Annotated in this window: 47 protein-coding genes and 2 pseudogenes (2 of these 49 cut by a window edge); 20 read left to right on the top strand and 29 right to left on the bottom strand. The window is 66.7% G+C overall.

Going from position 1 to position 57,671, the window contains the following annotated elements; genetic code table 11:
- Positions 1-223: the 3' portion of an HAD family hydrolase gene (locus tag ACFXI3_RS00505; protein ID WP_344287402.1), read on the top strand. 428 nt of this gene lie to the left of the window's left edge; the window shows 223 of its 651 coding nt (coding positions 429-651); the start codon falls outside the window, past its left edge; it ends in the stop codon at positions 221-223.
- On the opposite strand, the gene ACFXI3_RS00500 is transcribed toward ACFXI3_RS00505, so the two are convergent.
- Positions 224-1,444, bottom strand: coding sequence for a helix-turn-helix transcriptional regulator (locus ACFXI3_RS00500; protein WP_378397149.1), 1,221 nt, complete (start codon positions 1,442-1,444; stop codon positions 224-226).
- Positions 1,445-1,906: 462 nt separating this feature from the next.
- Between ACFXI3_RS00500 and ACFXI3_RS00495 the strand changes: the two genes are divergently transcribed.
- Positions 1,907-3,055 carry a glycosyltransferase gene (locus ACFXI3_RS00495; protein ID WP_378397148.1) on the top strand — a complete coding sequence of 383 codons (1,149 nt, stop codon included), beginning with the start codon at positions 1,907-1,909 and terminating at the stop codon, positions 3,053-3,055.
- A gap of 13 nt (positions 3,056-3,068) precedes the next feature.
- Here ACFXI3_RS00495 and ACFXI3_RS00490 read toward each other — a convergent pair whose 3' ends face one another.
- Genes ACFXI3_RS00490 through ACFXI3_RS00475 form a run of 4 tightly spaced genes read right to left on the bottom strand, consistent with a single transcriptional unit; the run spans position 3,069 to position 6,579 of the window.
- On the bottom strand, positions 3,069-3,743 hold the full coding sequence (locus ACFXI3_RS00490) for a formyltransferase family protein (RefSeq protein WP_378397146.1): 675 nt from the start codon (positions 3,741-3,743) through the stop codon (positions 3,069-3,071).
- Positions 3,740-4,921: a DegT/DnrJ/EryC1/StrS family aminotransferase gene (locus tag ACFXI3_RS00485; RefSeq protein WP_378397145.1), complete on the bottom strand. Its 1,182-nt coding sequence runs from the start codon at positions 4,919-4,921 to the stop codon at positions 3,740-3,742. Before ACFXI3_RS00485 ends, ACFXI3_RS00490 begins: the two co-directional genes overlap by 4 nt.
- The gene (locus ACFXI3_RS00480; protein ID WP_378397143.1) at positions 4,918-5,916 is read right to left on the bottom strand and encodes a dTDP-glucose 4,6-dehydratase; all 999 of its coding nucleotides are present in this window, start codon (positions 5,914-5,916) and stop codon (positions 4,918-4,920) included. The genes ACFXI3_RS00485 and ACFXI3_RS00480 overlap by 4 nt, the downstream gene beginning before the upstream one ends.
- A 51-nt stretch (positions 5,917-5,967) precedes the next feature.
- A complete protein-coding gene (locus tag ACFXI3_RS00475) occupies positions 5,968-6,579 on the bottom strand; it encodes a dTDP-4-dehydrorhamnose 3,5-epimerase family protein (protein WP_378397142.1) in 612 nt (203 codons plus the stop codon).
- A 568-nt stretch (positions 6,580-7,147) separates the two neighbouring features.
- Here ACFXI3_RS00475 and ACFXI3_RS00470 point away from each other — a divergent pair.
- A complete protein-coding gene (locus ACFXI3_RS00470) occupies positions 7,148-7,786 on the top strand; it encodes a hypothetical protein (RefSeq protein WP_378397141.1) in 639 nt (212 codons plus the stop codon).
- 45 nt (positions 7,787-7,831) lie between these two features.
- Positions 7,832-9,088, top strand: a complete 1,257-nt coding sequence (locus ACFXI3_RS00465) for a M20 family metallopeptidase (RefSeq protein WP_378397140.1) — start codon at positions 7,832-7,834, stop codon at positions 9,086-9,088.
- Between the two features lie 245 nt (positions 9,089-9,333).
- On the opposite strand, the gene ACFXI3_RS00460 is transcribed toward ACFXI3_RS00465, so the two are convergent.
- Positions 9,334-10,461, bottom strand: coding sequence for an exonuclease domain-containing protein (locus tag ACFXI3_RS00460; protein WP_378397334.1), 1,128 nt, complete (start codon positions 10,459-10,461; stop codon positions 9,334-9,336).
- Positions 10,462-10,590: 129 nt separating this feature from the next.
- On the opposite strand from ACFXI3_RS00460, the gene ACFXI3_RS00455 reads away from it, so the two are divergent.
- The 3 genes from ACFXI3_RS00455 (at position 10,591) to ACFXI3_RS00445 (ending at position 14,812) form a co-directional block, all read left to right on the top strand.
- Complete coding sequence (locus ACFXI3_RS00455) at positions 10,591-13,425, top strand: NACHT domain-containing protein (RefSeq protein WP_378397139.1); 2,835 nt, start codon at positions 10,591-10,593, stop codon at positions 13,423-13,425.
- Between the two features lie 99 nt (positions 13,426-13,524).
- A complete protein-coding gene (locus ACFXI3_RS00450) occupies positions 13,525-14,160 on the top strand; it encodes a hypothetical protein (RefSeq protein WP_378397138.1) in 636 nt (211 codons plus the stop codon).
- 7 nt (positions 14,161-14,167) lie between these two features.
- Complete coding sequence (locus tag ACFXI3_RS00445; protein WP_378397136.1) at positions 14,168-14,812, top strand: hypothetical protein; 645 nt, start codon at positions 14,168-14,170, stop codon at positions 14,810-14,812.
- Here the strand turns inward: ACFXI3_RS00445 and ACFXI3_RS00440 are convergent.
- Entirely contained in the window at positions 14,809-15,351 is a 543-nt protein-coding gene (locus ACFXI3_RS00440; RefSeq protein WP_378397134.1) for a hypothetical protein, read from the bottom strand. The genes ACFXI3_RS00445 and ACFXI3_RS00440 overlap by 4 nt on opposite strands.
- Before the next feature lie 41 nt (positions 15,352-15,392).
- Between ACFXI3_RS00440 and ACFXI3_RS00435 the strand changes: the two genes are divergently transcribed.
- The 3 genes from ACFXI3_RS00435 (at position 15,393) to ACFXI3_RS00425 (ending at position 18,781) form a co-directional block, all read left to right on the top strand.
- The gene (locus ACFXI3_RS00435; RefSeq protein ID WP_378397133.1) at positions 15,393-15,623 is read left to right on the top strand and encodes a CHC2 zinc finger domain-containing protein; all 231 of its coding nucleotides are present in this window, start codon (positions 15,393-15,395) and stop codon (positions 15,621-15,623) included.
- Between the two features lie 40 nt (positions 15,624-15,663).
- Positions 15,664-16,158: a hypothetical protein gene (locus ACFXI3_RS00430; RefSeq protein WP_378397132.1), complete on the top strand. Its 495-nt coding sequence runs from the start codon at positions 15,664-15,666 to the stop codon at positions 16,156-16,158.
- 457 nt (positions 16,159-16,615) lie between these two features.
- On the top strand, positions 16,616-18,781 hold the full coding sequence (locus tag ACFXI3_RS00425; RefSeq protein WP_378397131.1) for a tetratricopeptide repeat protein: 2,166 nt from the start codon (positions 16,616-16,618) through the stop codon (positions 18,779-18,781).
- A gap of 32 nt (positions 18,782-18,813) precedes the next feature.
- Here ACFXI3_RS00425 and ACFXI3_RS00420 read toward each other — a convergent pair whose 3' ends face one another.
- Complete coding sequence (locus ACFXI3_RS00420; RefSeq protein ID WP_378397130.1) at positions 18,814-19,941, bottom strand: ThiF family adenylyltransferase; 1,128 nt, start codon at positions 19,939-19,941, stop codon at positions 18,814-18,816.
- 536 nt (positions 19,942-20,477) lie between these two features.
- Here ACFXI3_RS00420 and ACFXI3_RS00415 point away from each other — a divergent pair.
- Entirely contained in the window at positions 20,478-23,759 is a 3,282-nt protein-coding gene (locus ACFXI3_RS00415) for an ATP-binding protein (protein ID WP_378397128.1), read from the top strand.
- 286 nt (positions 23,760-24,045) lie between these two features.
- On the opposite strand, the gene ACFXI3_RS00410 is transcribed toward ACFXI3_RS00415, so the two are convergent.
- The 6 genes from ACFXI3_RS00410 to ACFXI3_RS00385 all read right to left on the bottom strand — a co-directional run bounded on the left by ACFXI3_RS00410 (position 24,046) and on the right by ACFXI3_RS00385 (position 34,033).
- A complete protein-coding gene (locus ACFXI3_RS00410) occupies positions 24,046-24,579 on the bottom strand; it encodes a restriction endonuclease (RefSeq protein WP_378397127.1) in 534 nt (177 codons plus the stop codon).
- 1 nt (position 24,580) lies between these two features.
- Complete coding sequence (locus ACFXI3_RS00405) at positions 24,581-25,498, bottom strand: hypothetical protein (RefSeq protein ID WP_378397126.1); 918 nt, start codon at positions 25,496-25,498, stop codon at positions 24,581-24,583.
- Between the two features lie 474 nt (positions 25,499-25,972).
- Complete coding sequence (locus ACFXI3_RS00400) at positions 25,973-26,524, bottom strand: hypothetical protein (RefSeq protein ID WP_378397125.1); 552 nt, start codon at positions 26,522-26,524, stop codon at positions 25,973-25,975.
- Positions 26,525-26,636: 112 nt separating this feature from the next.
- Positions 26,637-29,342, bottom strand: coding sequence for an RNaseH domain-containing protein (locus ACFXI3_RS00395; RefSeq protein WP_378397124.1), 2,706 nt, complete (start codon positions 29,340-29,342; stop codon positions 26,637-26,639).
- 19 nt (positions 29,343-29,361) lie between these two features.
- Complete coding sequence (locus ACFXI3_RS00390; RefSeq protein WP_378397123.1) at positions 29,362-32,700, bottom strand: hypothetical protein; 3,339 nt, start codon at positions 32,698-32,700, stop codon at positions 29,362-29,364.
- On the bottom strand, positions 32,690-34,033 hold the full coding sequence (locus ACFXI3_RS00385; protein WP_378397122.1) for a hypothetical protein: 1,344 nt from the start codon (positions 34,031-34,033) through the stop codon (positions 32,690-32,692). The genes ACFXI3_RS00390 and ACFXI3_RS00385 overlap by 11 nt, the downstream gene beginning before the upstream one ends.
- Before the next feature lie 425 nt (positions 34,034-34,458).
- Here ACFXI3_RS00385 and ACFXI3_RS00380 point away from each other — a divergent pair, with 425 nt between their 5' ends.
- Complete coding sequence (locus tag ACFXI3_RS00380; RefSeq protein ID WP_378397121.1) at positions 34,459-36,444, top strand: ATP-dependent endonuclease; 1,986 nt, start codon at positions 34,459-34,461, stop codon at positions 36,442-36,444.
- On the top strand, positions 36,431-38,302 hold the full coding sequence (locus tag ACFXI3_RS00375) for an ATP-dependent helicase (protein WP_378397120.1): 1,872 nt from the start codon (positions 36,431-36,433) through the stop codon (positions 38,300-38,302). Before ACFXI3_RS00380 ends, ACFXI3_RS00375 begins: the two co-directional genes overlap by 14 nt.
- 16 nt (positions 38,303-38,318) lie before the next feature.
- Here the strand turns inward: ACFXI3_RS00375 and ACFXI3_RS00370 are convergent, their stop codons facing one another.
- The 8 genes from ACFXI3_RS00370 to ACFXI3_RS00335 form a co-directional block, all read right to left on the bottom strand.
- Positions 38,319-39,056 carry a hypothetical protein gene (locus ACFXI3_RS00370; protein ID WP_378397119.1) on the bottom strand — a complete coding sequence of 246 codons (738 nt, stop codon included), beginning with the start codon at positions 39,054-39,056 and terminating at the stop codon, positions 38,319-38,321.
- 785 nt (positions 39,057-39,841) lie between these two features.
- On the bottom strand, positions 39,842-40,018 hold the full coding sequence (locus tag ACFXI3_RS00365; protein WP_378397118.1) for a hypothetical protein: 177 nt from the start codon (positions 40,016-40,018) through the stop codon (positions 39,842-39,844).
- A 402-nt stretch (positions 40,019-40,420) separates the two neighbouring features.
- Positions 40,421-41,305 (bottom strand): SAM-dependent methyltransferase, encoded by an 885-nt coding sequence (locus ACFXI3_RS00360; protein WP_378397117.1) that lies wholly within the window; start codon positions 41,303-41,305, stop codon positions 40,421-40,423.
- Between the two features lie 92 nt (positions 41,306-41,397).
- Complete coding sequence (locus ACFXI3_RS00355) at positions 41,398-42,273, bottom strand: helix-turn-helix domain-containing protein (protein ID WP_378397115.1); 876 nt, start codon at positions 42,271-42,273, stop codon at positions 41,398-41,400.
- A 58-nt stretch (positions 42,274-42,331) separates the two neighbouring features.
- Positions 42,332-42,559, bottom strand: coding sequence for a DUF397 domain-containing protein (locus ACFXI3_RS00350; RefSeq protein ID WP_378397114.1), 228 nt, complete (start codon positions 42,557-42,559; stop codon positions 42,332-42,334).
- Positions 42,560-42,786: 227 nt separating this feature from the next.
- Positions 42,787-43,215: a hypothetical protein gene (locus tag ACFXI3_RS00345; RefSeq protein ID WP_378397112.1), complete on the bottom strand. Its 429-nt coding sequence runs from the start codon at positions 43,213-43,215 to the stop codon at positions 42,787-42,789.
- A 578-nt stretch (positions 43,216-43,793) separates the two neighbouring features.
- Positions 43,794-44,399, bottom strand: a complete 606-nt coding sequence (locus tag ACFXI3_RS00340) for an integrase core domain-containing protein (protein WP_378397111.1) — start codon at positions 44,397-44,399, stop codon at positions 43,794-43,796.
- A gap of 309 nt (positions 44,400-44,708) precedes the next feature.
- The gene (locus ACFXI3_RS00335; RefSeq protein WP_344286667.1) at positions 44,709-44,837 is read right to left on the bottom strand and encodes a hypothetical protein; all 129 of its coding nucleotides are present in this window, start codon (positions 44,835-44,837) and stop codon (positions 44,709-44,711) included.
- A gap of 129 nt (positions 44,838-44,966) precedes the next feature.
- On the opposite strand from ACFXI3_RS00335, the gene ACFXI3_RS00330 reads away from it, so the two are divergent.
- Entirely contained in the window at positions 44,967-45,104 is a 138-nt protein-coding gene (locus tag ACFXI3_RS00330; RefSeq protein ID WP_378397109.1) for a hypothetical protein, read from the top strand.
- Positions 45,105-45,201: 97 nt separating this feature from the next.
- On the opposite strand, the gene ACFXI3_RS00325 is transcribed toward ACFXI3_RS00330, so the two are convergent.
- Positions 45,202-45,438 carry a hypothetical protein gene (locus ACFXI3_RS00325; protein ID WP_378397108.1) on the bottom strand — a complete coding sequence of 79 codons (237 nt, stop codon included), beginning with the start codon at positions 45,436-45,438 and terminating at the stop codon, positions 45,202-45,204.
- Between the two features lie 176 nt (positions 45,439-45,614).
- Here ACFXI3_RS00325 and ACFXI3_RS00320 point away from each other — a divergent pair, with 176 nt between their 5' ends.
- A complete protein-coding gene (locus tag ACFXI3_RS00320; RefSeq protein ID WP_378397107.1) occupies positions 45,615-46,055 on the top strand; it encodes a hypothetical protein in 441 nt (146 codons plus the stop codon).
- On the opposite strand, the gene ACFXI3_RS00315 is transcribed toward ACFXI3_RS00320, so the two are convergent.
- The 3 genes from ACFXI3_RS00315 to ACFXI3_RS00305 form a co-directional block, all read right to left on the bottom strand.
- Positions 46,045-46,428, bottom strand: a complete 384-nt coding sequence (locus tag ACFXI3_RS00315; RefSeq protein ID WP_378397105.1) for a hypothetical protein — start codon at positions 46,426-46,428, stop codon at positions 46,045-46,047. The genes ACFXI3_RS00320 and ACFXI3_RS00315 overlap by 11 nt on opposite strands.
- Positions 46,429-46,680: 252 nt before the next feature.
- Positions 46,681-46,887, bottom strand: a complete 207-nt coding sequence (locus ACFXI3_RS00310) for a hypothetical protein (protein ID WP_378397104.1) — start codon at positions 46,885-46,887, stop codon at positions 46,681-46,683.
- A gap of 22 nt (positions 46,888-46,909) precedes the next feature.
- On the bottom strand, positions 46,910-50,038 hold the full coding sequence (locus tag ACFXI3_RS00305) for an RHS repeat-associated core domain-containing protein (RefSeq protein ID WP_378397103.1): 3,129 nt from the start codon (positions 50,036-50,038) through the stop codon (positions 46,910-46,912).
- Positions 50,039-51,130: 1,092 nt separating this feature from the next.
- On the opposite strand from ACFXI3_RS00305, the pseudogene ACFXI3_RS00300 reads away from it, so the two are divergent.
- From ACFXI3_RS00300 to ACFXI3_RS00285, 4 genes and pseudogenes are all read left to right on the top strand, one after another.
- Positions 51,131-51,326: pseudogene (locus ACFXI3_RS00300) on the top strand (DUF3072 domain-containing protein).
- A gap of 346 nt (positions 51,327-51,672) precedes the next feature.
- Entirely contained in the window at positions 51,673-51,858 is a 186-nt protein-coding gene (locus ACFXI3_RS00295; RefSeq protein WP_378397101.1) for a CsbD family protein, read from the top strand.
- A 106-nt stretch (positions 51,859-51,964) separates the two neighbouring features.
- Positions 51,965-52,132: a hypothetical protein gene (locus ACFXI3_RS00290; protein WP_378397099.1), complete on the top strand. Its 168-nt coding sequence runs from the start codon at positions 51,965-51,967 to the stop codon at positions 52,130-52,132.
- Positions 52,133-52,728: 596 nt separating this feature from the next.
- A complete protein-coding gene (locus ACFXI3_RS00285; protein ID WP_378397097.1) occupies positions 52,729-53,532 on the top strand; it encodes a GAF and ANTAR domain-containing protein in 804 nt (267 codons plus the stop codon).
- 1,545 nt (positions 53,533-55,077) lie between these two features.
- Here ACFXI3_RS00285 and ACFXI3_RS00280 read toward each other — a convergent pair.
- Positions 55,078-55,851 carry a HEAT repeat domain-containing protein gene (locus tag ACFXI3_RS00280; protein WP_378397096.1) on the bottom strand — a complete coding sequence of 258 codons (774 nt, stop codon included), beginning with the start codon at positions 55,849-55,851 and terminating at the stop codon, positions 55,078-55,080.
- A 333-nt stretch (positions 55,852-56,184) separates the two neighbouring features.
- Here ACFXI3_RS00280 and ACFXI3_RS00275 point away from each other — a divergent pair.
- Positions 56,185-56,475 (top strand): annotated as a pseudogene (locus ACFXI3_RS00275) (DUF1295 domain-containing protein); the annotation flags it as partial.
- On the opposite strand, the gene ACFXI3_RS00270 reads toward ACFXI3_RS00275, so the two are convergent.
- Both ACFXI3_RS00270 and ACFXI3_RS00265 read right to left on the bottom strand, forming a co-directional pair.
- Positions 56,434-57,237: an ABC transporter permease gene (locus ACFXI3_RS00270; protein ID WP_378397095.1), complete on the bottom strand. Its 804-nt coding sequence runs from the start codon at positions 57,235-57,237 to the stop codon at positions 56,434-56,436. The pseudogene ACFXI3_RS00275 and the gene ACFXI3_RS00270 overlap by 42 nt on opposite strands.
- Positions 57,234-57,671, bottom strand: partial view of an ATP-binding cassette domain-containing protein gene (locus tag ACFXI3_RS00265; RefSeq protein WP_378397094.1) — the 3' portion only. It continues 525 nt past the right edge of the window; the window shows 438 of its 963 coding nt (coding positions 526-963); its start codon lies beyond the right edge, outside the window; the stop codon is at positions 57,234-57,236. The genes ACFXI3_RS00270 and ACFXI3_RS00265 overlap by 4 nt, the downstream gene beginning before the upstream one ends.

The raw sequence follows: 57,671 nt of genomic DNA, 5'->3' as shown, positions 1-57,671 counted from the left end.
CATCGACTTCGCACCCGGCGATCCCAGCGAGATCGTGTATGTCGGAGACCATCGGGATAATGACATCGCACCCGCTCGCGCAGCAGGACTCCTTCCTGCGCTCATCCGTCGGGGACCGTGGGGTTACCTGTGGGCCAGTGACCCGGTAGTGGTTCGTGACGCCGAATGGGTGATCGACAATCTCATGGAACTGCCAGACTTGCTCACCACACCGAAGACATAGCTAACGAGTTCCGCCGCTTTCCACGAGAGCTTGCAGCGGCAGTACTTTGTCACGGAGTTCGAGAAGGCCTTTGCTGGGTGAGCCAGTGTTCGTCTCCCAGAGCGTTCGGACGATCGAGTTGACGTGCGGATGCTCTCGCACGTGTTCAGGCGCGATCTGGGAGGCCGTAAGCAGAGCGGAAATCGCGTTGTCGTTACGCCCCGCCAGGTGTCGGACGCGGCCGAGTTCGATGTAGAAATGCGAACGCCGCTCTGCCGGAAGGCTGGTCGGCGGTCGCCACCGTCCGGCCGTACGCATGGCGGCACCGACGTCGCCGAGTTCCGCGTCGAGGGAAAGCTGGTGGATCCGCGCTGACGCAGGGCCAAACACTGTTCCCTGGTGGACGCCCTCATTGACCTTGCAGGCGAACTGCTGTGCTTCGGCGATGTGGTCTCTCGCGCGCACCGCATCGCCGCCGCGAGCCGCCAAAACTGCCGCCCGCATGTGCAGCGCGCCATAAGTTGCAGCGGCTGTTGCACTGTCGGCTGTGCGGATCTGCGCGCCAGCTGCTTCTAGCGCGCGTCTCCCCGTGGCGTAGTCGAGGGTCGCGAAGAACGTCTCGCCGCGCACGTACGCGCAGCTGGCGACGAGCAGTTCGTCTTCGGCGTCGACCGCTGCGTCGGACATAAGATCGATGATCCGCGCCGAGAGGTCGTAGTAGCCGTACTTGTCGGCAATGGCGTCCGCCGCACGGTATGCGTTGACAAGCAATCGTGCACAGGTCCCTCGATGTTCGCGTGGAGAGTTCGCGATCGCTCGGTGCAGCTCCGCCAGCACGGCGGGAGCATCGGCGGCTAGAGCAAAATAGTCCGACTGGAGCCTCTGGCCGACGAGCCTCGCGACGCGCTGCCGCAGATGTTCAAACGACCCCACCGGCCCGTCTTCGGGAAAGTCGCGGGCGGCAAGGACGCGCCGCAGAGCTGGAATACACGCGTGAACAGCGCCTGCAGAAGTGCGGCGTTCCGGCGACGGAGAGGTAAAGAACTGGTCGAGCGCATCGAGCGGGACATCCAAGATTCGAGCCAACCCGTAGCGGTGCGTCGCGCGAGGCAACGATTCGCCAAGTTCCCAGCGCTGGACAGTGGTCCACGAGACTCTGAGGGCACGAGCAAGAGACTTCTGGGAGAAACCGCGTCGCTCCCGCAAATCGCGCAACTGCGAACGTGGTGGTTGGGTAGCCATCTGAGCCGTCCTCCCCCGTTCGGGTTTACGCCGTCGACCGCAGGTCACGGCTGGATAGTGGACCCGTGGATAACAGCAGCGGAACCATCATACGGGCAGGATGGCAAAGTTCGCTCCGGATGTGCGACCCCGTCGCGTGCGCGAATCGGGTTCGCGGAGCTGGATCGTTTGCTCTGCGTGTCGCCAGGCGAACACCACCAGTTCATTGCATGCCCTGCGAAGAACCGTAGTTGCGACCGCGGTAGCAATACCGAACTGTGCGCGCTGAGCCGCGTCCGAACGTATGGGCCTTGTGGTGGTTCCCCTCGTCCCAAAGCCGCGCAGCGTGACTGCCCGCCTTCGTCGGTGTCGTGGCGGGGTGGCAAGCTTGCCAAGCGCCGACGAGCGCAGCCCTGCCGGGCTCGGACACGAGAGGCACTACGCGTGAATTCAGGCCATTCCGGAAGTGAATGCACCGTTCGCATGCTGGTGACCGGCGGCGGTACCGGTGGCCACACGTATCCGGCGCTCACCGCGGTCCGCACAGCCCAGGCACGCCTGGAATCAGGGCACGGTGCCGTCCAAGTGGTGTGGGTCGGAACTTCTGACGGGCTGGAAGCGCGCGTCGCCGGGAACGAGCATATTCCGTTTGTCCCGGTTGTTGCGGGCAAGGTTCGGCGCGCGCGGAACCCGTTGAAGATGGTTTCGTGGGCCAATATCAAGGACATGGCGAAGGTTCCGGTCGGGATTGTGCAGTCGGTCCGTGCGGTCGCCGCGTTCAAGCCTGACGTGGTGCTGGCAACCGGCGGCTACGTGTCGGTTCCGGTGAGCCTGGCCGCGTGGGTATGCCGGCGTCCGCTGGTCTTGCACGAGCAGACGGTGCGGCTGGGGCTCGCCAATCGCCTCCTGGCACGGATCGCGACGGTCATGGCGGTCTCGTCGGCCTCGACGTTGCCGTTGTTGCCGGGCCGGGCGCGCGGGCGGGCTGTGGTGACTGGGAACCCTGTCCGGCCGGAAGTGTTCGGCGGGTGCGCGCAGAAGGCCGCGCCTGCGCTGGGCTCGCCGAAGTTCGATGCGTCGCTGCCGACGGTATACGTGACCGGCGGTGCGCAAGGCGCCGCGCAGATCAACGGGCTCGTCGCCGAGATTCTGCCGTGGCTGCTGGAACGGGCGAACGTGATTCACCAGTGCGGGCCAGGTGCCGTGGATCGGATGCGCGACGCCGTCGGTGCCGTGCCGGACGAACTTGCGGCGCGCTATCTGCCGGTCGGGTTCGTGGGTCGGGAGCTGCCGGATGTGTTCGCGTTGGCCGATGTGGTGGTTTCGCGCAGCGGTGCCGGCACGATCGCGGAGCTGACCGCGCTGGGGCTTCCCTCGGTGCTCGTTCCCCTCGCGTCGTCGGCTGGCGGCGAGCAAGCCCACAACGCTCGGGTGCTGGCGGGTGCGGGTGCGGCGAGCGCGTTACTGGACGAGGCCAGTCCCGCGGCCCTGCGCGACGCGCTCGAACCGTTGCTGGCCAACCCAACTAAGCGTGCTGCGATGGCCGAGAAGGCTCTGGAACAGGGTCGGCCGGATGCGGCGGACCGGCTCGTCGGCATCCTCTTCGACGTCGCTGCGGCCGGTCGTCGCTGACCCCGCTGCGGGGTCAAGGATCGGCCCGGCTGGTTCGGGGGCGCTGCTGTGGGTCGAATGATGCGCGGGTCCAGTCGGATCGTTCACCGAGCAGGTGGTTGTCGCGGCTGTAGTGCGTGGTCGCGAGTGCTGGGTCCTGCGGCCGCGGGGTGATCCGGTCGAGGCGGGGCAGGGTGTCGGTGAGCAGTCTGCGGCCGTGGCCGATGGCGCGCTGCCACACGTCGCGGACTTCGTCGACGTCCGGCCAGATCGAGAACAGAGTTTCGCCGAGGATCGCGCCGGAGTCGATCCCGTTGTCGACTACGTGGACGGTGATCCCGGCGAGGTGGTCGCCGTTGCGCAGTGCCCAGTTGACGGGCCGTACGCCACGGTGCTGGGGAAGCCGTCCGGGATGGCAGTTGACGATCATCGGTGTCGCAGCGACGAGGTCAGTGCCGATGATTTTGTCGTACAGGACGCTGACGACGAGATCGCAGCGGCCGGGTTCCAGCTCCCGCCAGTCCCCGGACGCGATGACGCGGGCCTGCGGCCAGCGGGCGAAGACGGTGTCGGTGAGGCTTATGTCCCAGTCCGGTTCGGGACGGACGGGGACGACGGTGTCGAGAACTGTGTCGGGGAGCTGGACCAGTGTTTCGCAGGCGTGGACGGCGAGGGTGCCTTTGCCGAGGACGGCGACGCGGCGGGTCACCGTGCTCCCGCTTCCTGCCCGGCCGCTGCCGTGCTGCCGGTAGGCTCAGTGCGGAGCGCGGCGGCGAGCGCATCAGCCACCCGGGTGATGTCGTCGTCGGTGAGGTCGGGGTGGAACGGCAGGCTCAGGATCTCGTCGGCGAGGGTTTCGGTTGCGGGCAAAGGGCTTGACCACGCGGAGAAGGCGGGCTGGCGGTGGTTGGGCGGGTAGTGCACCCCGGCTTGTATCCCGTCAGCGTGGAGACGGGCGTGGACGGTGTCGCGATGCGGAGCGGGCACGCGGACGACGCAGTTGAACGGCACCGAGCGGGCCACGTCGAGGTCGACCAGACTCACGTCGGGGATCCCGGCCAGCGCGGCGGCGTAGCTGCGCCACAGCCGCTGGCGGCGGGAGGCGATCTCGGGGAATCCGGCCAACTGGGCCCGGCCGATCGCGGCATGGAGCGTGGACAGGTGGCAGCGGAAGCCGGCCTCGTGCACCTGGTAGCCCACGGTGCGGACGCGTTCCTCGCGGACCGCGCCCATGCCGAGGAGCCGGACTCGGCGCAGCCGCTGCGCTTCGTCGGGAGTCCGGGGAACGATGGCGCCGCCGTCGCCGCAGGTGAGCGATTTGATTGCGTCGAAGCTGAAACAGGTGAGCGCGCCAGTGGTGCCGACGCGACGGCCGTCGGGATGCGCAGAGCCGAAGGCGTGCGCCGCGTCCTCGACTACGACGATCCCCCTGGCAGCAAGGTCGGCGGCGATCGGCGCGAGGTCGACGGCGCGTCCGCCGTAGAGCACGGGCATAACCGCGCGGGTCGTCGGAGTGAGCGCGGCACGGACATGGTCGGCGGTGACGCAGAGCGTGGCGGGGTCGACGTCGGCGAAACGCGGGGCGGCGCCGGTGGCGAGGATGGCCTGCACGCTGGCGCAGAAGGTCAGCGAGGGCACGACCACCTCGTCGCCGGGGCCGACACCCGCAGCCAGCAGCGCCAGGTGCAGGGCCGCGGTGCCGGTCGCAACAGCGACGACGTCCTCGACGCCGAGGAACGCGGCGAGTTCGCGTTCGAACTGCTCCGTTTCCGCGCCGTGCCCGTACTGGCCGGTTTCGAGCACGCGGGCGATCGCTGCCAGTTCGGTCCCGTGCAGGTATGGGCGCGCGTTGGCCGCAAGGCCGCTTGGACTATTCACGACGGTCATGCCGGTGCTCCCTCGAATTCGGCGGCGTGCTGCGAGATTTCGGATCGCAGCGCGAGGCGTTCGGGGTGGGTGCGGTACCAGTCGATCGTGTCCGCCAGGCCTTCGGGAAAGTCGCGGATCGGGGCGAAGCCCAGGTTCGCGATCTTGTCCCAGGTCATGCTGTAGCGGATGTCGTTGGCAGGCCGGTCAGGAATGTGGGTAATCGCGTCCGCGCTGCTGCCGGTGGCCTTGAGCAGGAGCCGCGTCAAGGCGAGGGTCGTCAGGTCGGTGCCGCCCGCGATGTTGTAGGTCTCGCCGGGCGTGCCCTTGCGCAGAACGATGTCGATGGCGCGGCAGTTGTCCGCGACGTGCAGCCAGTTGCGCACGTGGCGGCCGTCGCCGTGCAGGGTCACCGGCTGCCCGGCCAGCAGCAGGGCGAGGAACCGCGGGATCAGTTTTTCCGGATGCTGGCGCGGTCCGTAGTTGTTCGAACTACGCGTGATACACACCGGAACCCCCTGCGAGATGTAGTAGGAGAAAGCGAGGAGATCGCTGCAGGCTTTGCTTGACGCGTAGGGCACTGTCGGGCGCAGCGGCGCGTCCTCGGCAGCCGATCCGGTCGGCAACGGCCCGTAGACCTCGTCGGTGGAGACGTGGACCAACTTGGCCACATCGGTGCGCATGGCGACGTCGAGCAATGCTTGGGTGCCCATGACGTTGGTGCGCACGGATTGCGCGACGTCGCGCAGCGAGCGGTCGACGTGGGATTCCGCAGCCAGGTGGACTACCCAGTCGTGGCCGGGCAGGACTGCGGACACGAGGTCGTGGTTGCGCAGATCGCCGTGGACGAACCGGAGCTTGCCCGATTGTTCCGCGTCGGCGAGGTTGCGGCGGTCTCCGGCGTAGGTAAGCGCGTCGAGCACGGTGACCTGCTCGACGTCCGCGCTGGCGATGAGCCGGTCCGTCAGGTGCGAGCCGATGAACCCGGCGCCACCGGTGACGAAAACCTTGTGCATGGTGTTCCCCTTATCGGACTAGGCGATGGACAGATCGGGCAGACATGCTGATCAGCTGGCGTGGGCAGGGCCGCTGCCGTTCAACGGCAGGCACTCGCCGTAGTCGGGCAGCAGTCCGGCTGCGCGCGCATGGGACGCGGTGGGCGCGGCGGCGTCCTTCGCCGACAGCATCGGCATGACGTCGGAGGGCCAGGGGATCGCGAGCGCGGGGTCGAGCGGGTGGACCGGATGCTCGTCTCCCTCGCGGTGCGGTCGTGACAGCAGATATAGGACTGTCGAGCGTTCGGCTAGAGACAGGAAAGCGTGTCCGAGCCCAGGTGCGATGTACAGCGCGGTCCGGTTGTCCTCGTTGAGGTGCTCGATATGAAAGCGGCCGAATGTCGGCGACCCCAGGCGCAGGTCCACGACGACGTCCAGCACCTCGCCGCGCAGACAGGACACGAGCTTCGCCGGACCGTCCACTGTGGTCACGCGAATCCCGCGGAGGACCGACCGGCGCGATATCGAGCAGATCGCCTGCTGTACGGACCAGGACATGCCAGTGCCTGCACCAAACAGTCCACTATGGAACAACTCGTGCAGCGAGCCGCGGTCGTCGTCGAACGACCCGGGCACGACCTTCCACGCGCCAGCGATAGGCAAAGGATCGGTCCGTGACTCCATTCCGTTTCCTCCCAGAATCGAGCAAGCGGTGCCTGATGGCCCAGAATCAGTTGTGATGCCCTGAGGCATGAAGCCGTCCTGCCATGCCGCGGCCGGACACGCGTGCGCTTCAAGTCCAGACAGCATCGCCCAGCACCGCGGACGCGGCAATGTCATTGAATTCGCGGTTTAGGCCACCTGTTTGTGCATTCGTTGTTCACCTAGGCTGAGGAAACAGCAGGCAGCGCACCCGCGGAACGTTGGCACGGTGAACAAAAACCGGGCAGGAACTTCTCCGACGCACACCGGTGGTCGCAACTGACGTCCAACCACTCCGTTCGCGTCGAAGTCGCCTCTTTTTGCCCAACCGGAAGGGCGAAAGCCGTAACCTGCTTCCTGGGCGGGAAGGCAGGACATGATGCCGGGGAACAGACGCGGAAAGAAGCGAGCAGGGCGCGATACGACAGCCGCCAACCCGCCCGCGTCCCCACTGCGCCGGGCGCGGCTGTCATTGCCGGCCACGTTGGCACAAGTCTGCGAGAAGCTGGACAGCCGGGCCAAAGGGGGCTCATCAGGTGTCACCGCTGGCATGTTGTCCGGATGGGAACGCGGAGTGCGCGTCACCAGCATCAAGTACCGCAAGATGCTGTCCGATTTCTACGGCTCTCCTCCGGAGGTGCTGTTCGCGCACCAGGACACCCAGCTCACAACGTCGTCGGAGCAACCACGCCTGCTGATCGGACACCACGACCTGCGCGATGCGATGGCCGACGTGGTTCGCAACGCCCGCCGGTACCTGGCCGTAGTCGGCTCGCGGTCCCGGGACGCGACCTATCTGGAAACCATCCACAGCGCGCTGACCGCGGAGCCCGAACTGGTGCACTACCGGGTGCTGTTCGGGCCGCCGCGCCATCAGGTTCTCAAGGACCACCTTCTGGACCTGCTGCAGGTCCGCGACCCGCACGACCGCAGCCTGGGGCTGAAAACCTTGCACATCGGCATCGTCGAAGACGATCCCGGCAGCCCGGAACGGTTCTTCTGCGCCTCAGAGTCCCGCGCTGTAGTGCCAATCCCCTCGCTGACCTCGTCCGAGGCGTTCGACTCCGGGATGCAGTTCGAAGCAGGCGTGGCCGAACGCCTGATCGACCACGCCCGGCAGCTTTACGCCGGAGCGCGGAAAGTGGAGACCGCTGCTGCTCTGCGCAGCCTCCCGGCCGTGCCAAGCTAGAGGTCGGCAGCGACGCCCGAGCGTGGCCGAGGGGAGGTGCCGACCGTGGACTCGATCGACGTCGGCGATGAGCGCGATGTGCAGGCCGCAGCGAGAGAAGACTTCGAGTCGGTGGTGGCCCTCACTCGTGAGCTGGTCGCCATTCCCAGCCGGGGCGGCATCGACCCGTACGACCCGGCGCTGGACCAGCTCAGCGCATGGCTGCGCGAGCGAGGACTGCCGGTCTCCGTCCTCACAGACAAGACCGGTGCTGTCGTCGGACTGGTATGCGAGATCGCAGGCACTCACCCCGGCCCTCGATGGGTGCTCGACGCCTGCCTGGACACCGCAGGCTTTGGCGACGAGGACGCCTGGACTCATCCACCGACCTCCGCGGTCGTCCAGGACGGGTGGCTTCATGGCCGAGGCAGCGCCGACTCCAAATCCGGTGCGGTGATCTTCAGTCACATCGTGGCACGGGTAGCGGCGGTGACGGAACGCCTGCACGGCATCCTGGTCCTGCTCATCGATGTCGATGAGCACACCGGAGGCTTCGGCGGTGCCAAAAGGTATTTCGAGGGCGCGGACGCTCCGGATGACGTCGCCGGGGTCATGATCGGTTACCCCGGCATCGACAAGCTGGTCGTCGGCGGCCGCGGGGTGTACCGGGCCCGACTCCATGTGCACGGACAGGCGTCGCACTCCGGCGGGAGCAAGAGCAGTCCCAGCGCCATCGAGAAGGCCGCGCATCTGGTGCAGCGTCTCTCGTCCGCGCAGCTGCCCGAAGGCGCTGTCGAGGGGTTCCCGCTACCCGGCAAGCTCACTGTGACAGCCATCGAAGGCGGGCAGGGCTTCTCAGCCACGCCCGACCTGTGCATCCTCAACGTCGATGTCCGCACTACCCCGCGGTTCACCGGCGACATCGCGGACGAACTGCTGCATCGACTTGTCGCGCAGGTGGATGACGAGTGGCCGCAGACACGTCCCACGCTGATCCAGGTCGACACGCACTGGCCCGCCTACGCGCTGGGCCACGACTCGCGGATTCGCTCGGCGATCCTGAACGCCGCCGCGGTGTACGGCGTCGAGATCGCGGACAAGGTGGCCGGGCCGAGCAACATCGGTAACTACCTGGCAGGTCTGGGCATCCCGGCCACTGCGGGCTTCGGCGTGGCCTACGTCGGGTTGCACGGGGCAAACGAAAGGATCCAGCTGGACACGATTCCCACGGTTCAGGCGATCTACCACGCGGCCGTTTTGGCGTTGCTCGACGCCGGACCGCCCGCGCCAAGCATGGCGGCCAAGCCGGGCCCCAGGTGCTGATCAAGGTTCTACTGCTGCACCAGTGGGCGAGGCATGCGCACGTGATCGCCGGGATTCGCGCCACGTTCGAGGTCAGGTCCGGCTCGCCGGGCTGAACGATTATCCACACCACCCGCTATCCCACGGAACGCAGACCAACAGGGCTGCGCTGGATCAGCACAACGCTGCGCAGGGGCACCGTGGTTGCGGTGCCCCTGCGCAGAACATGCGTTGCCAGCGGCGCATACGGCCAAGGTGAACCGCGCTCAGGCACGCGCAGCGGCGTACTCCGCCTCGATCCTGGCTTTGAGTTCAGCGGCGCGTTCCGGCGTGCAGCTCTGGCCGGGTGCGTCGATGTCGCACTGCAGCTTGATCAGGCGGGAGCGGATGGCACCGGCAGTGCGGCCGTGCTGTTCGGCGAGCTGGTCGTGCAGGGATTCCGGTGCCGTCCTGGAGTCGGCAGCGAGCCATTGTTCGCGCAGTTCGGCTTCCAAGTCAGGCGTCCAGGAGGCGTGCGACCGAGCTGGTCCGCCAGGTCGGGGCGGCAGTACTCGTCGGGCGGGCACAGCGGTGGTTTCGGGCAGCAGCGGCCAGGCGGTGGCGGCGGCTCGGGCGTCTGAGATTTGATGTTGTAGTCGTTCGATCCGCGCGGTGTCGCCGTGAGGCAGGCGGCCGAGACGGTATTCGAGGTCGTTGGCGCGCGCTCTTTGCTGCTCGCGGAACCATTTGGCTTGCTGGTTGTGCAGGGTGTGCGGAGCAAGCCGGCCGATTCGTTCCGGCTCTGCTGTGGCTAGCCGCCATGCGAGCCGGGCGGCGGCAACGGCGTCGTCGGCGCTGGTGTGGGCCTGGTCAAGCCGGACTTTGTAGTGGTGGCAGAGGTTCGCGAGGGTGCGTTTGTCCGTCCGTTTCGGATGCAGGTGGCGGTCGATGCAGATGGGGTCCACGACGGGGCCGGACAGGTCGAGTCCGCGGCAGTGGTGGCGGCGAAGCTCGGCGTCGAGCATGGTCAGGTCGAAGGGTGCGTTGAAGGCGATGAGCGGAACGGCGGCGGTCCAGAGCCGAGCCAGATGGCTGCTGACTTCTTCGACGACCTCCGCAGTGGGCCGGCCGTGGGTGCGCGCATAGTCCGTCGTGATGCCGTGCAGAGCGGTGGCGTCGGCGGGGATGTCGACGCCGGGGTCAGCGAGCCAGTTCCTGGTTTCGATCTGCGGTTTTCCACCTGTTCGGCTGGGCGTGATCGTGACGATGGACGCGGTGACGAGGCGGTCGCGACGCGGGTCGACGTCGGTGGATTCCAGGTCGAGCGCGAGTAATTGGCCATCTGCCCATAACTCTTCGGGGTTAGTCATGCGCGCATCGTAAGAACAGGGTCCGACAATTCTTGGCGATCGCACCGCCAACGCCGCTGGCCTTCCTCTGCTGCTCCGTCCGATGTCCTACTCGTTCCTCCTCCAGATGCCACTATCCTGCCGACAACGGTTAGTGATCTCCGGCGTCGGGATCAGCGTTGAGGGGGGATCAGCGTGGCAGCGGACCTTGAACAGCTCGGCCCGATCGGCTTCCAGGATCTCGCAGGCGCGCTCTGCGTCGCGTCCTTCGGTCCTGGCATCCAGGTGATGGGATCGGGCCGAGATGGCGGCCGAGACCTGTATCACCGGGGACCGCTCGTCTGGAAGGGAAATGACGGCCACCCCAACGAGGAGTGGGACGGATACACCGTCTTCCAGGTCAAGCACAAAAAAGGCTTGGAGGTTCAACCTGCGGACAACGCACGCTGGCTGCAAGGGCAGATCCGCAGCGAACTGAAGAAATGGGCAGACCCGGCTTCGGGCCGCGATTCAATTCCGGACTATCTGGTGTTCATCACCAACGTCCCGCTCACCCCGACGCCCGGTTCAGGAGGACACGACCAGACTCTCAAGGATATCGACAACTACATCAACAGCCTGAACGATGACACCCGTGATGTGGGCAGCGGTGACGACCGCCAGGCCAGGTACCGGCGCCTCTCACGCATTCGCAAGTTCCGGATTTGGGACGCGAACCAGATCCAGACCCTGCTCGACGTCAACGCGGGTGTCAGGCTTGCCTTCCCGGGCTTCTTCACGGCTGCTGACGCGTTCGCGCACATGTCCGAACTCACCGGGTACGTGTCGAAAAACCAGCTGGAGCCGGCGCTTCGGGCCCACGCTCGCACCACTCTCATGGGCGAAAGCTCCGTCTATTTCGACGAAGCCGGCAGCGGCGACGTCACCGGCATGTCGTTGCATGACGTCGTGATCGATCTGCCGATCACGTTGCCGGACGATCCTGCCTCCAGCAGCGTGATCCGGTACGTCCTCGATCGCGGCGAACGCATGCTCAAGCCCACGCTCACCATGTTCAAAGGCCCTCGCCACCTGGTCATCGCTGGTGCCCCGGGCAATGGGAAGACCACGATCTCCAAGTTCCTCGCACAGGCATATCGCGCCGCGTCGCTGGTCGACGGTGACAACCTCAGCTCCGAGCACCGACAGGTCATTGCCGGGACCGAAACCGCGTTGGGACGGTTTCAGCGGGCGCTGCCTCGACATCCTCGGTGGGCTATGCGGATCGACCTGGCCCAGTACGCGGAGGATCATGGTTTTAGCGACGACTCCACGCTGATCGGCTACATCGCCGAGAAGGTCTCCGGCCGGTCCGGTCTGGGCAACATCCGCGGGTCCGCGTTGTGGTGGTGGCTGCAACGCTGGCCTTCGTTCTTGATTTTGGACGGCCTGGACGAAGTCACCGAACCCAAGGTGCGCAAGTGGGTCATCGAGCGCGTCGTCGAGTTCGTGACCGATGCCGAGGGCGACGACTGCGACGTGTTCGTCGTCATGACCACACGGCCGATGGGCTACGTGGAGAACATCGCACCGACGCAATTCGAACGCGTAGACCTGGACTACCTGTCCGCTGAAGAAGCAATCCGCTACGGCGAGCTGGCAACTCGTGCCCGGTTGCGAGCGGACCTTGACCGTACCGACCGGATTGTCCGCCAGCTGAAGATCGCCGCTCACGACGACTCGCTCCAGTTGCTGCTGCGCACTCCGCTCCAAGTCCTGATCATGACCATCATTGTCGGGAACGCCGGCCACCTCGCCCCTGATCGTTACAGCTTGTTCTGGGGCTACTACGACACCGTGTTCAGGCGGGAACGCGAAAAAACCACGAGCGTACGATCGATCCTGCAGAACTACGGTCTTCACATCCAGCGGTTGCACGAACAAGTCGGCTTCGAACTGCAGACACGCAGCGAAGCCGCCGATCGCTCCTTTGCCGCCCTCACCCGCCAGGAACTACACGGCATCACCTGGCAAATCCTGCATGACGCCGGCTTCCGACCGTCCGATGTGGACGCCGAGCTGCTGGACAAGATCCTCACCACCGCCACCCACCGGTTGGTGCTGATCGTTCCGCGAGGCGACGAAGGCTACGGCTTCGATGTGCGGTCGCTCCAGGAACTCATGGCAGCCCGCTACCTCACGACCGGCACCGACGACGCCGTACTTGCACGCCTACGCGTCTCGGCAGCCAGCCCGCACTGGCGCAACACGGTCATCTTCGCGGCGGGACACTGGTTTTCCGAACCGCAGGACCACAGGCATCAGGCCATCGTTGCACTCGTGGAGACTATCGATGACGATGCCAGCCAACGTCTCGGCAGCATCGTGCCTGTCGGCCCGCGTCTTGCTCTGGATCTCATCGACGACGGGATGGCACGTGCCTGGCCGCGGTCGCGAGACCGGCTTGTCCGCCACGCTCTCCAGGTCCTGCACGAACCATGTCCGCAGGACCTGACCGCGATCGCGCGAGCCCTGATCCGCATCGCTGACACTGGCGACGAACAGCAAAGAGAGGTCGAGGACGGTTTGCGCGACGCGTTGGCTGCCTCGATCACCGCTCGCGACACCACCCTGGCCCTACAGGACCTGGTACCCAATGTCGTCAAGGAGATCGGAGCACGCGCACGTCTCAACGGGCTCGCCATCGTGCGTTCCCGCTCTGACGCCGATCCCCTGGCTCCACCACTTGACGGCTGGGACGACTTCGAGGCCGAGATCGAGACCGCTCCGGTAGCCGATTCCGTGCTCGCGATCATCCGGACTGCCGCTAATACGGTGCTGTCCTTCAAGGACGGCGCTGTTCAAGTAATCGACGTATCGTCCGTCATCGCGGTTTTGGCTGACGCTGACGGGTCAGCAATCTTTGAAACTGCATTGCAGCACGTCGTACCACACGAACCGGCTCTGGCCACTGAGTTGCGCGACAATGTGCTGCCTGCTGTCCATCGCGCAGCTATCGGAGACCGACTCCGGCACCCCCGCTTGGACTGAGCCGACGGTTGTTCGCGAAGACCACCTTCCGGCACGGAGGCGTCGGACTCGACCCATCGCCCGTTCGTGTCCGCGCTGTGGCTGGCTACGGTCGTTGACGTGATCGAAACCGAAGCTGATGCTCGCCACAAGCTCAGTGCGCTGGAACTCATCGCGGAGTGCGTCGCGCGACTGCGGATGACCGATCCCACGGACACGCGGGCTTCGCTTCTGGCAGCGTGGCACGGGTTTGGCACTGCCGAGGCCGCAGGTCGCATGCTGCGCGAGGACAACGACGAGGACGCCGTGCTCGGGCGCAACGCAACGCCGGTCTTCGAGGCCGTCGCCGTGTTGTTGCGGCGGGCACCGTCGATGCCCTACATCGACTTCGTGATGGAGAGCGTCAGCGGCCTGGCCCCTGAGGGCTACAGGCAGACGGACGACAGGGACCAGTTCGACGATTCAAACTTCGTGACCGACCTGTCAGCGGCGGGACAGGTCCGCCGTGGCATTCTTGCGCTCGCGCTCGAACTGAACACGCTGCTGCCTGAAGCCGCCGAGAACGCCGCAGCGCCGGACGATCGCCTCGCGTGCGAGCACGGCACAAGGTTGGCCTTTGAACTGTCGAACTGTTGGGAGGGCAAGCTCGGCTCCTATCTGAACGGCGGACGGGATCTGATCGGCGACCGTCAGACGCGGTCAGCAGCCGCGAAACCCAAGCAGGGCAAGAAGAAGCGCAAGCCGAAGCGGAAATGATCTGAGCATGTTGCAGACAGATCGGGTCGTGCTGGTCGACCTGGAGAACGTGGTGGGGTTTCGGCCCAAGCGACAAACCTTGCGCACCCGGATGACGGCGCTGCTCGATGCCGCCCGACCTTGGCACCACGCCGTCGCTGCTTACGCCTGCATCGATGACGCCGACGATGCCACCGCCTCGACGCTGGCTGCGCTCGGCGTCGCGCCCCTGCGCGTCACGCCCGGACCCGACGCCGCAGAACTCGCCTTGCTCGCGCACGCGCGGCGCATGCAGGCCGACGGCTGCGCCCGCTTCACGGTCTGCTCCGGAGATCACGCCTTCGCCGTCCTCGGCGAGGCCGACGCCTCAACTCTCGAAGTCCTTGTCTGGCAAGGACAGCCGGTCGCCGCTGGCCTCACTGCAGCCGCTGACCACGTTCGCCGGCTCCCGCGACTGGGCGACGGCGGCATCCTGGTTCGGCCCGACAACACCGGCAGCCCCGGACGCGGCATGCAGGAGCGTGCCACAGCACGCTCGAGGCGACGGCCTCTGGTGCCGTTGGGCGGTCTCGTCACCGGCTTTGCCACCGGTATCGGTATCGCCCTCGGTGCACGGCTCGGCAGCGCGCTCTGGCCCGGCACTGCCGTCAGGGAGCGCTGCGACCCGCGTTAGCGCCAGGTGACAAGTGACCAAGGGCCGTCGATCCACAGCTGTATCTCAGCGATGGGTGCGCGCGGGGCGAGCCACAGCCTCCAGTGTCCGTATCCGAGGCACCGATCACCGGAGCGCACGCCGGTGAAGGTGCCGACGTTCTTCGACCGGACGACGATGCGCAGGCGACGCCGTTCTCTTGCGTGGTCGAGGTCGCCCTCGTGTTCGTCGCGGAACTGGTGGGTGTTGCCGGAGTGTGCAGTACTGATATCGCGGACGGTGCCGTAGACCGCGAGGGGATGCCGAGTCTGCGGTGGCCGTTCGAGGTGGGCGGCGATCGCGGCGGACTCGGTCGTGTGGCGGCAGAAATTGGTTCCACCGCTGCTTCTTCCCGGCGTAGCGAGCGCGGAATCGGCGGGCTGCGTCGGAATCGTCGTCGAACTCGCGCAAGAGCCCTGCTCGATCGTCGCGACGACATTCTTCCGCACCGCGATGAGGCGGGATTCCACGCTGCACGAACGCGCAGCCCCGCTCGCGCTGCCGCCCGCGACCGAGTCCACGTGACCACGTGTCGTCAGCCGGCGCCAATACAGTGGCCGCGATGACCACCGCCACGGCAACTCCGGACCCGTCCCGCGGCAGCGACATCCTGACCGTGGTCGCCCGCCACGTCGTGCTGAGCGAACACGCTCCCGGCCGCTGGTACGGCCACTGCCCCTTCTGCACGTCCACGACCTTCCAGGTCCGTCCGGTCCACGGCACGTACCACTGCTTCAGGTGCGGCGAAGGCGGCACGGCGGCCACGTTCGCCGCCCGAATCCAACGCGATTGACATGCCTTCAGCGGGAAGAACTCGGCAGCGGATGAACCCGATGGACACCGCCGGCACCGAGCACTGGTGGTACGCCGCGCATAGAGAGGACGTGCTGGCCTACAGCGTGCTGGCACGGACAGAGCCCGGCCAGGTGTACGAATTTCCGTACAGGCTGTGCTACCTTGACTTTCGAAGGTGTACGAATTTCGTACACCTTGACATCGAGGAAGGAACGATCATGCCTCTGCCCACCTGGAACGGACAGCCAGCCGAGCACCAAGACATACCGAAGATTCAGCCGGACGCGTTCGAAACCTTGCGTGCGGCCATGGCCGGCCCATCCGTTCATAGGCTCACCAGCGACCAACTGCTGCATCTGGTGGAGGCGGCGAGCCATCTGGAGCTGATGATCGAGTGGACGCGACTCACCGCGATCCCGGCGGCTCGTGCCGGAGGCGCCTCGTGGGCTCAGCTTGGCGCGGCGATGGGGGTCAGCCGCTCCACCGCACAGTATCGCTACGAGAGGGCCGCCAAAGAATGGGCGGACGACTAGGCAGCGCAGCCGCGATGACCCAACACTCGTCCGCATGGTTTTGTCGGCGAGATGCGATCGCGTTTCTTCGTAGCAACCGACCGCACCCGCCTTGGTGGGGGAGGCTTGTGTTCGCGAGGCCCGACCGCGCTCGATCCCCGGCTCGCAAGACGGACGATCCGCCACTCGGCGCTCCTTGCGGACCTCGGCTGCTGCGAAGGAGCACGTCCCGTTTGCCAGCTTTGCAGTATCACCACGTTGCCGGCCGGTGGACCAAGTAACGGCAGATGATCCGCCGGGAGAACGTGTTCCGGATTCACCGTGCGGACCGATCATGGAGACGGCAACCGAACGTCCGCTATTGCCGACGAGCGGATGCCTGCCGTGAGCGAGTTCTGTCAGTTCGCCGTGCGCCATCAGGGTGATGCGAGTGTGCTGGGCCGTGCTGCTTGACGTGATGGCAGGAGACTCAGGTGGCGTGACCGACAGGCAGAGCGTGGGGAACGCGATTCGCGGCGACGTGATCGGCTCCGTAGTTCAAGCGGGCAGTATCCAGCAAGTCGTTGTGTCACCGGTGAGGCAGGAGGCGTTGCCGGTACCGCGGCAGTTGCCCGCGGGCCTGCGGGATTTCACCGGTCGGGACGATCTGCTCGCTGCGCTGGACGCGCTCCTGCCGGATCCGGAGCGTTCTGCGGGCGCAGCGGCGGTTGTCGTGGTGGACGGCGTCGGCGGTGGCGGGAAAACCGCTGTGGTCGTGCAGTGGGCTCATCGGGTTCAGGACTGGTTCCTGGACGGGACGTTGTTCGTCAATCTGCGTGGATACGGGCCGAGTGCACCGCTGGCGCCGGGAATCGTTCTCGCGTCCTTTCTGTCCGCGCTCGGTGTGCCCGAGGCACAGATCCCGGCGGACCTCGACGCGCAGGCCGGGCTGTACCGGTCGATGCTCGCCGGGCGGCGGGTGCTGGTTGTGCTGGACAACGCCGGCGACGCCGAGCAGGTGCGGCCGTTGCTGCCGGGCACGTCCGGGTGCATGGCGGTGGTGACCAGCCGCGCTGGTCTCACCGACCTGGTCGTCGCGGTGGCGGCGCACCGGGTGAGCCTCGACCTGTTCACCGCAGCCGAGTCCCGGGGTTTGCTGCGCGACATCGTCGGACCTGTCCGGGCTGACGCTGAGCCCGCCGCGCTTGCCGAGCTGGTCCGGCTGTGCGGCGGGCTGCCGCTGGCGGTGCGGGTCGCCGGAGCCCGCGCCGCCGCCCGTCCCCGGTACGCCCTCGCCGACATCGCCGCCGACATCAGCGAGGAACAGGCCTCCGTTCCCGGGACCGTGTCCGGCGCTGAGGGAGTGGTCGGCGGTGCCGTGCGCCCGGTATTCGACTGGTCCTACGCCCGGCTGCCGCCCGAGCAGGCCCGGGTGTTGCGGAGGTTGGGCGGGCATCCGGGCTCGGAATTCGGGGTGGACGCGGCCGCCGCGCTGACCGGACTCGAGCCGGTGGGCGTCTACCGGTGCCTGGAGGCACTGGCCGAGCTGCATCTGGTCGAACCCGCGGGCCGCAAGCGGTACCGGATGCACGACCTGCTTCACGCCTACGCCGCCTATCGGGCCGAAATCGACGACACGTCCGAGGACCGCCGCGACGCGGCAGAGCGGGTACTGGCCTGGTATGCCCGCACTGCCTGGCACGCTGACCGGCTGTCGATGCCTTCCCTGCCAGAGGTCGCCCTGGACGAGATCGGCGCGGTGGAGCCGGAGATCGTGTTCGCCGACCGGGCCGCCGCGGCGGCATGGCTGCACGCCGAGTGCGCCGCCCTGGTCGCCGCCGTCCGCGGCGCGGCCGCTGCGGGGTTGGATGTGCCGGCGATGACGCTGGCGGTGGCGTGCCGGTTCATGCCTGTACGAGGTGCTGCGTGGGCCGCGGCGTATCTGGAGGTCATCGAGGCGGGTGTGGCGTGCGCGGTCGCGTCGGGCAATCAGGGTGTCGAGGCTCGGCTGCTGAGCTTGCGGGCGGGCGCGTTGCGGCGGCTCGGCCGTCTGGAGGAAGCGGAAGCGGCGATCGAGCGCACGCTGGTCCTGGCCGAGCAGATCAACGACCTCGCCTGCCTGGTGTCCGGTCTGTCGGGCCTGGGCCGGATCCGCCGTGAACAGGGGCGATGGCAGGAAGCACAAGAGTGCTACCAGCGGTCGGCGGCAGTGGCCCGGCAGTCGGGGCGGGTGCGGTCGGAAGCTGTGGCACTGTGCAATCTCAGCTGGCTCAGCGTCCAGCTGGGCGAGTTCGAGCGCGCGCTCGGCTACGCCGAGCAGGGCCTGGCACTGCGCCGGCAAGCGGAGGATCCGGTCGGAGAGGCCGGTGCGCTGATCGACATGGCGCGGGCCTGCCAGGGCCTGGGCAGGCATGGCACCGCCGTGGACTTGTGCGGGCAGGCGATCGCCGCCTGCCAGGCGCTGGGGCACACGGGAGTGGACCTGGCGAACGCGTTCCTGACCCTGGCCTCGTCGCGGGAGGCCCTCGGCGAGCTTCCCGCTGCGGTGCACGCTTTGGGTGAGGCGGTCGCTGTGCTGACGGCGCTGGAGGATCCTCGTACCGCGCAGACCCGGGCACGGCTGGCCGCGCTGGAAGCCGACATCGCCGCCTGTTCTCGCCCCTGACCGGCGGGCGGCCAGGGGCGGGAGCAGGCGGATCAGGCGGTCGCGGCGTGCGGACCGCAGGCCGGGCAGCCTGGCCGGGGCTCCTCGAGCGTCGACACTGCGTATCCGTCGAGGGAGACGAGGCTGAACGCGTATTCGCGGTTGGGCGTCAGAGCGGGGACACCGGTGACCATGCTCATCGCGGTGTGCGCGGCCAGGTTTCCCGACACCCCGGCCGACACCGCGTTGCTCGCCTGAACGTCCGTCCGTGCCGTCACCGGCGCTGCCACGAATTGCAGGGGTTCCGCCTCGACGCGGTGTTCTCCTTCCGCGGTTTCGATGCACTCGTAGCAGGGGCCGGCACCGGGTCGGTAGAGGCCGTAGTTGATCTGGGGGCCGTGGTAGCCGGCGTGGACCCAGGCGGTGCCCGTCGCGTGGCAGGCGCGGTTGGTCCAGGTCCGGATCTCCGCCGGCCGGTCTGCGGCCAGGACGACGACGTCGAACCGGGCTGCCAGGGCGAGCAGGTCCGCTGTGCCGGTGATGGCGAGAGCCTGGCCGGTGATCTGGATGTCGGAGTTGCGTGCCCGCAGCTCCCGCACCGCCGCCTCGACTTTCGGGCGGCCGAGGTCGTGTTCGGTGAACAGGATCTGCCGGCCGAGGTTGGACAGTTCGACCACGTCTGGTTCCACCAAGTGCAGCTCCCCGACGCCAGACAGTGCCAGGTTCACCGCCGCGGTGCAGCCGGTGCCTCCGGTCCCGATGACGACGACGCGGGCTTGGCGTAGCAGCAGCTGGGTGTCCCAGCTGGACCGGTGTTCGACCCGGGTCATCCACCACCACAGTTCCCGGTTCCGGCCGTAGCGTTCCTGCTCCCGGGCCGACAGTCCCGGTGGCGGGGTCTCGGCGGCGTCCTCGACATAGCCGGCCCCGGCGAGCACTTCCAGGTCGTGCGCGACTTCGGCGGCGATGCTGTCGGCGGTTCTGGCGGGGAAACGGCGGACCAGCTCGGCGATGATCTGGTCCACCGTCCTCGTGCCGTCGAGGGTGCCCAGCAGCGCCCACACCCAGCCGTCCCGGTCCCGGATGGTCATCCCGATCCCGGGGATGCGACCGCCGATGCGGATGCGACCGTCACCGAGCCGCACCGGCCGGTGCTTGACCTTGATTCTCGGGCGATACATGACACCCTCCTCGATTCATCGTCGAAGCCCGAACCCGGTCACGATTCGTCGTCGTCGCTGTCGCAGAACGTCATCCGCCGCTCGAACTCGAGAAACTCGATCACCGCCACCGCCTCCCTTCCCCGATCAGGGAGACGGCGCCGAGGCGCCTGCCGGCCCTGGCCGCGAGGCCCAGGCAGTGCGGCTGGTGCGGACTGCCAGGGTCCGGCAGGTGGTGGCCGTTGGCGCTCATCGTGCCGATCTCCGTCTCCGCTCCTGCTGGTCGAGGAGCTGCACCGAGCATCCGGCGACCCGGCGGACGGCACCTAGGACGGAAGTGCCGACGCGGCCCGGACACCCTGCCGACCGATCAGGTGAAACCGGCACCCGTTGCTCCAGCAGAGCCTCGTCATCGCCCGGAAGGCTGGACGCCGGCACGTCAGATCACGGTCGGTCGACGGAGACCTGACCGCATCGGGGTGGTGGTTGTTCGCAGCAGGGTGGAGGGCGAGGGAATCGATCCGCCCGGACCAGGAAAGCCGGGCAAACTGACGGTCATGCACCCGAGGGGGAGAGCAGAGATCAGTCTTCTGGGGCCGGTAGGAATCCGCACCGGCGACGGCGACCTCGCGATCCCGTCGAAGTCGGCCGTGGTGCGCCTGCTGGCGGTGCTCGCCCTCGACGCGGGCAAGCCGGTCGGCGAAACAGTCCTGCTCGACCAGGTCTGGCGCGACGACGGCAGGGCCGAACCAGGACCGGGGACGTTGCGGCGCAACATCGACTGGCTCCGCGACGACCTCGTCGCCGCCGGCGGCAGCCGTGACTGGGTGCGATGGAACCACGCGGCCAAGAGCTGGACCCTGGCAGTGAAACCCAGCACGGTGGACTACCACCGCTTCCTCGACGAGATCACCCTCGCCTGCGACGACGCCGACTGGGACAGACTGCAGCGGACATTGGCGCTCAAGCAAGGCAAGCCACTGTCCAATGTAGACAGCCGATGGGCCGACGACGCCCGCCGCGAACTCGGCCGGCACCGTCACGCAGCGGTGAAATCCCTGTTTGCCCACTTGCTGGAGGAGTGTCGCTACGACGACCTGATCACCTTGCTCGGGCCCTGCGAGGACGACATCGTCCACAGCGAGGAACTGCTGATGCAGGGCGCCGAAGCCCTGGCCGCGGCCGGACGTCACGCCGAGGTCGATGCGTGGGCGGCCCGCATCGACGACCGCACCCGCGACGAGACGGGCGTGGGACGCTCCGCCGCGACGGACGCCCGGTTGCGGGCTTTGATCGCCGACCCGCCCGGACCGGCCGTCCGCCCCGCGGCTCCGGAAGCACTGGCCCTGCCCCGCGACATCGCCGACTTCACCGGCCGCGAACCAGAACTCGCCGTGCTGCTCGCGGCGGTCGAGAACGCCGCCGACGGCGGCGCCACGACCATCGCCATCCACGCTATCGACGGCATGCCCGGCGTCGGCAAGACCACCCTGGGCAACCACGCCGCCCACCGGCTCGCGCCCAGCTTCCCCGACGGCCGGCTGCTGCTCCCGCTGCACGGCCACACCCCCGGCCAGAAACCGGTGCCCCCGTTCGACGCGCTGCACTCCCTGCTCACCGCCCTGGGCGTGCACGCCCAGGTGCTGAGCAGCCACACGAGCGTGGAGCAGCGGGCACGGCTGTGGCGCGCCCTGGCCGCCGACCGCAGGATGCTGCTGATCCTCGACGACGCCGCCACCTGCGACCAGGTCGAGCCCCTGCTGCCCGGGACGCCGGGCAGCCTGGTGATCATCACCAGCCGCAACCGGCTCCCCGAACTCGACGACGTCCTCCCCGTCTCCCTCGACATCGTCTCCCCCGACGTGGGTGCGCTGATGCTGCTGCGCCGGGCCCGCCGCACCCCGGACAACACCCGCGCCGACCAAGTCGCCCGCGTCGTCGAACTGTGCGGCTGCCTGCCGATCGCCATCGCGGTCGCTGCGTCCCAGCTGCGCACCCACCCCTCCTGGAGCGTGCGCTACCTCGCCGACCAGCTCGCCGACGCCTACGACCGCCTCGACGAACTACAGGCCGGCGAACGGTCCGTGCGCGCGGTGTTCGACACCTCCGTGCAGGACCTGTCCGACGAGCAGCGGGACCTGTTCACCCTGCTCGGCGTGCACCACGGCCCCGACATCGACCCCCATGCCACCGCCGCCCTCGCCGACACCACCCCCGCCAGGGCCCGCCACCTGCTGCGGGCCCTGCACGCCCGCAACCTCGTCCAGGAAACCGCTCCCGACCGCTACCGCCTGCACGACCTGCTCCGCGTCTACGCCCAAGGCCGCGCCGCCCACCTCGACCCCGACCACCGCCACGAGGCCACGACCAGAGTCCTGGACTACTACCTGCACACCGCCCACACCGCCATCAGTTATCTCCCGGCCTACCGCACCCCCGGCAACCCCAGCGCTCCGGCGCTGCCCCGGCGTCCGCGGCCCATCACCAGCGCCGACGGCGCGATGGCCTGGCTGGACACCGAACTCCCGGTCCTGGTCACCGCGATCGACCACACCCACCACACCCACCCCGCTCACACCCCGCGGCTGTCCGCCACCCTGCACCCCTACTTCCGCGTGGCCGGACAGTGGCACCATGCCCACACCGTCCACCAGACCGCGGTCACCGTCGCCACCCGAACCAACGACCGCCCCGCCCAGGCCACCGCCCTCACCGACCTCGGCACCGCGCATCGGCTCCGGGGTGATCCGGGGGCGGCGATGGAGGCCCTGACCCGCGCACTACAGCTGTACACCGACCTCGGTGACCGGCGGGGGCAGGCCGCCGCCCTCACCGAACTCGGCTCCGTGTATCGGCTGCGGGGTGACCTGCGAGGTGATCTGGGGGCGGCGGTGGACGCGCTGACCCGCGCACTACAGCTGTACACCGGTGTCGGTGACCGGCGGGGGCAGGGCCATGCCCTCACCAACCTCGGCTCCGTGTATCGGCTGCGGGGTGATCCGGGGGCGGCGGTGGACGCGCTGACCCGCGCACTACAGCTGTACACCGGTGTCGGTGACCGGCGGGGGCAGGGCCATGCCCTCGCCGAACTTGGCGCCGTGTATCGGTGGCGGGGTGACCTAGGGGCGGCGGTAGACGCGCTGACCCGCGCACTACAGCTGTTCACTGACCTCGGTTACCGGCTGGGGCAGGGCAACGCCCTCACCAACCTCGGCTACGTGTATCAGCGGCGTGGTGATCCGGGGGCCGCAGCAGACGCGCTGACCCGCGCACTACAGCTGCACACTGACCTAGGTGACCGGTTGGGGCAGGGCAACGCCCTCACAGACCTCGGCTCCGTGTATCGGCTGCGGGGTGACCTAGGGGCGGCGGTAGACGCGCTGACCCGCGCACTACAGCTCTACGCCGACCCCAGCAACCTGCAAGGGCAGGCCAATGCGCATCTGCAGATCGGCATCGCCTACCAGCTGCAACGCAAACACGACCTAGCCGCCACCCACCTCACCCACGCACTACGCCTGTTCACCCGGGTCGAAGACACCGACGGCCAAGCCGAAACCCACAACGCACTCGGCGACCTCACCCTCGACCACCCCGACACAGGCGACCCGCACACCCACTTCACCACCGCACTCGCACTCGCCCTCGACTGCGGCACCACACTCCACGAAGCCAACGCACTCGTCGGCCAAGCCCGGTGTCTCCAACGCACCGGAGACACCGGGCGAGCGGTCATCCTGCTACGACAGGCACTTGCCATGCACCGCGAGATCCACGCTCCCGAAGCAGCCCGCACCGCCGACCTGCTCCGCGCACTCGACCCCGACAACCAGCCCTGACACCACAACAATCCAGGTTGTCCCGCCGATACACCTGATAGCTGCACGTCGAGACGAAAAACGCATGCTCTCGTCAGCCCACCCCGGTACAAGCACCGACAGCCCCCACCCGAACCGCACATGGCCCTAAATGAATGGCTACAGCTCAGTGTCCCCGACGACAACATTCGGCCAACCGTTAGAACACAGAGAGATGCTGCCGCTGGACTGGTGCCTGGTCGAATAGCACGCCCCGCTGAGACCGAGCCTTACGCGAGCTTGCGCTTGACCTGTCGACATGACGGCATCAGCCGGGCGCGCCCATTCCACTGGCGACGGCACGGAGGTACCGTCTATTCAGCATCTCCACGAAGTCAGCGCTGCAGGTCAGCTCGGCGATTTCATGAGTAGTGATCACAAGGACTCTGATGCGGCGTGCTGACGCCTGGATGAGCAGGGAGTGCGCGTAAGTGAAATCGCGCGGATCACCAGTGATCCCCCGGGCAGCGATCATCAGTCCAACCTCGACGCTACGGTTGGCGAGGGTGTTAATGAAGTAGCCGAGCGTGCTGCTGTCGACCGGTTTGCTCCAATCCTTGCACTCGACCAGGAACGTGGGTGGCAGGAGGGTCGGGCCGTCTGAGGCTTGCCAATTCCCCACAGCGACGTCGACCTGCTCGCTGCCGAAGGCGCTGATGACATTGGGCTCAGCGAGGCATCCTGGCGTGGACTCGAATAGGTAGACGATCAACTTCTCGTACGCCTTGCCCTGCGCATCGGTGTCTAGTGCCGATGCAGCTGCGTTCAAATGCTGACGGACAGCCGCTGGGTCGAGGGTCATTTCAGACTCCGTGCACGGCCCGGTTGCGAGCGCGGACCAGCATCTCGCCTAGCGGCATGTATTCAAGTTCGGACAGCAATTCATCGATGGATAGCGCGAGAACGAATGGGATAGTTCGAAACTTGTTTGCGCTCGTCGCTAGACCGTCGTATACAAGGAGGCCGAAGCTAACACGGCCGACCTTCATGTTGGCCAGTAGCTGTTGTTCGGCGTTACGGAGGTCGGCTTCCGTGAATCGCCGCAATTTGACCTCTACAATGATCGCTCCCAGGACACTTTCCGTCCCCGGTATGTAAGCCACCGCGTCTGCATCTCGGCGAGGCTCCGACGACAACTCGACTTCGGCCGCCACAACTGCCCCTGCACTTGACAGGACGTCGTAGACGAGCTGCAGCAACTGCCACCCCCGGATCGACACCATTCCTCCGCCCGATGACCTGGGCCTTTGCGGAGGGTTGCGGATCGCTTCTAAGCGCGCCCGGAAGCCAGCTAGCGACGATGGCTCCAGCGCAGCTGGAGGGGTCGGCCGCTGGGCAGCGTCGCTGGCTGCTATTGACAGCATGAACATCCGGATATGCAGCCGAAGCGCGTCCACATTGTTGGCCAGTGCCCTCACGACGGTCGCGCCAGCCAATGCCGGCGGAGGTGCATCTGGAGGCTCGACGACCACTAAGATCGGAATCTCGCGGCCGACGACGACTCCGATCTCGATGAAGACAGCCGCCAAACCCTCTGCGGTCCCGGCCGATTGCGATGGCAGCACAGCCACAGCGCAATCGGCGAGATCAGCCGGCGCTTGAGCCAAGATGACGCCGGCACCCAGCTCCGACGTGGAGAGAACTTCGACCCCCTGATCCACCAACACGCCCGACAGCACGTCCACATTCACGCTGTTGGGTGCAATCAGGAGGCAACGCATCGGCCAACCATATCCCAAGGCGACACAGCACAGACGCGCCAAGGGGGGCCGCACCTGCCGATCACCCCGACTGCGCGGAAAGCATCCGGTCATGCCGCATAGCGCTCCTACGGGAGTACGTCTTCACCGATGGACAGAGCGATAACCTGTTCCGCTTCTGCGCTGCCGTCGGTGACCCCGCCACTGACACCGTGGTGGTCCCCAACGAGGCAAGCAGCGGGCAGCACGTGCGGGACGACGCCGAGGCCGGGTGACTCGGACGGGCATCGAACGGCGGCCAGGTTTGATCGCGAGGAACGCCATGGCGCGGTTGAAACTGAGCGACATTGATCATGATAGGTGATCAGCATGTGCGGTCGGAATCCACGAATAAGTGCGGTCAAAACTCGCGGACACAATCATCCGCATTAATCCCATTCGCGGAGCCCCATTGCCGAGCGCTTCCACCAGGCTGACATATCGAAAACGCCCACCTCAGCAAGGAATGCCAGCGTTGCTGTGTGGTTGCCAGTATTCTCGGCCGACGTCGGTGAGAGCGTAGGACCAGGCTGTGGAATCTTCGATGTAGCCGAATTCTTTTGGGCCGAGGCGTCTGGCTGCGACACGACTGATGTCTACTTTCGGCAATCCGGGTGGTCGCGCGCTGGCGACGCGAGCGAGTGCTTCGTGCAGCCAGGGAGGTAACGGAGCGGGTCCGGTGTCTCTCGGTGGCCGGTTGATGCGGACGGCTTGTCGCCCGGCCGGGGTCAGCCGGAGTTGGGTTTGGCGGACGGGGCCACCGACGCCATCGATGGTGACGTCCCGGATTTCGAGCAGGCCGCGTCGGGTGAGGGCGGCCAGGGTGGAACCGCTGCCCGCGCTATGGATGCCTTGGGCTTTGAGCGCTTGCTGGGCGGAGGTGAGCGAGGCATGGGCATGGCGCGTGGCGTAGGGAATCCAGCGCCACTGGTCGGCGGACTGGCGGGGAAGTCCTTGGTGCCAGCGGCGGCGTTGGTCGCGTTCGGCTTGCTGGTCGAGTTCGAACACGATGTCGAGGTATTGCTGCTGTCGGGCGTTGAGCCCTCCGGACCTCGCCCGGGGCCGCGCAGCGCCGCCTTCGACGGACGGACGGCCCTGCTGCGGCGGGTCGGCGGATCGGTCACTCATCGGCGGCCTGGCAGCGCGCGACTTGGTCCGGCGGCAGGATATAGCCGTCTACTTTGGATGCGAGGTGCAGCACGATGGGCAGAATCAACGGTTCGGCGTAATGCCGGGCCGCGTAGCGTTGCTGGTGCGCGAGTGCGGCCCACGAGCGCGTGTTGTCGTCGGGCTGCTGGGCCGCGACAAGGATTTCCAGCAGGCGCGGGTTCCACACCTTCTTCGTGATCTCATTCACCCAGCCCCATTCCTCTTCGCCGACACGGCGATAGTGCGGCGAGATTCGGCTTCCTTGCGGAGAACCGGGTCCGGCAGTGTTCGGCTTGTCCGGGGTGCTGAGGAACCTCCGCGGATTGCGAGGATCGTCCCAGAGGCTTGAGCCGTGGCCGACGAGATCGGGGTCAGTCTCGAGGCAGGTGTAGTGCTGGCTGGTTTCGCTGCGCAGGTTGGTGCGCAAGCGGAGGTGCCGGATGCCTTTGCGGTCGTGGAGCGGGATCGGGCTGTCGGGGTCGAAAGCGAGAGTGTCTTCCTGAAGGTGACCGTCTGCGATGCCGGGGCAGGCCGGGCGGATGTTCTGGGCCAGCGTGAGCAGCGCGGTGTCGGTGCCATCGCCAGCTTCGGCGACGACGGTGGTGAAGAACTCGCGAACCCGTTCATGAGTGAACACGCGGTCGGTGTCCCAGCTGCCCAAGGCGAGCAACCCCTCGCGGTAGGGCACCCACCGGTCGCAGTTGGGGAGCCGGAGCCGGGCGAAGGGTTCATCCGGAAGCCAGCCGACGGCCAATGGGAGCACGGCACGGTCCTGGCCGTTGCGGCGCACAACCCACAACCCGACGGTCGCGACCTTGTTCAACGGGTTGTCCGCGGTACCGGTAGTGCTCATAGGCTCAAGAAGCCCGGTCTGGCGGATGAACAGGTCCGCCACAGTCTTGCGGGCGCGTTCGGTGCGGCCGGACTCGGTTTCGCGGCCGTCCCCTCTGCCGAGCGGTTTGGGCGGGGTGATGTTCTTGGTCAGCGCTCCGCAAGCCGCCGCAGCGGCTTTCACGGGTTTCTTCGGGTCGTGCTCGGGCGTGGGGAACGCGTCGGGGCCGCGCATCTCGATGATCGCGAATCGCGCGCGAATGTCCTCGGTCGGCGCGAACTGGGCGCGGGCGAGGTCGCGCCGTGGCGCTGCTGCTTGTGCGATGCGGTCTTTGGTATTGCGGATGGAGGAGTCGATCGGCAGATCGGCTGCCAGCTCGCCGACCGGTGCGACCCGGATGGTCACGTCCAGTTCGGGTCGCGGCCTGTGGAACTCGTATTCCAGGTTGGGGTCCTGGGCGTCGAGGACCGACGACGGGAAAGTCAGGTCGAGGGCTTCTTCCAGCGCGAGCAGGACCGCTTTGCGGATGACGGCAGTGTCGTAGCGCAGGTCAAGGTGGATGGCGGGCGCAGTGGCGGCTGCCAGCGCCCGGTGGTCGATTGCGCGGAATTCGTCGGCGTCCGGGCGATGACGGGTCTTGACGTTGATGCGGTGGTATGGCTCGACTTTGGTGGCGAAGTCGCAGAGGGCGGGGTACAGGTGGCGGAAGATCTGCCAGCGGTCGTGTGCGGAGACACCGTCGCCGACGGAGTGTTTGCATTTGTCGCCGAGCCCGTACCGGAATACGACTCCGGCGATCGGAGGGATCGGCTTGTTGTGCCGGTCCACGCCGAGTTCGAGGAATGCGCGGGGGTTCTTGGCGAGTTCGGTCACCTCGGGCAAATCAGTGGTGGAGGTGAGACGCGCCAAGGTCGGGGCGAGGTCGTCGTTCCAGACCATGCGCCCGGTCTTCGTGCCTCGCGGGCCAGGTTGCCACCTCATGGAGGCGATCCCGATTGGGCTGGTGACGTCGCCCCAGGGCGAGCCGGTGAACAGGTGCACGCCGATGGTCCGGGTCGCGTCGAACACGTTGGTGCGGGCCCAGCGTCGCATGCCGAGATGCACGTGCACGTAGGAGTGGGGGTCGAGCGGGATGGTGCGCAACGAGAGCCGTGCCGTGTAGGACCAGTAGTAGCTGGTGCCACGTCCGGTGATGTAGGGGGTCGGAACGGAGATCAGTTCGGCGCCATCCCGGTTGGCGGTCCGGCGCCAGTTGGAGACGCCGTCCCGGATGGTCTCGCCGTCGTGGTTGGCGTGGCTGTGTTCGACGGCCCACCCGCTGCCCAGCAGATGCGTGGCCAGCATGTGCGGCACCATCGTGTACGCGCCGTCCGGGATGGGTTTGCCAGGGCCGATGTCCAGGTCGTAATCCTGAAAACTGATGTCGTCGGAGTGGAAACCAGCGGTGACCGCAGCCAGCGCATCAAGATCGACGACAGGCTTGCGGCCACGCTGGATCGCCTTGGTGTTGCGATGGTGGGCAGCAGCGAGCAGGCCGCCGCGCACGAACTCGACCAATAGCCCAATGTCGGGCTGGGCCGGCTGTTCCTGGGGTGCATAGGCGAGCCAGGCACGATCGCAGTGTCCTCGTCCATCGTGGGTCAGGACGCGCGGCATGAGGGCGGCGATGGCGTTGTTGACCGCCCAGAGCGGGATCGCCCGCGGTTGGCCGTCGACGGTGTACCCGTCATCGTCCTCGTCTGGAACCTGGAACACCTTGCGCCGCAGGTCCGCCGCCCACCTCGCAGGAAAGGAGCAGGCCCGGTAGCGGGCGAGCGGGTGGCCGACGAGGTCGGCGAGCTTCAATGAGAGCGGTTGGAGACGGTTATAAGTCACCACGGTATTTCTCCAGCAGGGTGTGTAGTGCGTGATGCAAGGGCTCGTAGAGTGCTTGGGCGACTGCGGCATCGGGACCGTTGAAGGCGTCGTCTAGAGCGCGGTACATGCCCAGCAGCGGGCTGTCTTTCTCGCGCGGGGCGAAGGCACCGTCACAGAAGTAGACGTGTGCGGTGGCACCGCCGCGGAGCATGCGCCCGATGATCTGGTTGAGCGGGGCGATGTTGGTCCAGTCCATCGCTCTGCGTTCGGCCGAGTCGTGGGCGGTCAGCGAGTAGCGCAGGGTGTCGTACAGCTCGTCCATCCACGCTCGCCGGGCCAGGCGCAGAAACAAGTCCGCACGCTCGCCCAACGACGCGGTGGCGGGGCCGGCGGTGGGCAGGTTGTGCTGGATCTCGTCGACCGCGCGGTGGTGCATGCGTTCGACGTGATAGCTCATGTCCTCCGGATGCAGGTGCGGGCGAACGAGATACAGGGTGGCACCGAGCGCGGCGACGTGGGCGTCGTTGAGGATGTTGTGCCCGCGTTCGATCGCCAACTGCGGGGCGATGAGGATCCACACTTTCTGGTGCTGGGCGAGGCTGTGGATGTTGTTGCGGGCGATGGTGCCCGAGGTCCAGAAGTGCGTGCAGGAGTCGTCATCAGGGACCATCTGCAGAATCTGCTCGCTCCATTCCGGGCGGAGGGCGACCAGTTCCCGCAGGACATCCTCGGCTTCCCGGTAACTGCCGACCAGCAGCAGCAACCGTTGCCGATCCGCTGGCAATGTGTCGCGGATGTTCTCCAATGTGCTCGGTTGGGGGCCGCGCAACCCGTCCCGGGCTCGCGCGAGTTCTTTGAGGATCATGGCCAGGGCCTGGGTGCGACGGCCGCCGAAGGTGCCCGACACCCGTACGTGCCGACTCTGGTTGTGCTCGCCCGCGACGGAGGTGGGCAGGTAGTCCAGCACGATCCGTTCGCCGAGGGGCACACGGTCGCCTTTGGCTGACCGCAGCACTGCGGCGACGGGGGCTTGGACGTGGTAGCGCGGGGAGGTACCAGCCCAGCTGGTTGCCGACAACAGCAGGGTCGCGGGGCCAGTGTCGGCCGGGCCGTACAGGCCGGGCAGGTTCAGCAGAAGCCATCTGCCCACGCCGGAACAACGGAAGAACGACAGGGTGCCGAGGTTGTCCGGCGCGGAGTCTTCTCGTTCCCGGTATTGGAATCCCAGCAAGTTCCCCATCGGGGAATCAGGCACGACGGGCTGGTATTCAGCTGGCGGGCGGTGCACGAGGTGGGAGGACATGGATTCCATCCCGGTCTCGGTCTCCACCTCCCAGCAGGCGCGGGTCAGCAGATTGAGCTTCTGCGCCAGCAGCGCGACGACGATCGTGACGTGAAACTGGACGGCAAGCCGCTGCAGGGCCTCGCCGTTTTCGCGGACGTCGGGCAAGGATTCGAGCCAGGCCGTCACCTCGCCGGTAATGACGTCCTGGGTGTCGTAACCGCGCGCGGAGACGTCGCGAAGAAACCTGACGCGCGTGTCGGTGCCGAGGTAGCGGTCAGCGGGTTTGGCGATCCACACGCTGAACGTGTCGAGCCACTGCTTATACACCACCTCGTCGGTCACCGTCGGCGCCGCGGGAACCGCATGTCCCGACGACGGCGGTGCGGCTGGTGTCTGACCGGGCGCGGGAGAAGGCCGGCGAGCCGGACGCTCCGCGATTCGGCTGGCGAGCTTTACACCGAGAAGCCACTCGTTGAAGTAGCCGCCGTTGAGCCATTCGCGGACGTAGGGGTGCGCGCCCATCAGGCCCCAGAGCCGGGTGACGAGCTGGCCAGCGGAATCGAGGTGGATCTGCCAGTCCCGGACCGCAGCGCTGGTGAAATGCCGCCCCTGGGTGTTGCGCATGTGCTGCTCGAACAGCGGCCGGATCTCGCTGAGCCACGCTTCGCGGCTCGGGCCGGCCAGCGTCTGGGACGGGCTGAACGCTTGATCCCACTGGATTTGAACCCGGTCAGCCTCGTCGACGAGGAACGCGTCGCTGCGCATCCACGCCAGCTCCAGATACCGTAACGAAATCTCGGATACCTGGCTTGGGACGCGGCTATGGAGCAGGCCCTGCGAAGTGGTTACCCAGATCGGTGCCGTCACCAGTGCCCTCGACGCCTCGTGCCAGCCGCAGCTGCCGAACATCGGGCACGCAACCGTCTTCCGGCTGGGCTCCTCCTCATCTCCGGCATCGTCGTTCCAGACCCGCAGCTTCCGCTCGCACGGGGTGTCGCGCAACGGCAGCGGTGTCGAGAGGTCCAGTAAGCCTTGGGTTGTGCATCCGGTCGACAGCCATCGCATCCGGTCGTCGTCGAGGAGGCCGAAGCCGCGCAGGGAGGGGTCGACCGGGCGATGCAGCTGCTGCAGGTGCCGGCCTCGGTTCGCCACGCCCAGGATGGGCGCGGCGTCAACGCTGTAGCGGGCCAAGTCCTCGACCATCGTCAACACGGCCATGACGTCGCCCAGGACGATGGTGAGGCGATGGCTGGGGCGGCAGCGGGCCGCCCACACCGCGGCGACGGTGATAAGGGTGGTTTTGCCGACCGCAGGCATCCCCACGACGTGGACCAGCTCCCGCAACGGCAGCGCCCGACCGGGTTTGAGTTTGCCGGAGTTGTCCAGCAGCAGCCGGATGTCGTTGATCCGGGCCTCCCACTGGCGGGACTCGCCGCGGAGGCCGTCCGCGGCGTCCATGTCGCGAGCAGTGGCAAGCAGCTTCGCCCACCGCAGGATCAGCTTGTGCCGCTTTCGGGTGAGGCGATGCTGCGGAGGCCGCGGCGGAAGCAGTTCCCGGGGAAACCGGACAGCGCGGCGCCCCCGCGGCAGGGCGTAGTCGGTGTCCGGCTCGGCGAGGTGGTGGTCTCCGGGTTTGTGCGGCGGCCGGTCGCCCAATGCCCGCGCATAAGCGCCGTCTCTGGTGGAGCCTGCGGCCAACTGCCGGAGTACGGGGGCCTGTGCGGTGTCGTCGACGTCGAACATCCGCAGATCTGGGGGCACCTTGGCGTATTCAGCCAGGGCGATGTGCCAGTCGTGCTTGGCTTTGAAGGCGCTGAGCAGCCACCGCAGGCCCGCAGGGAGCGGGCGTTGCCGCAAATGGGGTGGTCGGAAGTCGTAGCCGATCAGCAATGCCCACGCGTCCCTGGCGGCCTCGCCCTGTGCCCACTGGTACAAGGCGTACAGCGCCAGCTCTGCAGCGATCAGCCGGTTCACTTCGTTGTTGGTCAGCCCCGCCGCCGTCGCGGGTTTCGCCAGGACTCGGCGCACCTCTTCGCGCCAGACCAGCCGGTCACGGGCCACAGGTCACCTCACCAGGAACACCTGCATCGGGCGTCTGCTTGATCAATTCTTCGTCGGTGAGCACTTCGATGTGCCGCTGGGCCTGCAACGCCGGGCTGTGTTCCGCGACGATCTCGCAGTATCGCGAGCGGGGCCGGACCCGGTCGGCAGGCACGACGACGCACGCCCTGTCGTAGCGGTACGGATGACCAGACTGCCAGGCAGGAAATCGTTTGATGTTGCGCGCCAACAGGTACGGCTTGCGCCAGTCCTTGACGTCGACCGCCACCGCGAACCCGTTCGGCCACCGAGCGACCAGATCGAGGGCGTCAAGTTCCGGGTACAGCACTACCTTTGCACCGCGGGCAGCCAGAGCCTCGGCCAGCGCGAGCTCCGGGCGCGCGGGCAGCGCGATAGGTTTAACCAGTTCAGGACGGAGGCGGCGTGCACCGTGCGCGGCCACCATCATCGGCGCGGGCACACTGTGGGCGCGCGTGCAACGCCAGGTGAGACACGTCCACCGACGCTTCCCATCCGGCACCATCCACTGCCCGCACGCTGCACAGACCGCCACGTCGGCCAGCATCGTGGCCTCCGGCGGAACCGCCTCGTAGGAGTCATCGATCCACGCGGCCCACTGTGGCACCGCCGGGAACCGGTTCTTCAGCGCCAGCATCTCCGCTGGCGCCACCACGGCGTTGCGAGCGAGGGCGACCCGCCACTCCGCGTACAGCTCATGCCGCCCGAGGGCATCCGCGGCTTCCTTGACCTGCCTCACCAGGATGCTTTCGTGCAGTTCCGCAGCGATGTCGTGCGCGGACACTGCCCATTCCTGGCAGAACTCACTGGCCCTGCCGTCGATCACCAGCAGTTCGCCGTCGACCTGGGCGTCCGCAGTGAACGCCAGTGGCCACGCCCCGAGCCGACGCGTCGAGCACCAGTTCAGAACCAGGTCGCGCACTTCCCGTGGACGATCTTTCGTGCCCGCGCGCAGGCACGCAACGGTGAGGCGATCAAGACCTCGCTGCAGATTTCCGTCGTAGGGCAACTGCCGGTCACGCACACCGCCCCACTCCTGCATGCGCACCAAGCCCGTGCTGATCAAACTCAGCACAATCTCGGATTCACGTTCGACGCTGTCCCGCCTTGATGACGTCAGCATGCCCGCCGTGTAGCTCACCCGAGGCACCGTAGAGGTGGCCACCGACACTTCTGGGGCCAGCAGCAGCCACGACAGACAAGTTCGCACGACTGGGTGGTAATCAAAGACGTTTCGGCGTGTCGAATTGTGATGTCGACCGCTTCGGCGCCGGTCGGTCGGGCCGAAGGTTTTGTCGCGCACGACCGTCGTCATGCGATTGTGGAGCAGGCAGGGAATCTCGGCGACATTCCCGGCTTGGCGCGTGAGCAACGCAGCGTTCAGCCGGCCTTCGCTGTTGCGGCCGATCCGCCATCGAGCAGCCCGCGTCCTGTTCAACGTTGGCGACGCCCCCCACCTCGCCAACTCCGCGGACGCCCCATGGCCCACGCCAGCACCGTTCCGACCACTCACACCTCCGGCTCCACTATCAAAGGCAAGCAGCCGACCGGTCGGATCGCGGCGTCGAACGATGTCGGTGCGATGACAAATCCGACTGCGGCGTAGCGCTCGAGGATTTCGTAGCGACGTCCAGGCCAGGGGAACAAGTCAAGCGCAGCGGCGAGATGACGGCCGCACGCGGCACATGCTGTCATGCTCCTCAGGAACAGTGCATCGCGCGCAGGGTGGAAAGAGGACGAATGGGCCTGCATATTTCGCGGATCGAGGTACGTAACTTCCGCAACTTTCGGCACCTGGTCATCGATGGGTTCCCCTCCCAAGCAGTGATTGTCGGCGAGAACGGAGTCGGCAAGTCGAACCTGATCGAGGCGATCCGTTTGGTGCTTGACCCCTCCCTACCCGACTCCCGGCGCATGCTGCGCGAGGAGGACATCTGGGAGGGGCACCCGACTGGTCTGTCTGGCGGGGCTGAAGTGACCGTGGTGGTAGATCTTCAGGGGTACGACGCCGACGACGACGCCAAGAGCGTCCTGTCCAGCGCCACCGTGGACTACGCGCCCTATACCGCACGGCTAACCTACCGTTTCGCGCCGCTCCCGGAGATCGAGCCTGCTGGCCTCCAGCCATCCGGTCGGCCGCTGACCGCGCAGGACTACGACTTCACTGCGTTCGCTGGCGTCAGCGAGGCCAACGACGTACGCGCCATTCGGCGCGAAGTGGCCCTGCGCGTGCTGCCAGCCTTGAGGGACGCCGAGGGCGACCTGCATAACTGGCGACGCAGCCCTCTGCGGGACCTTCTCGAACGGTTGCCCCTGGACAAGGCCAACCTGCAAGCCACCGCCTCGGCTATCGCCGACGCCGTTGGCCAACTCACTAAGGATGACAACGTCACCAAGCTGGAGGGGCACCTGACGGCCCGGCTGGGGGCGATGTTCGGCCCGCGCCGACCGGTGCAGCCGACTCTGGGCTTCGCGTCCTCCAAACCCGACGAATTGATCCGTGCTGTTCGTCTGTTCATCGATGCGGCCCGCCGCCGAAGCATCTCTGACACCAGTCTGGGCAGCGCGAACGTCATCTATCTCGGCTTGTTACTGGAATCTCTCAGCCAGCAGCGTTTGGACGAACAGTTCGTCGCGACCCTGGTAGCTGTCGAAGAACCCGAAGCGCACCTGCACGTGAGCCTCCAGCGGCACCTCTTCGGTTACCTGCTGCGCACTGGACAGTCGCTCGTTCTCACCACTCACAGCCCGCACATTGCTGCTGTCACGCCGGTCCGCTCCTTTATCGTGCTGCGAGCCACTGAGAACGGCACGGTCGGAGCCAGCACAGTTGCCCTTCCCGTCAGCGACGATGAGGCAGCCGACCTGGAGCGTTACCTCGACGTCAGTCGTGCTGAGGTCCTGTTCGCCTCTGCTGTCATCTTGGTCGAAGGGCTGGCCGAGCTGTACATCCTGCCGGCTCTGGCTAAAGCCGCGGGTTTCGATCTCGATGCCTACGGAATTGTTGTCGCAAGCGTTCACGGAACCGACTTCAAGCCCTACCGTGCCCTTCTCGGGCCGAAGGGACTCGACACGCCGCACGTGATCATCACGGACGGCGACGCCGCTCCTGACAAGCGCGGCCGGCGAGAAGCTGGCCTCAAGAGAGGCGCGAACCTCTACCCGGACACGGCTGACGCCACTGCGCTCTTGCAGCAGATCGGAAAGCTGCCCGAGCACGACGCTGCGGACTATCGAACTCGCCGTGATCCACTGGCTACGGGTCTGGAGGGCATCAGCGTCTACGTGGGTGCCCAGACCTTGGAGACCGATCTGTGCCCGCTGTTCGGCGAAGAGATCGTCGAAGCATTCCAGGAGTTGACCGACACCACCGCCGCGATCGATGAGGTCCGGCACGGTGTCACCGCCGAACAGAACGGAACGGTCGACCCCGATGCCCGCAAGGACATGCTCAAGCGCATCTCCGATCTGGGCAAAGGACGTTACGCACAGCGGCTCGCGGCCCACATCGACCGAATCGGCCTGTCCGCCCGCATCCGCGCGACGACCGGAGTCACCGACGACCGCATCCCGATCGATACCTCGGTCTTGCGCCGACTGGGCAACGTCGCATACCTCTTTCTCGCCCTGGACGACATCTCCCGCAAGGTCCGCGGAACTGCTCTGTTCACCGCCGAAACGGCCACACCCGATGGCAGCCAGCAGGCCAACGATGCAGATCAGTGACACCCTCTTGCAGGAACTCAGAGACCTGCACCTCAAACAGCGCACTGCCGTCACCCACCCCGGCGACGTCGTTGTGCGAGCCGGGCCCGGCAGCGGCAAGACCCGAACCCTCGTCGCCCGCATCGCCTACCTGCTCCAGACCCAGATCTCCGCCTTTCGCGGCGTTGCCTGCATCACCTACACCAACGCCGCGGCCGACGAGATCCGCCGACGCGTCCTCCGCAGCGGCGTACGCGCCGAAAGACGGATCACCTGTTCCACCGTCCACGCCTTCTGCTTGAACGAGATCCTGCGCGCCTTCGCCCCTCTGACCGGCCAAGTAGCACCCCAAGCAGGGCAGATCCTCAGCGAGACGTCCGTCGAAGTGCTCTTGCAGGATTGCTTTGACCAGGTGGGCATCGCCGAGATGTCCGCCCAGTACCGCACAGCCGAGAACACCCGGATTCGCCGCGCCCTTGCCTGCGACGAACCGTTGGACGCCTTCGACCCACGAGAAGTAGAGGCGGCTTGCCTGTACGAGGAACAGCTTGTTTCCCGAGAAGTGATCGACTTCGAGGCCATGGTGACGAGAGCAGTACGCGTCGTTCACGAGCACGAACCAGTCCGAGACCTCCTGCACGCGCGCTTTCCCCACCTCATCGTGGACGAGTACCAAGACCTCGGCGGAGTCCTGCATGACCTCGTCATCGCCCTGCACGACCTTGCGGGCATCACCGTCTTCGCAGTCGGAGATACCGATCAATCCGTCTACGGCTTCAGCGGCGCCGACGCCAGATACCTGACAGCTCTGGCCGCCCGGAACGAGTTCTGCGACGTGGAACTCGACGTCAACTACCGCAGTGGCCAGAACATCATCACCGCCGCCGAAGCCGCTCTAGGAACTCCCCGCGGACGCCGTGCACGTGATGGCGCGCCCCGTGGAGATGTCCTTCTCGAATCGGTGGCGGGAGGGCTCGACGAGCACGCACGCGCGGCCTGCGAGTTCGCTCAGCAGGCGCTGCAGCGGGAGGTCAGCCCAGAGCGGATCGCCATCATTTACCCGCAGCGCGGCCCCTTGCTCGATGCCCTCCACAACGAACTGACCCTTCGAGAGATGAGTTTTCTCTACGAACGCGATGACAAACTGCCCGCCGGGAGTCTCTCCCGCTTCATCCAGCGCTGCGCCAGCCGCGCCGTCACGAACTACCAGGTCCACACTGCACCCGACACCGAACGCGCCGACATGCTGCGCCGGGCGGAAGCACCATCGCTCGCCGCACTAGCCCACGCACTCACGAAACTGCGCACCGAAGCCCACCTGTCTACGCCCGGATCGCGGCTCCTCTTGCCGCGAGGCCTGCAGAATTGCCTCGACCCCCAGCCGCGCTATCCAGCCGACGCTCCCGCCGACGAGTGGCTGCAGCGACTGCGCGACGGCCTCGACCTCGACGCAGTGGCCGCATCGCACCCTGACCAGGACAACGCCGCCAGCCTCGACAACCTCGCCCACCAGTGCCGATCCAAGAGCCTCATGCTGCAGGACCTCGCCCAGGGCGAACAGGTGATCGGCAAGGTCCTGCTCACTACGTACCACTCAGCCAAAGGCAGGGAGTTCGACACGGTCATCCTGCCTGGGTTGCTGAACGGAATCATCCCGCGCAACGTGAATGACCGAGGTCGGTGGCGCAGTCCCAACGCGAAAGAACTCACGGAACAACGACGTGCGTTCTACGTAGCCCTGACCCGCGCCGAGACGACACTGCACCTGATCACCGGTCCCGGATACCACACAAAGAACGGTTACTGGAGGCCTGATGGCACCTCGGACTTCGTGACAGAGATGCTTCAGCGTCTACCGCCGACGGCACCTTCGACCTGAACACACGCCCTCTGTCTCACCGTTCTAGTCGGACCCGCTGTGGTACCTCCTGTGCATAGGCATTTTCCGACCGAACCAACGCCACCAAGTCCCGCGAAGCCCTCGCCCCGACACGCAGCTGCTTCCGCAGTGTCTCCGCAGAGATCGGACGTCGGTACCGTCGCCAATGCTCGACATCCGCGCGCCGGGCTCGTTCGACGAGATCCTCATCAATCCTGGCCATCCGCTGAACTCCGCCAACGGCGTGCGAACCATGCTGCCGAGCAACCGAGTCCTGTTCCCGGTCGGCAGTACCATCGAGCCCCTCTGCCACCTCGGCGCTGGCCAGCAGTGAGTCGCCAACCTCCTCCGTGAGCGTGCTCAGCGCGCGAAGCAGGCCAGGACCAGCCTCAGCCCAACCGATGAGCAGGAACGGACCGACCGAGTCGAACGCGGCCTTGCCCCACTGGCCAGCGCACACCGGGTCAGCGACGTTCAGCAGCAGGGTCACCACGCTCGCCGCCAGCAGCAGACGTCGTGCCGGCCGCAGCACGTCATCGTCTGCTCCGGACAAGGCCAGGTGCCTTGTGCCGACGAGCAGGCCGAGCACTGTCAGATCAACAGCTGGCGCGACCAGCGGAGCCACGAACGCTGGGACCTGCAACTTCAACGCCAGACTCAACACGTTGCCGAACCCAAATAAAAAGGTCAAACCGATGACCAGTCCCATCGTGATCGTGACCAACCGAGCCACTGCATGCGAGCTGGCGTTCATGACTGGCTTCTAACCAAGTCCGGCAACTCAAAACTTGCCTCGACCACCAACGTGCCGCTGAAAAGCCCCTGGTCAGACCCGTTCCCATCCTTTGGTAGTCCCGCCCTAGGTCCGGCCCTGCGCACAACGATCCCGCGCAGGTTGGTGCCCTCCCCTAGGTCCGGCCAGGGCGGCGGCACGTACCGAGATCACCAACCGACAGGAGGCAATGCCGCCGCCACCGGCCTCCGAACAAGACCCCGACCTCAGACGGATGACGCGGCTTCCGCATCTGACGATGCTGCCGGAGACCACCTGCGCGCGGATCTGGCTGAGCGACAACAACTTCCACCTCCAGGCCAAGCCGTTCAGCGGCATGGTGGCGTATCCGGCGAGGCTTCAGCAATCACCACGAACCAGACCCGCCGGAGAAAGACAGTGCAACGACGAATTGTCCGATCCGCCCCGTGCAACGATTCAACCCAGAGGAATGAATCGACGAGCGCAGGCCGGACCCGCCGCGGTAACACCTGCTGGTTCCGCAATCACCTCGGACAGCCTGCCCAAAGGACGGAACCGCGAGGCCGTCTGGCAATCAAGAGGGATGAGCGGCGTTCCCGGTCAACCGGCGTGCGATCTTCCCCGCACAAGCGGGGATCATCCACAAACGTTCGCGACGGGGGTCGCGTCCAGTTCCCTGTCCGAATGGAGGATGGTCCCCGGCCTGGTGAGACCATCCCGACTCCGCCGGTTCTCCCCGCGCGAGCGGGAGTGTCCGATACGGCGGGCCCTGGCGCGGCGGGAGTTCAGCGATCGGTGCGCTGGTGGTCGGCAAGGCGTCCGACTGCGCCCTGAGCACGCGCGGGCAAGGCGGCGTCGTCGAGCAATCCGGCCTCCGCCGCAGCGAATTCCGCGTTCTCCAGTCCGCCCCGGACGTATGCCGCCGAAGCGGCCAGCGGTCGCGAGCGAAAAGTCGGTTCCATTTGCCACACGCCGGCAGAGCGCATCACTGTCGGACAAGCGGGCTCCGGGAATCTGTGGACAACCCGGAACCTGTCCACGGGCGCAGCCTGTTCGGCGTCGCCCGCATGTTCATGCCCCCGGTTCACGCAGGCCACGGTCCGTTGCACGCGCGCATGAGACAGCGCGCGGAACGTTGCGTGTTACACCAATCGAGGGGCACGGCGGGCTCGGTCAGCGGCGATCGACGTGGGCGGCGGAAACCCCCTGTCGGCTACTCCCCGAACAGCAAATTGGCCGAGAGCGCGGCAGCGCGGCGTTCCGCCTTGCCGGTGAGACGGCCTTGCCGTCGAGGGTTTCGCGGATGGTCGGCAGCTCAACGCGCGACAGGGCTGGCCGCCAAGCCGTGCCTACGAACGCCGGCGTTATCTCTTTTTTCCGACTCCGGCGACGATGACTGACTCGCTGGGCTCTCCGAAGGCAATCTCAGGTTCGGCGGGATGTTTCTCTTCGGGGTGCCATTGAGTGGTCCAGGTCAGCCCTGGAGGGATGAGGTCGAAGTTTCCGAACAGTTCCCGGACTTCGCGTTGCGTGCGCCAGACGACCGGGCTGCTTTGCTGGTCGTACATCCGTTTGAGCCGGGCCAGTTGGTCGCGGTATCTCGCCGGCACTCCTTCGTCGGTGATGTGCGAGATGGCGAGATAGGAACCCGAGGCCGCGAGCTCGCGATAGCGCGCGACTGCCGCGGGGCCGACGTCTCCGGTGTCGCCGCTGCGATGCGAGGCCGGCTGCTGGACGTGCAGGACGGCGACGAGCAGGATCGCCGTCGGCTTGTCGAGGTCCAGGACCCTGGTGTTCGCCACTTGCTCCCAGAGCCGGTCGGGTGCGCGCAAATCGGCGTGGATCGCCGCGTGGCGGCGGACGTCGCCGTGTTCTTCGAGCAAGTCGCGGGAGTGCGCGACCGCGATCGGGTCGTAGTCGGCGTAGACCACCCGGGTGGTGCCGGGCTTGACTTCGTCGGCGACCTCGTGAGCGTGCCGCATCGTCGGCAGGCCCGACCCGATGTCGATGAACTGGGTGACACCCTTCCCGATGAGATGCCGCACCACGCGGTGCAGGAACACCCGGTTGGCCTTGGCGATCCGCCGCAATTCGGGAAATTCGCCGAGAACGGCATCGCCGAAGTCGCGATCGACGGTCCACGACGCGTTGCCCTCGAGGTAATAGTCGTAGACGCGAGCGACGCTGGGTCGTTCCAAATCGATGCCGGGCGGCGGATAATCGTCGGACTCCCGGTCCTCGCTGGCCACTGGTGTCCCCTTCCCCGGATGGAGCAAAACCGTGTCCTTTACCGAAGGTAGTTCATGCATGACGGAATGAGGTAGACGTCGCATGGACGAACTTACTGCCCCCTATCTGAGTTGCGCGCGACTGCTTGGCTATACCGACGGTGCAACTCGTCGAGAGTGGCCTCGGCGGTTCGGGCGACGGATTCGAGGGCCGCCCACGCCTTGCGAGGGCGTTCCAGGTCGCGCTGAGCGATCCAGGCAACGCCGCCGAGGTATTCGCTGTAGGCGCGTTCGGCCGGCTTTCCGGGGAAACCCATGATCACGAAGTTGTGCTCGCTGTACCCGTTCGCAGGCTGCGGGACGAGCCGGATGGTGATGTTGTGCCGTCCCGCGAGTTCGATCATGTGCTCGAGCTGGTCCCGCTCGATGCCGGGATTCAGAGTGTCGAGCTTCTCCAGGGCGGATTCGCTGACGAAAAACTCGAATCGCTTGTCGGATTCGTTGAACAGTTCTTGTCGCTGCCGGCGTTTCTTCCACCGGCCGAACATGACCGTGTCGCGGCGGGCGCCGTCGAACACCAGGAGCATGTACGACGGGGACTGGAGCAAGCCATGGACGTTCTCCCCGCTCCACGCCCGGACCAGGACGGCTTTTCGCTCGTTATCGATGACCTTCGCGAACCACGACGGGGTCGCGACGCGGTCGTCGCCCCACCGCCGTTCAGGCGCGTTCACGGTGTCCCACGCCCGCAGCATCTCGTTCGCCTCCGCGTCGGACACACCGTAGCGGTCCAGCAGCGCACACAGGCCCTCACGCCCAATCGAGGTCTCCCCGCTTTCGATCTTGCTGATCGTCGACTGGTCTCTGCCCAGCACCGCACCAGCGTCGCGTTGCGTCAGCCGGGCCGCTGTGCGCGCGGCTTTCAGGCCACGGCCCAGATCGCTCCGCAGCGTGTCGTCCGTGGACGGCATGGGGTCCCGGTTCGTCACCGCGACCACCGCCCCGCAACCGCCGCGCCTGCACGGAACCCGCTGCAGCCGGGAAGGGTCAGCCTGTCATGTCCCCGCGCACCGCGTCCGTCAGCGCACGCCATCCTTGCGGGGAAAACATCAGCACCGGCGAGTTGGCGAGCTTGCTGTCGCGCACCCCGACGGTCCCGGCCGCGGAGAAGTTGACTTCCACGCACGTCCCGCCGTCCGGGCCGCTGAAACTCGACCGGCGCCATTCTTCTGGATCGAACACCGCAGACAGCGGTGATGTGTCGTCGAACCGCATCGCTCCCCCTCAGAGCTCGCGTGTCGCTCTCCCGACCCCAGAGTGGGCGTCGAATATGCGACATGCAAGCCCCCCGCGAATGGATCCCGCCCATGTTCACTCCAACGAGTACAAACGATTCTGTCGAAACGTAGAGGGATGGGCCTGTGCTGCGCCCCCGTCCGCTCGCAGCACAGGCCCGGGTGCGGTCCGCCGCCTCCGAGGCGGACCGCACCGGCTCTGACCGGCTAGGGGACCTGGTGCGGCAGCTGCCGCACCGTGTCGCCGCGCAGCCCACGGACCGCCAGCACGCAGAGAAGGCCGGTCACCGCGGTGCCGGCAGCACCCGCGCCGGAGGGCGGAAATGCCGTGCTCGCACCGAGGGCGACCGCGACCGCCCCTGCTCGTAACGCCTCCGGCCAGCCGCCGACGACCATGCCGGCCACCTCCGGCCACGAACGTGCAGGCATGCGGGTTGTCGGCCGGCGGCGGCGCGGCCGCCAGCCGGGGGATGGGGCGGCCAGGTCGGTGATCTGGATGCGCTTCAGCGACGGCCCCTCCTCGCCGAATTCGATCACCACCGTGGTCGACCGGAATCCGCCGGCGAGCGACGCCACCGTGGGGTGATCCCGGGCATGTCCTGCTGGCGTCGCGAAACACTCACGGTCTAAGCTCATACCGTTGTCCTTTCAGGTAAATGTCATGAGCGGGCAATGGTGGCGCGGCCCTCCCTGACCCGGAGGGTCGCGCCGAAACGTTTAACCAGTATCGTCTTGTCGAATATGAGGGGAGCTCCTTTCTCGCCGCCAAGTCTGGCACAAGGGCAATCGACCTCGCCAACCACACCTGAAATCGGAAGCTACGCAAAGCTAGCGCCTAAGTCGCATATTCGACCCCTTGACACGATGGGATGAAAACGCCGATCACGACCCACGGCGTCTCGATTTTGCGGTATCAAGCCGCACCAAAACGCATATTCGACACCGCACCCCTTGCCATAAAACGTGATCTCTTCATCAGATTTACGCTAGCTATTTTTCTGCACAACCCGGACGAGCGACCCGGCGGTCAAGGGGCGCAATTCTGCGATAAACGGTCGACCGGTGATCGGAGCCGGGTGCCCGGCGAGGTCGAGACGATGTCCTCGCACGCCCGGCCGAGGTACAGCGCAGGCGGCAGGTCGCGGACAAGACTCCGCCCTGTACCGCTTCAAAACTCGATGCGGGCCGATGACCAGCGGTAATGACGACTAGGTTCACGCGGCTCTTCGGTACTCGTTGATCACGCCGCCCAGCACGCGACGACGGCGGATCTGGGCATCCAGGTCCTGCAATACGGTCCGGTTTTCGTCGTTGGGCGCCCATTGCGCCCGCGACTGATGCGGGCGGTGTCCGTTGCAGTGGCCGACGTATTCGGTCAGGACGGTATGCGCATGCCGAGCGTGGTAGATCAGAAGTTGGTCAGTGCACTCGGTGCGGGCGGTGCGCACGAACCGTTCAGCGTAGCAATTCGCCCTCCGCGCCTGCGGCGGTGTCCTGACGATGTTCACGCCCCCGCCGCGGAACACCTCGCCGAACGCCGGCGTGAACTTGGCATCCCGATCTCGGACGAGGAAACGGAACGCACCGATCCGCTCTCCGAGGCCCGCGGCCAGATTGCGGGCGGCCTGCGCGACCCAGCCACCGGTTGGACGGGCTGTGACACCGAGAAGATGCACTCGGCGGGCGCGGATCTCCATCACGAACAGGACGTACAGCCGACGCAGGAAAATCGTGTCGATATGGAAGAAGTCGCAGGCCAATAGTCCGGCCGCCTGCGCGCGCAAGAAGGTTCGCCACGAGGTGTTCGCCTCACGCGGCACCGGACCGATCCGGCGGGCTCGCAAGATCCGCCGGATCGGTGGCTTCACCGGCACGATAGCCCAGCCGCACAAGTTCGCCACGAACCCGCCGGTATCCCCAACGGGGATTCTCCCGTCCGAGCCGAAGCACGATCTCGCGTACTTGTGCGCCGATCGGAGGCCGGCCAGACCGATTCGGACACCGCCACTTCCACGCGACCAGATGGCGATGCCAGGCCAACAAGGCACCCGGCGTGACGATCCGAGCCATCCTCACCTGCCGGGGAAGCAGCCGAGCCAGCGCGGCCAACAGCACCCGATCGGACCACGTCAACCGCGGCCGCTGACCTGCCTGCGCAACACCGCGACCTCGTGCCGAAGTACCAGCAGTTCAGCGGCCACTGCTGCGTCACCACGCGCGAGTACGCCCAGCCAACCGAACAGCCGGACCGTGATCAAGCAGAGAAGCCGAAAACACACGACCGCTGATCACGCCCGTTCCGGTCGAACCGACCAAACTGCAGGCCAGCGCATTCGACCAAGTTCTGACGCGGCACAGGGCACGGCCGGCTGGAACGCCGTGACGCGGTGATCCGCCGGGACGGCCGACGCGCGGCAGCGGCCTCGGCGGCGGTCCAGCTTCCCGGACCGGACGGCACGATCACCGCACAGCCCGCCGTAGCGGGCAAGGACGTACGCCCGACGATGACGGTGGTCGCGCCGTGAACGCGAGCCCACCGAGCACGAAGCCCCGGACATTCTCGGTCACCGCAGGCAATGCCGGTCGGGGCTCGGATACTGCCGCCGCGGGCCCGCCAGGTCGTCACGACCGCGTCGGCGAATTGCGCACGGCACGATCCGGCTTGGTTTCGGCCTCGATCTCGATCCGCAGCCAGGCAGCCGCGCGCACCCGGACCCGGACGGCGGCCTGCCGCTCTCGCGAAACGGAAATCTTCGCCAGCACCGCGACCGCGACACCGCCGGCCAGCGCGAGCACCACCACGACACCGACAGCGACCAGGACCACCAGCCACACCCCGCCTGAAGACAGCGCAGCCACGACATCCGCTCCTCGGCCGCCCGAGCATCAGAATCCCCGCCCCCAGCGCGACGGCCCTGCGCCGTGCCCGAGCCTACCGGCCCGGCCGGCCCGCGTCGTCGGCTTCTCGGGTGAGCGGCACCGCGTACGCAGGCCGCTTCCGCGATGCCGCGTCACAGGGAGAAGTGCTGCCTCCGATGAATAATGACCAGAAAGCGCGGATGCTCGTCCTGTGGTGCCCGAATTGGCCAGTGGTGGCGGGCGCGGCTGCGGGCCTGCGGGTGCAGGCTCCGGCGGCGGTGGTGCACCGTAACCGGGTAGCGGCCTGTTCGGCTGGCGCACGGTCCGCCGGCGTGCGGCGCGGCATGCGCCGGCGCGAGGCCCAGTCCCGCTGCCCGGAACTGACGGTCTTCGGCCACGACCCCGACCGGGACGGGCGCCGGTTCGAATCCGTCGCGAGCGCGGTCGAATCCGTCGCGCCCGCCTGGATCGAAGTCAAAGCGGGCACGCACACGAAGAGGGTGCTGCCTCGGGAGGGAGCACGGGGGCCAAGGGGCGAACGCTCTGCGTCTGAAGAGGAAGAAGATCCACGAGGCTACTGGCGACGGCACGGTTCTCCACACCGGATCAGCTGGTGAGGTCGTTGTACGTGTCCCAGGCGGCGATCCGCGGCGAAACAGGCAGGCGGTGGGTCCCAGCAGCCGCCGTGACCGACAGGCTCGTCACCCGCTCGGCCGCGCGCCCGCCGACGACGAGGAACCACTGGCCCACGGTCAAGATGTCGCGGTCCACGGTTTGCACGACAACGCCCGTAATCGTGAACCGGCCGTGCGGCGCTTGCTCGAAAGTCGCAGCAACTACGTACCCGTGGCCGAAACCGTCGACTACGTCATGAACGACGTCGCGGTCGTCGCCGACGTCCAGGATTTCGCGTCGTTCGGTCGTGTGCACCGTCTTCTCCGGTTCCAACGACGACTCGACGAACAGCGAGCCGACCATGAACGTCTTCACGCTCGGAGAGAGCACCGCTGCGCCGCCGCAGCGGAGACCGGCGACAGGGCGTTCGCAATCCGCGGTCCAGCCGGCGATGATCAAAAAACGAATCCGCGCTGATGCGCAGGTTGTGGCCGGATGCCAGTGTGTCCGACGGCGAACTGGCGCAGCGACTCGCAGCGCCGTTGCGCGTACTCCCGAAATGCGTGGCTGCCTCCCAGGACAAGTCCGAGGCGGCAGCCACGCAAGCGGCAGAGGTGATGTTGAGGTCTATTTCGAAGGAGGGGATCCACGAGCCTTATAAAGCCCGACTCCTCCGAACGCCGTCAACAGGCCGGCGAAGCTTCCGATCCCCACCGCCAACCACGACGGACCGCTACTCAACACCAGGGCGGTGACAAGCAGCACGACAGCCGCCACAAGAAGCAGCGCATAAAAGCGCTTTCCTCGTTTTTGATGTTCACGTTCTTCTTTCAACTACTTCATTCCCTCTCGCAACTCAACGTCGAAAGGCCTTGTAAATACCGCCCACACCCGGAAGCAGGCCAGAGGTCACACCCCCCAGCCCGTCGGCAGAGATGTCCTTCGAGTTGGATCCCCCCAATTTCGAGCCCAATGCGGCTCCGGCACCGCCGACGAGCCCGCCAAGCACAGCTGCGCCTGCTGCGCAGCCGAGTCCGGCGGTGACAGGGCATGATGCGAGAACAAGGGCACCGCCGATCGCCGCGCCAGCATAACCGAAGATCGTTGCGAGCTGGGTGGAGAAGATCGAACTTCCGGTGGGGTCGCTGTGGTTGACGGGGTCGTTCTGTGCGTAGGCGTAGTGGTTGGTTTCCTGTCCGGTGGGGTCGGGGGTGAGGAATCGGCCCCAGCCGGGGAAGTACCAGCGGTAGCCCAGCAGCATGTCGACACCGTACTGGTATTGGCCGAGGTAGTGGAACGGGTTGTCTCCGGCGTTGGGTCCGGTGGCGGTGGCGCCGCCGTAGGGGTCGTAACGGTAGGTGGCGGAGACGGTGCCAGCGGTGGAAATCAAGGCGGTAATGCTGCCCTGGTAGTCGGTGACGACGTTGTAGCGCGCGCCGGCCCCGGTCTTCTCGGTGACGATCGCTCCCTTCGGGTCGCGGGCGAGGCTGGTGCGGGCGCCGTTGTGCAGGGCTTGGGTCATGCCGAGCGCGGTGGTGGTGAACCGGTCGGTCGTGGTCCCGCCGCTGGTGGTGTATCTGAGTTCGTGGGGTTGGGTTTGGTCGAGGGTGTCGTAGCTGGCGGCGAAGCTGTTGCCGGCGGCGTCGTCGCCGGACACGAATTGGCCGGTGTCGTTGTAGTTGTTGGTTTCGGTGGGGTTGGTGGCGCCGGTGAGGTTGCCGGCGGTGTCGTAGCTTCGGGTGCGGCCGTCGTTGACGAGCTGGTCGGCGGCGTTGTAGGTGAAGCTCGACGCGCCGAGTTTGGTCATGTTGCCGGCGTTGTCGTAGGTGTAGCTGGTGGCGCCGGCGGTTTTCAGGCGTTGCAGGGCGTCGTAGGCGTAGTTGGTGGTGCCGGTGGCGTCGGTTTTGGACTGCATCTGGTCGGAATCCGCGCCGCCGGAGCGGGTGTAGTTGTAGGTGGTTTGCAGCAGCTGGGTTCCCGCGCTGTTCTTGACGGTCAGGCTGGTCTGGCGGCCGGAGTTGTCGTAGGCGTTGGTCTGCGTTCCGGCGCCGGGCCAGGTGGTGCTGGTGCGGCGGTCGGCATTGTCGTAGCCGAAGGTCGTGGTCTGCCCGAACGGGTCCGCGAGCGAGGTGAGCCGGTTCGCCGCGTCGTAGCCGTAGGTGATGGCCCCGCCGGGGTCGGCAGCGGAGGTGAGGTTGCCGGCGAGGTCGTAGCCGTAGGCGAGGTGCTCGTCGGGGCTGGTGTCGTCGCTGCGGGTGTCGGACAGCAGCTGGCCGCCGGTGTCGTAGGCGAAGGCGTGGGTCGCGGTGGCGGTGTCGCGGCGGATGAGACCGCCGTTGTTGTCGTAGGCGGCGGCCTGCAGCACGACGCCGTCGCGGTGGCGGGTGACGGACACGACGCGGTCGAGTTTGTCGTAGCCGTAGTCCAGCCGGATCCCGCGCCCGTCGGTCACCGAAGAGACGCGCGAAAGGGAGTCGTAGGTGTAGTGCGTCGCGCCGAGCGGGGTCGGCGGGGTGACGGTGGTGAGGTTTCCGGCGTTGTCGTAGCTGTAGGAGGTGAGGTGGCCGTTGCCGTCGACGCTGGTGGAGACCTGCCCGAACGGCTGGGTGTAGGTCAGGGTCTGCAGGTCGGCGTTCAACCCGTCGGAGTGGATCTTCGTGATGTTCCCGGCGTTGTCGTAGTTGCGGGAGATCTTGTCCCCGGCCGGGTTGGTGACGGTGGTGGGCAGGTGCGGGTGGGCGGCGTCGGTGTAGCCGACGCTGGTTTTCGCGCCGGTCGGCAGTTGGGTGCCGATGAGGTTGTTGAGCGGGTCGTAGCTGTTGGTGGTGTTGTTGTTCAGCCCGTCGGTCGTGGTCTGGACGTCGCTGTTGGCGGTCCAGGACGCTTTCTGCTCGTGGCCGAGCGCGTCGGTGGCCGAGGTCTGGCGGCCCTGGCTGTCGTACTTGTAGGTCGCCGAGTGCGCGTTCGGGTCGGTTTCGGTGGTCTGCCCGCTGCCGTAGCCGAACGTCGTCTTGACCTGCCCGGCCTGGCGGGAGAACTTCACTTCGGTGACCCGGTGCGAGGCGTCGTAGGCGAAGCTGTACGTGGTGCCGTTCGGGTCCTGGATCGACGCGAGGTCGCCGGTGGGCGTCCAGCTCAGGTGCATCGACGTGCCGGAGCGATCGGTGAAGTCGGTCAGCTGGGACGCGGTGTTGTACCGGTAGGTCGCCGCCGCGGTGCCGGTCGGGTCGGTGATCGCCGAAACCAGGCCATTGCTGTAGCCGAAGGTCGTGACCCGGCCCTGCGTGTCGGTGATCGACGCTGTGGTGCCGTCGGAGTTGTAGCGCGGGGTGACGGTGTTGCCATTGCGGTCGGCCTCCGACAGCAGCCACCCCGCCGGACTGAACGTCCATCGCTCGTTGGAACTGTCGAAGATCAGGCTGTACTTGCCGTCGGAGCCCTTGCTCAGTTCGGCGTGCACCCCGGGAGCCGGGGTGTAGCTGCCGTCGGTCTTGCGCGTGAAGGTGGCGCAGTAGCCCGAATCGCCGTGCAGGACCACGTCGCTGCCGTTGAAGGTCAGGCCGACGTCCTGGCCGTGGCTGAGCGTCCAGCCGGTGCCGAAGCTGCCGTTGCCCGGGCGCTGGTTGTTGTACACCTGCGACAGAGACAGGTTTTCGCCGGTGCCCTTGACCGTCAGCTGCCGTTGCGTGACGGTCAGGTTCCCGTCGTGGGTGTTGACCAGCGCTTCCATCCGGTCGGAGATTTTGAACCGCTCCAACGGATACTGCGGCAGCAACCCGGTTTCCTGTGCCCCGCACGCCGACACCGCGGACACGGACGCGCCCGGCCGGTAGCCCGGCCGCCACGCTGCGGTCGGCGGCTGCCCTCCGGTCGGGGTTTTGTTCACGGTCGACGGTGGCGTCCACACCGTGCTTGGCGGAGCCACTGTGCGCGGCGCGGCGGACGCCGCGTGCGGTACAGCGACCACCAGCGCCCCCAAGGTCACGGCGGAAACCGCCAACGCAGATCTGTGCCTCATATTCTTCCCCTCGAACGAAATGAGTGCAGCACGAACCGCGCCGGAAACAACCGGCCCGAGGTCTACAGGCCATGCACGACACCAGACGGCGCGGCGGAACACGATCATGCAAACGGCTACATCGCCGACGACACTTGCTTCGTGACAACAAAGAGCCCGAAAAGTCCGAAACAATCCTTCATGTCACCCCAGTGGCGCAATGACAGTGGACTAGACCTATCCGGTCGGTAAAACACCCACGAGGCGTGTTGCCCTTGACATGACTGCGGATTCCATAGCCAGCAAGAGACTTCGCTGCCGTCGTCGAGGTATTTGCCTGCGATGCGCACCGAATCCGACGCTCGGCGGATTCGGTCGACGGCCGTGGAGGGGCGGGAGGGCCGCGCGGACGCCTGAGCTCGGACCGGACGACCCGTGACTGGGCCCGGCAAACCTTGCCGCGGCACCAGCCCGGCCGTCCGCGACGGGGACAGCGTTGCCGCAGCGGACTCGCGCTCACGGCAAGGAAACCGGTCCGCGCGACGCGATCCGCTTGGCGAACGCCAGTCAGGCCTGTGATGCCCGGGTCCGGCCGTGACCCGCAATGGCGACGCGCGCGACTGAAGGATGCTTCTGCGCACGGACGGCGCGCCGTCACCCTTGCCTGGCCCGCGGAGACGTCACCGGAGGCCCGGCAAGGTTGCGAGACGGGCATCGACGCCATCGTTCGTGACGGCCATGCCCTGCCGGACCGGCAACGATCGCGATTCCGCCCGCTGGGGAACGAGACCCTCCGGGCCGGGGCGCGATCCACGCGTGGATCGCGAGAAGCCCGCTCTGAAGGACTGCGAGCACCCAGGTCGGCCAGCGCGGCATCCGCACTGCGGCGGCGCGTCAGGCTGGTCGCACGCTGTCGAACTGTCGGTCCAGACAGAACTCGGCAAAAGCGACCGTGCGATGGGCCGGTCGGCAGACGTTCGCCCGGTCAGCGGGTCGCTCCGGGCAGGGCCCGATCTGCGCCAGGCAGATCTGAGAGGTATTTTCGAAGAAATAGAACAAGAGTTCGCATGGAGAATGAGGATGGATCAGGTCCAGCCCAACCCGGGGAAAGATCCCGACGACTGGACGACCGGCGACGAACCGATGACCGGGCCGCAGCGGTCGTACCTGGAGAGCACTCGCGCAGGAAGCAGGCGAAACAGTCCCGGACAGCCTGTCGAAGGCCCGTGCGACCCGCCTGATCGACCAGTTGCAGGAACGCACCGGCCGCGACTGAACCCCGGCGGGCGATTGCCGCCGCGCGCGGGCCGGATCCGCTGCGATCGCACTCGGCAGCGCCGTCTCCCCTCGTGGCGGCACGGACCGCCCCGTTTCGGTTCCGGCTTTGTGCCGCACCGTGAATGACGCCTCGCCGCACCCGGACTGCTCGACCGCGCCGCCTTACCACGTGCACCCCACCGCAACTGCCGCGTCCGCCGGGCGACTCAGTCTCCTCCCCTGCGTCCGCCCGAGGTGTCCTGCGACACGGTGCCGTCCCGGGAAGCGAGGTTTCGCGGCCTCAGCGACGGGGGATACCCCGGTTGCCGGGGCCGTCCGAGGTTCCGTGACGAAAGGACTCTGTGATGAGTGTCGGCGACAAGGCGCAGAACAAAGCGGAAGAACTCAAGGGCAAGGCCAAGGAATCCGTCGGCAAGGCGACCGGCAACGAGCAGTGGGAAGCCGAGGGCAAGACCGAGCAAGGCACCGGCAATCTGAAGCAAGCAGGCGAAAAGGTCAAGGACGCCGCCAAGGACGTCCTCGGCGACTGACGCCCGGTTCCCGGCCCACGGGTCGTCGCGTCGGCACGCACGGAGGCCCCGACGCTGTCGGCAGCGCAGCCGCTGCGCATCCCGCTGCATCGAGAAGGAGAAGAACATGCTGGCACTGCTGGGTTTGCTGCTGGTGATCTGGGTGGCCTGCATCGTGATCGGAATCGCGGTGAAAGGACTGTTCTGGCTGCTGATCGTCGGCGCGGTCCTGTTCGTCGCCACCGCGGTGATCGGGTTCGTGAAGCGCGCGGCACTCGGGAGCGGCAAACACTGACCCCTCCCCCGCGCAACGGTGCCGAGGCCAAGAAGCGCACCCGCTGCGGGGCAAACCGCACGTCGGCGCTTCCTGCGGATCTCCGACGGCGGCCGGGCACAACGCCGGCAGGACGCCGCTCTGCGCGCCATAGCCGCGACGAGCGGCGTCCTTGCGCGAACACTCGGCTGTGCGACGACCAGGACGATTCCGGACCGGACAGCGTTGCCGTGCATCTGGCACGTCGGCACGTAGCCCGCGCCGGAAACCTCTGATCGCGACCATCCGCAGCTACCGCACCGCGCCCCCGAAGCCGGCCGCTGGCAGGATCAAACCGCCGCCGCCTGGGACGCCCCCGGCCCGGCAACGGTCGCCAGAACGCCCGCAGCGAACCCTTCGCTGCCCCGCGCCGCTCGACCGACGACCGTGACAAGAGCCGGCCGACATTTCCCCCGCATCCGACGCGATCCGGTACGAACAGGAGCGCCGCTGCCGGCCACGCACCGCACTCGTCCGGTAACGGCGTATCGAGAGCGCCGGGCTGGCCGATCGATCGGCCATTCCGCCCGCGTAGAGTCACGGCGGACCTGCAGTCGGACGGCGACAAGGAGCGTGGAATGGCGGAGGCCGACTGGGAAGCGGATCGGGTCGCGTTCTCCGCGAAACCGCCCGGCGACGACTGGGATCGGTGCGACGTGGCCGCCGACGGGCCGCTGGCGCGGGGGTTCGGCGCGCTCGCGGCTGTCCTGCTCGACGCCGGCACCCTGCACGAGGCGATGGAGCGGGTGGTGTCCGCCGCGCTGCGGGTCGTTCCGGGCGCGGAGTTGGCCAGCATCACGCTGCGCTCGGCCGACGGCGGGTTCCACACCCCGGTCCACACGGATGAGCACGCCGAGGAACTGGACCGGATTCAGTACCAGACCGGCGAAGGACCGTGCGTGGAATGCGCGCGCCGCGAACGACCCGGCCACGCTCTCACCGGCAACCTCGCAGCCTCCGAGGCGTTCCCCGAATTCGGGGCCCGTGCGGCGAAACTCGGATTCGGTTCCCTGCTGGCCGTGACCCTGCTGCCGGACCGCAAGTCCGATCTGCCGCCCGGCGCGATCAACCTCTACAGCCGCCGGACCGGCGCTTTCGACGACGCCGCCGTCGACAGTGCGCTCGTCCTGGCCTCCCACGCGTCGCTCGCGCTCGTCGGCTCCGCCGCACACACCGCGTCCGCGCTCAAGGAAGCACAGCTTGCGCGCGCCATCGACAGCCGGGATCTGATCGGCCAGGCCAAGGGCATCCTCATGAACCGCCGCGGGATCTCCGCCGACGAAGCATTCGACATCCTGCGCCGCACGTCCCAAGACCTCAACGTCAAACTCGTCGACCTCGCCCGCACCCTGAGCGAGCGGCACCAAGAACTCGGTGCCTGAGCCCTCGCACGCCGTCGCGAGCCGCCGCCCGGCAACGGTTTGTGTGAAGCATCCGCGAACGGGTAATCGGGCATTCAGGGCGGGGCCTGTCAGCGCGCCGGCACCCCAGCCTCAGGTTCCGCCGGTCCAGACCAGCGGCCGGCGGAACCGCCCGGACAGGAAGACGCACGCCGACCGCCGCGGCACCGGGCCCGAGGATCGCGATCCGGCGTGCAGACGGCGACGCCGGAGGAGCCCAGCCTGCCCCATCAGCGGCAGCGGGCACGGATTCCCGCAGCAGCGCCTAGGCACCACTCGATCGTTAAGCTCCCGCCACACGGCGATGGGAGGGCAACTCGCGGCCCTCGTAAGCGAAGCGTCCTCGACCGCCCATTCAACTGACCCGTCTTGCGGAGCACGTCCTCGCCGTGCTCCTCGCCAACACTCAGGTTGACATCTTCGACCTCTCCAACCGACAACCAAGCACAGACCGTCCTGGCCACCCCGGCTCTCGACAACACGTCCGCACCGCGAGACAACGCGGATGCGCATGAATGCGCAACGCGCATTCATGCGCATTTCCCTGGAGAAAAACTGGAGCAGGGCCACGGTTCCAACGACGCCGAACCGCGTTGAACCGCGCCCAGGTGCGGTCAACTGCAGCTGCGACCCCGCAGGTTCTCGATAACCGCAGTTCAGGGACACGCCCCGACCATACTGGCAGTGAGGGGGCCAGGAGTTCGAGTCCCCCTTAGCTCCACCGTGACAAAACACCGCCTTGCCGGATCCAACGGTCCAGGCAGGGCGGTTTTTTTTGCGCCGACACACCTTGAGTTTTGGCCGCCGAACTTCAGTCACCGTTCAGTAGCTGGAGCAATACTGGAGCAGCCCCTGACCCCATTTCGGGCCAGGCGCAGGTTCTGCTCCAGAACATTTCTCCGATCGGGTGATTGCCGTGAAGGTCTTTCGGCACGACAAGCTTATGATCGGGTCCTGCTGACATGCGAAACGACTGTCTTGTTGTCACTGGTCTTCCAAGTCAGTGACGTCGGGCAGCCCGAGCCGTCCTTGCCGATGGCGGTCAAGGCGGCACTGTCGGCGTAGGTCACCTCCCGCCACGGCTCGCCTGCATTGTCGTAAGTCGTGGCGGCGAGCACGGTGTTCCGAGCTTCGTGGTCAGTGCCCGGCCCACGCTGCCGTAGGCGTCGACGGCGGTTCGCACGGCGTCGGCTGCAGCGGCCGAGACCTCGTCGGATCCCCCCGAAGTCCCATCCAGCATTCGGTAGCGAGGCCCGGCGCCGTTGTTCTCCCCGCACGGGCGGCGCGGTCCGTCAGGAAAAGCATTCCGCGTCTGTCGCGACGCGCCGCCGCGATCGCGGTCACACACGCGACCGACCATTGGCGTTGGCCTCCGACACGACGACAACGCTGCCACGCGCTGGCCCGGCAGCCCGTGCGGAGCCGCAGCGAGCACCTGTTCCGCGCGGGTTCCAGCGTTGTGACCGCGTCCGCCCACAGGACGAGTACAGGTCAGAGCCGCTGCATGCGTCAACCGAGGCGGGTCAATCAGATCGTGAGATCTCCCGGCCATGTTCGCTTTAAAGGTGGGATCTCGCCCTGGAGAATTCTTGCCCATTCGCGTTGATCGCGGGACGATTTGGGACTGTGCTCTCGCAGTGTCTCGAACTCGCCGAACGAGCCGAGTGCTCGCGCTGCGGCGATCCTGGTTTCGCGAAGCTGGTCGTCCTGGAGTAGTTCGACCAGCAACTGCCGGACGGGGTGTTGGCGCGCCTCTTCGCGCAGTCCCCCGTTGCCAAGTCGGCGGACAGCATCCGCTCCGAAGGTGCGGACATTAGGTGATTTGTCCTTCAACGCGTTCGCCAGGGGATGAAGTGCGTACACCTCGCCAGAGTCGCCCAGGCCTATTGTCGCTTTCATTCGCACAGCAGTGGGGTAATTCCTGAGTATTTTGTCGTACTGGCCTACGGGGCCGAGTTTCCGGAGTCGACTGAAGCCGAATTGATATCTTGTTACTATCGGTGCCCAAATCGCGCTTCTTGCCGCACTGCTCGACGGATTTTCGACCGCCGTGACATGCCCGTCCGGGACGAGGTCGAGCAAAGGGTCCGAATCACGGTCGCGATCGCGTTCCACCAGAACTCTCAATGCCAGGGTGAGCACTTTTCCGGAACGTATTTCGCGTCGCAACGACTTGAATATCGCCTCGTCGACCCCTGCTCCTTCTGCCTTAACGAGCGCCACTGACATTGACGCGGCCCGCGAGTCGGGAGATTTCAATATGTCCTTGAAATAGCCGTATACGTCCAGCTTGTCTTGCATTCCCGATCTCCCTGGCCCGTCAACTTCTCCGCACTGCCCGTCGTTGAGATTACAGCAGCTTGTGAACTTTGCCGTTCTCGCGCCCCGCAGGTTTCAGCCGCGTCTGGCGCTCAGACACCCGAGGCCGGCGCCGACGGCCCGGTAAGCCCAGTTCAGCGAGCCCATTCCGTTCCAGATCGCGACTGTGCGCGAAACACATGTACCAATGTACGACCGACAGAAGAGCCGCGTGTTAATCCACGCGCGATAGCGGTAGTCCACAAGGTAATTGATCACGTATCCCGTATACCTTAAGCCCCAGGTTAAGGCCTTGTCGCTCGTGCGTTTGACCCAGGGCTCTTCCGCTTTTCCCGCCACCCCAACTTCTTCTTCGAACAAGCGCAGTGGTGGCTGGTGTTCCTGCTCGGCGTCTCCGCGGCGGGCGCGGTCACCTGGACGATCGCCGGCGCGGTCCTGCTGACCGCCCTGTTCATCGGCTCGACGATCTTCACCGAGAGCATCACCCTCGGCCGCTATCCGGAGTACGCGGACTACCAGCGACCCACGACTCAGTTCGACCTGAAATACCGACCACGAAGACGCTCATTTGGTGGGCTCGCGGTTGTAGAGCTTCTTGGCCCATAGGTAGCCGCCCAGGGCGATCAGGGCGCACCAACCGACGGTCAGCATTGCGCTGTTGTCGATCGGGGTGCCCATCAGCTGCCCGCGCAGGCATTCGATGAACGGGGTGAACGGCTGGTACTCGGCGAACCACTTCAGCCCGGCGGGCATCGAGTCGGCGGGGACGAACCCGCTGCCCAGCATGGGCAGGATCATCAGCGGCGTCAGCATGTTGCTCGCGGTGGCGACGCTCTTGGCGACCATGGCCAGTGCGACCGACAGCCAGGTGAGCGCGAGGATGATCATTACGAGCACGCCGAGCGCGCCGAGCCATGCGCCGAAGTCTGCGGTCGGCTCGAAACCCACCAGCAGCGCGACCCCGATGACAGCAGCGATACTCAGCAGGGTCTGGATCAGGCTGCCCAGCACATGACCGGTGAGCACCGAGACCCGGGCGATGGCCATGGTGCGGAACCGGGCGACGATGCCCTCGGTCATGTCGATGGCTACCGAGATCGCCGTGCCCTGGGCCGCGGTCGCCACAGTCATCAGGATGACGCCCGGGACGACGTAGTTCGCGTAAGCATCCCGGCCGCCCGACGGCCCGCCGAGTCCACTGCCGAGGATGCCGCCGAGAACGTAGACGAACAGCAGCAGGAAGACCACCGGAACCCCGGCGGCGGTCAGGATAAGCGTCGGATAACGCAGCATGTGCCGCAACTGGCGGCGCAACATGGTCGCCGAGTCGGCAAAGGCGTGGGAGACAGTGCTGAAAACGGCACTCATCGGGCAGGCTCCTGTTCCGTGACCGGGTTTCCCGTCAGGGCGAAGAAGACGTCGTCGAGGTCGGGGGTGTGGACCTGGAGTTCGTCCACGGTGAGCGCGGCTCGGTCGAGCCAGTCCAGCAGTTCGCGCAACGACCGGACATCGCCTTGGCTGGGGATCTGCAGGGTGCACGCCTCATCGTTGCGGGACAACACGTCCAGCGTCCGGGCCGCGTGGTCGTAACCGCGCGGGTCGGCGAACCGCAGGGTGACATGGCCGCCGCCGACCTGCCGCTTGAGCTCCTCGGGCGAGCCCTCCGCCACCAGCTTTCCCCGGTGCAGCACCGCGATCCGGTCGGCGAGCTGGTCGGCCTCCTCCAGGTACTGGGTGGTGAGGAAGATCGTCACTCCCTCGCCGGTCACCAGTCCGCGGATGATCTCCCATATGGTCCGCCT

It is taken from the genome of Amycolatopsis sp. NPDC059235 (assembly GCF_042754125.1).
Classification (GTDB): Bacteria; Actinomycetota; Actinomycetes; order Mycobacteriales; family Pseudonocardiaceae; genus Amycolatopsis; species Amycolatopsis albidoflava.
Note: the sequence above shows the minus strand (reverse complement) of the source record. Positions and strands in the feature narration are given on the sequence as shown.

Coding starts and splice junctions, on each gene's coding strand:
- ACFXI3_RS00445 (WP_378397136.1), top strand. CDS start 14,168: ATGTTGCAGACAGATCGGGTCGTGCTGGTCGACCTGGAGAACGTGGTG.
- ACFXI3_RS00405 (WP_378397126.1), bottom strand. CDS start 25,498: ATGCGTTGCCTCCTGATTGCACCCAACAGCGTGAATGTGGACGTGCTG.
- ACFXI3_RS00350 (WP_378397114.1), bottom strand. CDS start 42,559: ATGCGGTTCGACGACACATCACCGCTGTCTGCGGTGTTCGATCCAGAA.
- ACFXI3_RS00470 (WP_378397141.1), top strand. CDS start 7,148: ATGTTGTCCGGATGGGAACGCGGAGTGCGCGTCACCAGCATCAAGTAC.
- ACFXI3_RS00410 (WP_378397127.1), bottom strand. CDS start 24,579: ATGACCCTCGACCCAGCGGCTGTCCGTCAGCATTTGAACGCAGCTGCA.
- ACFXI3_RS00345 (WP_378397112.1), bottom strand. CDS start 43,215: ATGAGCTTAGACCGTGAGTGTTTCGCGACGCCAGCAGGACATGCCCGG.
- ACFXI3_RS00415 (WP_378397128.1), top strand. CDS start 20,478: ATGCACCCGAGGGGGAGAGCAGAGATCAGTCTTCTGGGGCCGGTAGGA.
- ACFXI3_RS00495 (WP_378397148.1), top strand. CDS start 1,907: ATGCTGGTGACCGGCGGCGGTACCGGTGGCCACACGTATCCGGCGCTC.
- ACFXI3_RS00485 (WP_378397145.1), bottom strand. CDS start 4,921: ATGACCGTCGTGAATAGTCCAAGCGGCCTTGCGGCCAACGCGCGCCCA.
- ACFXI3_RS00500 (WP_378397149.1), bottom strand. CDS start 1,444: ATGGCTACCCAACCACCACGTTCGCAGTTGCGCGATTTGCGGGAGCGA.
- ACFXI3_RS00475 (WP_378397142.1), bottom strand. CDS start 6,579: ATGGAGTCACGGACCGATCCTTTGCCTATCGCTGGCGCGTGGAAGGTC.
- ACFXI3_RS00480 (WP_378397143.1), bottom strand. CDS start 5,916: ATGCACAAGGTTTTCGTCACCGGTGGCGCCGGGTTCATCGGCTCGCAC.
- ACFXI3_RS00430 (WP_378397132.1), top strand. CDS start 15,664: ATGGACACCGCCGGCACCGAGCACTGGTGGTACGCCGCGCATAGAGAG.
- ACFXI3_RS00290 (WP_378397099.1), top strand. CDS start 51,965: ATGCTGGCACTGCTGGGTTTGCTGCTGGTGATCTGGGTGGCCTGCATC.
- ACFXI3_RS00435 (WP_378397133.1), top strand. CDS start 15,393: ATGACCACCGCCACGGCAACTCCGGACCCGTCCCGCGGCAGCGACATC.
- ACFXI3_RS00270 (WP_378397095.1), bottom strand. CDS start 57,237: ATGAGTGCCGTTTTCAGCACTGTCTCCCACGCCTTTGCCGACTCGGCG.
- ACFXI3_RS00285 (WP_378397097.1), top strand. CDS start 52,729: ATGGCGGAGGCCGACTGGGAAGCGGATCGGGTCGCGTTCTCCGCGAAA.
- ACFXI3_RS00295 (WP_378397101.1), top strand. CDS start 51,673: ATGAGTGTCGGCGACAAGGCGCAGAACAAAGCGGAAGAACTCAAGGGC.
- ACFXI3_RS00320 (WP_378397107.1), top strand. CDS start 45,615: ATGAATAATGACCAGAAAGCGCGGATGCTCGTCCTGTGGTGCCCGAAT.
- ACFXI3_RS00380 (WP_378397121.1), top strand. CDS start 34,459: ATGGGCCTGCATATTTCGCGGATCGAGGTACGTAACTTCCGCAACTTT.
- ACFXI3_RS00370 (WP_378397119.1), bottom strand. CDS start 39,056: ATGAACGCCAGCTCGCATGCAGTGGCTCGGTTGGTCACGATCACGATG.
- ACFXI3_RS00420 (WP_378397130.1), bottom strand. CDS start 19,941: ATGTATCGCCCGAGAATCAAGGTCAAGCACCGGCCGGTGCGGCTCGGT.
- ACFXI3_RS00365 (WP_378397118.1), bottom strand. CDS start 40,018: ATGGAACCGACTTTTCGCTCGCGACCGCTGGCCGCTTCGGCGGCATAC.
- ACFXI3_RS00375 (WP_378397120.1), top strand. CDS start 36,431: ATGCAGATCAGTGACACCCTCTTGCAGGAACTCAGAGACCTGCACCTC.
- ACFXI3_RS00280 (WP_378397096.1), bottom strand. CDS start 55,851: ATGCAAGACAAGCTGGACGTATACGGCTATTTCAAGGACATATTGAAA.
- ACFXI3_RS00385 (WP_378397122.1), bottom strand. CDS start 34,033: ATGACGACGGTCGTGCGCGACAAAACCTTCGGCCCGACCGACCGGCGC.